At 48.4% G+C, this 57,671-nt stretch carries 52 protein-coding genes and 2 pseudogenes (1 of these 54 running past the window's edge); 18 read left to right on the plus strand and 36 right to left on the minus strand.

From position 1 onward, the window contains the following. A pseudogene (locus P2G85_RS06460) lies at window positions 1–123 on the plus strand (IS481 family transposase); the annotation flags it as partial. 59 nt (window positions 124–182) lie between these two features. Here P2G85_RS06460 and P2G85_RS06465 read toward each other — a convergent pair. From P2G85_RS06465 to P2G85_RS06490, 6 genes are all read right to left on the minus strand, one after another. Continuing rightward, on the minus strand, window positions 183–536 hold the full coding sequence (locus P2G85_RS06465) for a MerR family transcriptional regulator (protein WP_275863285.1): 354 nt from the start codon (window positions 534–536) through the stop codon (window positions 183–185). A 198-nt stretch (window positions 537–734) separates the two neighbouring features. After that, window positions 735–1,139, minus strand: a complete 405-nt coding sequence (locus P2G85_RS06470) for a PaaI family thioesterase (RefSeq protein ID WP_275863286.1) — start codon at window positions 1,137–1,139, stop codon at window positions 735–737. Window positions 1,140–1,393: 254 nt separating this feature from the next. Then, on the minus strand, window positions 1,394–2,221 hold the full coding sequence (locus P2G85_RS06475) for a DUF2167 domain-containing protein (protein WP_275863287.1): 828 nt from the start codon (window positions 2,219–2,221) through the stop codon (window positions 1,394–1,396). A 338-nt stretch (window positions 2,222–2,559) separates the two neighbouring features. Beyond that, on the minus strand, window positions 2,560–2,835 hold the full coding sequence (locus tag P2G85_RS06480) for a nitrogenase-stabilizing/protective protein NifW (RefSeq protein WP_275863288.1): 276 nt from the start codon (window positions 2,833–2,835) through the stop codon (window positions 2,560–2,562). Window positions 2,836–2,980: 145 nt separating this feature from the next. Then, complete coding sequence (katG, locus tag P2G85_RS06485; protein ID WP_275863289.1) at window positions 2,981–5,155, minus strand: catalase/peroxidase HPI; 2,175 nt, start codon at window positions 5,153–5,155, stop codon at window positions 2,981–2,983. A 167-nt stretch (window positions 5,156–5,322) separates the two neighbouring features. Further along, entirely contained in the window at window positions 5,323–6,858 is a 1,536-nt protein-coding gene (locus tag P2G85_RS06490; RefSeq protein WP_275863290.1) for a glutamate synthase-related protein, read from the minus strand. 138 nt (window positions 6,859–6,996) lie between these two features. On the opposite strand from P2G85_RS06490, the gene P2G85_RS06495 reads away from it, so the two are divergent. After that, window positions 6,997–7,476, plus strand: a complete 480-nt coding sequence (locus P2G85_RS06495) for a YbaK/EbsC family protein (protein ID WP_275863291.1) — start codon at window positions 6,997–6,999, stop codon at window positions 7,474–7,476. A 36-nt stretch (window positions 7,477–7,512) separates the two neighbouring features. Here P2G85_RS06495 and P2G85_RS06500 read toward each other — a convergent pair whose 3' ends face one another. The 5 genes from P2G85_RS06500 to P2G85_RS06520 form a co-directional block, all read right to left on the minus strand. Then, complete coding sequence (locus tag P2G85_RS06500; protein WP_275863292.1) at window positions 7,513–8,490, minus strand: ribonuclease Z; 978 nt, start codon at window positions 8,488–8,490, stop codon at window positions 7,513–7,515. A gap of 288 nt (window positions 8,491–8,778) precedes the next feature. Further along, entirely contained in the window at window positions 8,779–10,191 is a 1,413-nt protein-coding gene (locus P2G85_RS06505) for a coniferyl aldehyde dehydrogenase (RefSeq protein WP_275863293.1), read from the minus strand. Between the two features lie 119 nt (window positions 10,192–10,310). After that, entirely contained in the window at window positions 10,311–10,721 is a 411-nt protein-coding gene (locus tag P2G85_RS06510; RefSeq protein WP_275863294.1) for a GNAT family N-acetyltransferase, read from the minus strand. Beyond that, entirely contained in the window at window positions 10,718–11,302 is a 585-nt protein-coding gene (locus tag P2G85_RS06515) for a GNAT family N-acetyltransferase (RefSeq protein WP_275863295.1), read from the minus strand. Before P2G85_RS06515 ends, P2G85_RS06510 begins: the two co-directional genes overlap by 4 nt. Before the next feature lie 64 nt (window positions 11,303–11,366). Next, window positions 11,367–11,819: an NUDIX domain-containing protein gene (locus tag P2G85_RS06520; RefSeq protein WP_275863296.1), complete on the minus strand. Its 453-nt coding sequence runs from the start codon at window positions 11,817–11,819 to the stop codon at window positions 11,367–11,369. Window positions 11,820–11,957: 138 nt separating this feature from the next. On the opposite strand from P2G85_RS06520, the gene P2G85_RS06525 reads away from it, so the two are divergent. Continuing rightward, window positions 11,958–12,875 (plus strand): DMT family transporter, encoded by a 918-nt coding sequence (locus P2G85_RS06525; RefSeq protein ID WP_275863297.1) that lies wholly within the window; start codon window positions 11,958–11,960, stop codon window positions 12,873–12,875. 48 nt (window positions 12,876–12,923) lie between these two features. On the opposite strand, the gene sugE is transcribed toward P2G85_RS06525, so the two are convergent. Next, a complete protein-coding gene (gene sugE / locus P2G85_RS06530) occupies window positions 12,924–13,238 on the minus strand; it encodes a quaternary ammonium compound efflux SMR transporter SugE (protein WP_275863298.1) in 315 nt (104 codons plus the stop codon). 155 nt (window positions 13,239–13,393) lie between these two features. Further along, window positions 13,394–15,508, minus strand: coding sequence for a M4 family metallopeptidase (locus P2G85_RS06535; RefSeq protein WP_275863299.1), 2,115 nt, complete (start codon window positions 15,506–15,508; stop codon window positions 13,394–13,396). 354 nt (window positions 15,509–15,862) lie between these two features. Between P2G85_RS06535 and P2G85_RS06540 the strand changes: the two genes are divergently transcribed. After that, complete coding sequence (locus P2G85_RS06540) at window positions 15,863–17,230, plus strand: endonuclease/exonuclease/phosphatase family protein (protein WP_275863300.1); 1,368 nt, start codon at window positions 15,863–15,865, stop codon at window positions 17,228–17,230. A gap of 93 nt (window positions 17,231–17,323) precedes the next feature. Here the strand turns inward: P2G85_RS06540 and P2G85_RS06545 are convergent, their stop codons facing one another. From P2G85_RS06545 to P2G85_RS06555, 3 genes are all read right to left on the minus strand, one after another. Further along, entirely contained in the window at window positions 17,324–17,863 is a 540-nt protein-coding gene (locus P2G85_RS06545) for a phosphatase PAP2 family protein (protein WP_275863301.1), read from the minus strand. Window positions 17,864–18,445: 582 nt separating this feature from the next. Then, window positions 18,446–19,351: an EamA family transporter RarD gene (gene rarD / locus P2G85_RS06550; RefSeq protein ID WP_275863302.1), complete on the minus strand. Its 906-nt coding sequence runs from the start codon at window positions 19,349–19,351 to the stop codon at window positions 18,446–18,448. A gap of 83 nt (window positions 19,352–19,434) precedes the next feature. Continuing rightward, on the minus strand, window positions 19,435–20,157 hold the full coding sequence (locus P2G85_RS06555; RefSeq protein WP_275863303.1) for a sulfite exporter TauE/SafE family protein: 723 nt from the start codon (window positions 20,155–20,157) through the stop codon (window positions 19,435–19,437). A 310-nt stretch (window positions 20,158–20,467) separates the two neighbouring features. Here P2G85_RS06555 and P2G85_RS06560 point away from each other — a divergent pair, with 310 nt between their 5' ends. Genes P2G85_RS06560 through P2G85_RS06570 form a run of 3 tightly spaced genes read left to right on the plus strand, consistent with a single transcriptional unit; the run spans window position 20,468 to window position 22,594 of the window. Then, window positions 20,468–22,003: a response regulator gene (locus P2G85_RS06560; RefSeq protein WP_275863304.1), complete on the plus strand. Its 1,536-nt coding sequence runs from the start codon at window positions 20,468–20,470 to the stop codon at window positions 22,001–22,003. Window positions 22,004–22,017: 14 nt separating this feature from the next. Then, complete coding sequence (locus P2G85_RS06565) at window positions 22,018–22,347, plus strand: Hpt domain-containing protein (protein WP_275863305.1); 330 nt, start codon at window positions 22,018–22,020, stop codon at window positions 22,345–22,347. A gap of 55 nt (window positions 22,348–22,402) precedes the next feature. Beyond that, entirely contained in the window at window positions 22,403–22,594 is a 192-nt protein-coding gene (locus tag P2G85_RS06570; RefSeq protein WP_275863306.1) for a hypothetical protein, read from the plus strand. Window positions 22,595–22,640: 46 nt separating this feature from the next. On the opposite strand, the gene P2G85_RS06575 is transcribed toward P2G85_RS06570, so the two are convergent. From P2G85_RS06575 to P2G85_RS06585, 3 genes are all read right to left on the minus strand, one after another. Then, complete coding sequence (locus tag P2G85_RS06575) at window positions 22,641–24,326, minus strand: SpoIIE family protein phosphatase (protein ID WP_275863307.1); 1,686 nt, start codon at window positions 24,324–24,326, stop codon at window positions 22,641–22,643. Between the two features lie 13 nt (window positions 24,327–24,339). Then, on the minus strand, window positions 24,340–24,609 hold the full coding sequence (locus P2G85_RS06580) for a hypothetical protein (RefSeq protein WP_275863308.1): 270 nt from the start codon (window positions 24,607–24,609) through the stop codon (window positions 24,340–24,342). Window positions 24,610–24,853: 244 nt separating this feature from the next. Beyond that, window positions 24,854–25,468, minus strand: a complete 615-nt coding sequence (locus P2G85_RS06585; protein WP_275863309.1) for a glutathione S-transferase N-terminal domain-containing protein — start codon at window positions 25,466–25,468, stop codon at window positions 24,854–24,856. A 119-nt stretch (window positions 25,469–25,587) separates the two neighbouring features. Here P2G85_RS06585 and P2G85_RS06590 point away from each other — a divergent pair, with 119 nt between their 5' ends. Then, a complete protein-coding gene (locus tag P2G85_RS06590) occupies window positions 25,588–26,175 on the plus strand; it encodes a TetR/AcrR family transcriptional regulator (RefSeq protein WP_275863310.1) in 588 nt (195 codons plus the stop codon). Beyond that, window positions 26,165–26,587, plus strand: a complete 423-nt coding sequence (locus P2G85_RS06595; protein WP_275863311.1) for a PPC domain-containing DNA-binding protein — start codon at window positions 26,165–26,167, stop codon at window positions 26,585–26,587. Before P2G85_RS06590 ends, P2G85_RS06595 begins: the two co-directional genes overlap by 11 nt. A 376-nt stretch (window positions 26,588–26,963) precedes the next feature. Here the strand turns inward: P2G85_RS06595 and P2G85_RS06600 are convergent, their stop codons facing one another. Both P2G85_RS06600 and P2G85_RS06605 read right to left on the minus strand, forming a co-directional pair. Then, entirely contained in the window at window positions 26,964–27,869 is a 906-nt protein-coding gene (locus P2G85_RS06600) for a dienelactone hydrolase family protein (protein WP_275863312.1), read from the minus strand. 331 nt (window positions 27,870–28,200) lie between these two features. Further along, window positions 28,201–28,635 carry an N-acetyltransferase gene (locus tag P2G85_RS06605; protein WP_275863313.1) on the minus strand — a complete coding sequence of 145 codons (435 nt, stop codon included), beginning with the start codon at window positions 28,633–28,635 and terminating at the stop codon, window positions 28,201–28,203. 494 nt (window positions 28,636–29,129) lie between these two features. On the opposite strand from P2G85_RS06605, the gene P2G85_RS06610 reads away from it, so the two are divergent. The 4 genes from P2G85_RS06610 (at window position 29,130) to P2G85_RS06625 (ending at window position 35,478) form a co-directional block, all read left to right on the plus strand. Further along, on the plus strand, window positions 29,130–31,250 hold the full coding sequence (locus tag P2G85_RS06610; protein ID WP_275863314.1) for an EAL domain-containing protein: 2,121 nt from the start codon (window positions 29,130–29,132) through the stop codon (window positions 31,248–31,250). 191 nt (window positions 31,251–31,441) lie between these two features. After that, window positions 31,442–32,698, plus strand: a complete 1,257-nt coding sequence (locus P2G85_RS06615) for an aromatic amino acid transport family protein (protein WP_275863315.1) — start codon at window positions 31,442–31,444, stop codon at window positions 32,696–32,698. 546 nt (window positions 32,699–33,244) lie between these two features. Continuing rightward, a complete protein-coding gene (locus P2G85_RS06620) occupies window positions 33,245–35,119 on the plus strand; it encodes a tetratricopeptide repeat-containing diguanylate cyclase (RefSeq protein ID WP_275863316.1) in 1,875 nt (624 codons plus the stop codon). Between the two features lie 23 nt (window positions 35,120–35,142). Continuing rightward, complete coding sequence (locus P2G85_RS06625; protein WP_275863317.1) at window positions 35,143–35,478, plus strand: hypothetical protein; 336 nt, start codon at window positions 35,143–35,145, stop codon at window positions 35,476–35,478. 82 nt (window positions 35,479–35,560) lie between these two features. Here the strand turns inward: P2G85_RS06625 and P2G85_RS21500 are convergent. The 7 genes and pseudogenes from P2G85_RS21500 to P2G85_RS06665 form a co-directional block, all read right to left on the minus strand. Beyond that, window positions 35,561–36,441, minus strand: a pseudogene (locus tag P2G85_RS21500) (alkaline phosphatase). A gap of 162 nt (window positions 36,442–36,603) precedes the next feature. Further along, complete coding sequence (locus tag P2G85_RS06640) at window positions 36,604–37,533, minus strand: SRPBCC family protein (RefSeq protein WP_275863320.1); 930 nt, start codon at window positions 37,531–37,533, stop codon at window positions 36,604–36,606. A gap of 154 nt (window positions 37,534–37,687) precedes the next feature. Next, window positions 37,688–39,793, minus strand: coding sequence for a methyl-accepting chemotaxis protein (locus tag P2G85_RS06645; protein WP_275863321.1), 2,106 nt, complete (start codon window positions 39,791–39,793; stop codon window positions 37,688–37,690). 204 nt (window positions 39,794–39,997) lie between these two features. Beyond that, window positions 39,998–41,041 (minus strand): Preprotein translocase subunit SecY, encoded by a 1,044-nt coding sequence (locus P2G85_RS06650; RefSeq protein WP_275863322.1) that lies wholly within the window; start codon window positions 41,039–41,041, stop codon window positions 39,998–40,000. A 438-nt stretch (window positions 41,042–41,479) separates the two neighbouring features. Then, entirely contained in the window at window positions 41,480–42,832 is a 1,353-nt protein-coding gene (gene yegD, locus P2G85_RS06655) for a molecular chaperone (protein WP_275863323.1), read from the minus strand. Between the two features lie 89 nt (window positions 42,833–42,921). Next, entirely contained in the window at window positions 42,922–43,548 is a 627-nt protein-coding gene (locus P2G85_RS06660) for a hypothetical protein (RefSeq protein WP_275863324.1), read from the minus strand. Window positions 43,549–43,944: 396 nt separating this feature from the next. After that, on the minus strand, window positions 43,945–45,177 hold the full coding sequence (locus P2G85_RS06665) for a glycosyl hydrolase 53 family protein (protein WP_275863325.1): 1,233 nt from the start codon (window positions 45,175–45,177) through the stop codon (window positions 43,945–43,947). A 779-nt stretch (window positions 45,178–45,956) separates the two neighbouring features. Between P2G85_RS06665 and pdhA the strand changes: the two genes are divergently transcribed. Genes pdhA through P2G85_RS06680 form a run of 3 tightly spaced genes read left to right on the plus strand, consistent with a single transcriptional unit; the run spans window position 45,957 to window position 49,178 of the window. Next, window positions 45,957–47,051 (plus strand): pyruvate dehydrogenase (acetyl-transferring) E1 component subunit alpha, encoded by a 1,095-nt coding sequence (gene pdhA, locus P2G85_RS06670; RefSeq protein WP_275863326.1) that lies wholly within the window; start codon window positions 45,957–45,959, stop codon window positions 47,049–47,051. After that, entirely contained in the window at window positions 47,044–48,027 is a 984-nt protein-coding gene (locus P2G85_RS06675) for an alpha-ketoacid dehydrogenase subunit beta (protein WP_275863327.1), read from the plus strand. The genes pdhA and P2G85_RS06675 overlap by 8 nt, the downstream gene beginning before the upstream one ends. After that, window positions 48,024–49,178 (plus strand): dihydrolipoamide acetyltransferase family protein, encoded by a 1,155-nt coding sequence (locus P2G85_RS06680; protein WP_275863328.1) that lies wholly within the window; start codon window positions 48,024–48,026, stop codon window positions 49,176–49,178. The genes P2G85_RS06675 and P2G85_RS06680 overlap by 4 nt, the downstream gene beginning before the upstream one ends. 54 nt (window positions 49,179–49,232) lie before the next feature. Here P2G85_RS06680 and P2G85_RS06685 read toward each other — a convergent pair whose 3' ends face one another. Both P2G85_RS06685 and P2G85_RS06690 read right to left on the minus strand, forming a co-directional pair. Beyond that, complete coding sequence (locus tag P2G85_RS06685; protein ID WP_275863329.1) at window positions 49,233–50,198, minus strand: FAD-binding protein; 966 nt, start codon at window positions 50,196–50,198, stop codon at window positions 49,233–49,235. 12 nt (window positions 50,199–50,210) lie between these two features. Continuing rightward, window positions 50,211–50,960 (minus strand): electron transfer flavoprotein subunit beta/FixA family protein, encoded by a 750-nt coding sequence (locus P2G85_RS06690; RefSeq protein WP_275863330.1) that lies wholly within the window; start codon window positions 50,958–50,960, stop codon window positions 50,211–50,213. Between the two features lie 219 nt (window positions 50,961–51,179). Here P2G85_RS06690 and P2G85_RS06695 point away from each other — a divergent pair, with 219 nt between their 5' ends. After that, window positions 51,180–52,847 (plus strand): electron transfer flavoprotein-ubiquinone oxidoreductase, encoded by a 1,668-nt coding sequence (locus tag P2G85_RS06695; protein WP_275863331.1) that lies wholly within the window; start codon window positions 51,180–51,182, stop codon window positions 52,845–52,847. A gap of 60 nt (window positions 52,848–52,907) precedes the next feature. Here P2G85_RS06695 and P2G85_RS06700 read toward each other — a convergent pair whose 3' ends face one another. Continuing rightward, on the minus strand, window positions 52,908–53,555 hold the full coding sequence (locus tag P2G85_RS06700; RefSeq protein ID WP_275863332.1) for a glutathione S-transferase family protein: 648 nt from the start codon (window positions 53,553–53,555) through the stop codon (window positions 52,908–52,910). A gap of 118 nt (window positions 53,556–53,673) precedes the next feature. Between P2G85_RS06700 and P2G85_RS06705 the strand changes: the two genes are divergently transcribed. Beyond that, entirely contained in the window at window positions 53,674–54,531 is an 858-nt protein-coding gene (locus tag P2G85_RS06705; RefSeq protein ID WP_275863333.1) for a LysR family transcriptional regulator, read from the plus strand. Here P2G85_RS06705 and P2G85_RS06710 read toward each other — a convergent pair. The 5 genes from P2G85_RS06710 to artP all read right to left on the minus strand — a co-directional run. Further along, window positions 54,509–55,084 (minus strand): protocatechuate 3,4-dioxygenase, encoded by a 576-nt coding sequence (locus tag P2G85_RS06710; RefSeq protein ID WP_275863334.1) that lies wholly within the window; start codon window positions 55,082–55,084, stop codon window positions 54,509–54,511. The genes P2G85_RS06705 and P2G85_RS06710 overlap by 23 nt on opposite strands. A gap of 129 nt (window positions 55,085–55,213) precedes the next feature. Further along, the gene (gene artM, locus P2G85_RS06715) at window positions 55,214–55,882 is read right to left on the minus strand and encodes an arginine ABC transporter permease ArtM (RefSeq protein ID WP_275863335.1); all 669 of its coding nucleotides are present in this window, start codon (window positions 55,880–55,882) and stop codon (window positions 55,214–55,216) included. Next, window positions 55,879–56,568, minus strand: a complete 690-nt coding sequence (gene artQ / locus P2G85_RS06720) for an arginine ABC transporter permease ArtQ (protein ID WP_275863336.1) — start codon at window positions 56,566–56,568, stop codon at window positions 55,879–55,881. Before artQ ends, artM begins: the two co-directional genes overlap by 4 nt. A gap of 1 nt (window position 56,569) precedes the next feature. Beyond that, window positions 56,570–57,301, minus strand: coding sequence for an arginine ABC transporter substrate-binding protein (locus P2G85_RS06725; RefSeq protein ID WP_275863337.1), 732 nt, complete (start codon window positions 57,299–57,301; stop codon window positions 56,570–56,572). A gap of 59 nt (window positions 57,302–57,360) precedes the next feature. Continuing rightward, window positions 57,361–57,671, minus strand: partial view of an arginine ABC transporter ATP-binding protein ArtP gene (gene artP / locus P2G85_RS06730; protein ID WP_345795425.1) — the final stretch only. The gene runs 418 nt beyond the window's last position; the window shows 311 of its 729 coding nt (coding positions 419–729); its start codon lies off the right edge, out of view; it ends in the stop codon at window positions 57,361–57,363.

Consider the following 57,671-nt stretch of genomic DNA (forward strand, 5'->3'; position numbering starts at 1 on the left):
TGGATGGACTACTACAACAATCATCGTACTCATCAAGGAAAAATGTGCTGTGGCCGAACGCCAATAGAGACATTAGAGGATGGGAAATCAATCTGGTCTGAAAAGAATCTAGCCCAGATATAATCTGACAGCCACCGAGTCGAAAAGTGGGTAACTGTCAGATCAGGTCTGAATTAGTACAACTAAATCAACTTGGAGTAGTTCTCTATCTTCCAGTTTATGTGTTGCAAGCACTCTTCTATATCGGCTTTCTGCCGTTCAAGCTCAATGTGGTGAGTTTTGAGGATATCTAACAGAAAGGCATAATCTCTGCTGCCATTGTTGGCGCAGCTCGCCGCGTATAACTTGATATGCTTGAGCGGCATTCCGGTTTTTTTCAAACACTGTACAAAATGCAGCCAGTGAATATCATGCTCACGATGATAACGGTTGCCCGATGCATCCCGAGGGATTGGATAAATCAGTCCCTGCTTCTCGTAATAGCGTAACGTGTGGCAACTCAAGCCACTCTTTTCCGCTGCTGTGGTAATTTTCAATCCCAGACCTCTTGATTTGATCGCACACGGCTCATTCCGGGCACTGACCATCAGCGAGCATACTCGCTTGTATGACAAATTGTTTCGAGTCAATTCAACAATTTATCACTAAGTAAGTTTTGTGGGTCAGCATGTTAGCTCAAAGGCAGTATAGTGATTCTGATTGATGTCCATACATAAAGATCACAGCTGTTTTCCCTATTTCGGCTGTATGAACTTCGCTTTCGCACTGACACGTACTTCGCCATCCACCAATAGCTGCCCCGACAGCTGGTAGATGCCACGTTTTTTACCGACACAAGTTGCGGTAACAAAGACATGATCACCAACGTTTACCGGCTGATGAAATCGTACATCCAGATGGGCGGTTAACGCGGGGATACCGCGGGTTAACAAACAATGCGTCATGGCGCCGTCTAACAGGGAACTGGCAATGCCACCATGCAGCAAACCTAAATAACCTTGATGGCGAGGTAAAACAGTGAAGCATCCTTCAATATTGCCGTTTGGATCCGAGTGATACGCAACATCAAGTGAATAGAAATTGCGCTCAACCGGAGCACAAACCGCACATAATTCGTGTGACTGTAAGGCCTGTTGCATTAACTTAGTCTCCATAACCCAAGAGTTAATAGCATATGCCAATAACCAACCGAGCGAGGGTTTGAAATCTATGTTTTCACCCGATCGTCAGGCGCGGGGAACAAAGTGATGACATCGGTGTTAAACTTAACGGCCAGGTAACGCCCCACAGATAAAGGGCCGCGCAAAAGCAAGAACGCATGCGGAAAGGACTAGCTCGCGTAACTCACTGCAGGCGACCCATCGACCGCCAGAGTGAGTGACAAACGCAGTATTTATACTGATGTTGGCTCGGACTTCTCCGACTTGAAAAGCTTTTTCTTTATCCAAATAAAAGGAGCAAACAGTAAGAACCAGAATTTTTTAGCCATCGCCAGTACAACCCCCAGGATCGCCAATCCTCCTTTGCCAACAACCTTGCCAGTGACGAGTTTATACATTAACGCCCCGGCGCCCACCGCCGCGACAGTATCGGTTTCCGGTACAAAGTCCTGGTAGGTAAAACCTGCTTTATACTTCAATTGCTCTAATATCGGTGCAAGGCTCTCTTCCGCAGACAAAAACTGGCTTTCCTCACCAATCCAGGTGATCTGGCTGTAGCCCTCCCGTGATAACTTCATTGCTCTGGCATTGACGATATGGTTATTCTGATCATCATGAAGTTTCAGCGCGTAGTACATCGTTGCCTGATTTTTATCCAGCGTCGGTTCTTGCGCCCAACCATCAATAAACAACTGACCGTTTTTACGGTGTTTGTTGTCCTCTTCCGTGCCTTCAACTAACTCATCCAGCATGGCCTGAGCATCGATGTTGTCCTCCCAGTCATCCATTTTGACAAACCCGAGCTTCTCTTCAGTAATTACGTACCGGGTATAATCATTATTAAATAACACTGCGTTTGGTGAACTGGGTACGCCGTTTATTTCTTCTTCAGCCAATGCCGCATCATGCCCGCGAAGCAACCCCTGATCATCCATAACCTGTATCGTCGCGTTTTGGTTGGGAACATCATACTCACCGGTATATTCCCAATTTAAATCATCGAATACATCTGCAGCAGCAATCTGGCTTACTAAAGCAAGCGTAAAAAGTACATATTTCATTTTAACCACCTGAATTTTGGCATTTTTTATATTTTGTTACATTCAGGCAGCAATATGCACTTATTAGCTATTATCTATATTGAACAATATCAATAAACCGGCTAATAAATCACCGTCAATTCATATAAATTTATGATGCCGTCAGAATCACTTTTACCCTCCACAATATACCACCGGGCTGAGTTTAAAGACGAAGCAATACGGTTTTCAGGAACATGGAATATCCGTAGCACGATGCCCGGGCGTCATTACACTCGCTTGAGTATCCCGAGGTTACTGACCTTAAGCCGTTGCAGTCAGCTGATTTACTGGCTGTTTTATCATAGGATGGGAGGTTATTATTTGCGCAGGCAAGAAGTACAACCTCGGCAGGCAGAGCGCGAGTGCGGGTCAAGCCTGCCCCGCTGCACTTTACAATATGCATTTCTCAACGCACGACGCGCCGAAAACCAGTCATCGGGCCGGGTTAAAATAACGTAACCGTTAAAGCGCTTGATCAGTTGGGTCTGGTACTCTTGTACAAAGTGATGGTCAAAATCAATCTCAAAGTACTCCAGTGCTTGTTCGATCGAAGTAAAACTCGCGATGGTTTGCTGAATGTCGTCGTATGCCATGGTAAAAACACTAGGGAACAGATTGGTCAGTGTAATGGTTGCGTTTATACTGGGCTTTGATATCGCACAAATCCACTCTCGACGGCATTATAAACAAAACAGGTGGGCTTACGGCCCACCTGTTTAACTTTGCGTTAAAGTTGTTTTATAACACATCAAAGCGGTCAGCATTCATCACTTTCGCCCAGGCGCTAACGAAGTCCTGGATGAACTTCTGCTTATTGTCATCCTGTGCATACACTTCGGCGTAAGCGCGTAATATCGAATTTGAACCAAAAACCAAATCCACCCGGGTCGCAGTCCATTTCACTTCGCCGCTTGTGCGAACACAAATCTCGTATGAATTGCTGCCGGTTGGCTTCCAGGCGTAACTCATATCGGTCAGATTAACGAAAAAATCGTTGGTTAATGTACCGACACGATCGGTCAACACCCCATGAGACGTGCCTGCATGATTGGTACCGAGCACCCGCATGCCACCAACTAACACGGTCATTTCTGGCGCGGTTAGTCCCATTAGCTGCGCCCTGTCGAGAAGCAGCTCCTCCGGTTTCACCAGATAATCCTGCTTTAGCCAGTTACGGAACCCGTCTGCCAGCGGTTCCAGCACCGCAAATGACTCTTCATCCGTCATCTCTTGTGTGGCGTCCCCACGGCCGGGCAAAAACGGTACGTAGACATCATAACCGGCCGCTCTGGCTGCCAGTTCGACACCAAGGTTTCCGGCAAGAACAATCGTATCGGCGAGGCTAATGCCTTCTTCCTGCGCAATTTGCATGAGTACCGGCAAAACTTTAGCCAGCCGTTCAGGTTCATTGCCCGGCCAATCCCTTTGCGGTGCCAGACAGATGCGTGCCCCATTCGCCCCGCCGCGTCTGTCGGAGCGACGGAACGTACGCGCGCTGTCCCAGGCAGTGCTGACCATTTCACCAATCGTTAAACCACTAACTTCGATCTTGTCTTTCACCTTTGTAAAATCGTAATCGGTTTTACCAGCCGGAACCGGATCCTGCCAAATCAAATCTTCGGCTGGCACATCCGGGCCGAAATAACAGGCTTTAGGCCCCATGTCCCGGTGAGTTAACTTGAACCATGCCCGGGCAAAAGCATCATTGAAGTAGTCAGGATCTTGCTGGAAACGCTCGGAAATCTTACGGTAATCGGGATCCATCTTCAGTGCCATGTCCGCATCCGTCATGATCGGATTGTAACGTTTGGACGGGTCCTCTACATCTACTGGTTTATCCTGTTCATCAATGTTGATTGGTTCCCATTGATTGGCCCCGGCGGGGCTTTTTTTCAGCTCCCAGTCGTATTTGAACAGCAAATAGAAATAGCCGCTATCCCACTGGGTTGGGTGGGTTGTCCATGCTCCTTCTAAGCCACTAGTGACAGCGTCACGACCAATACCCCGAGTCTGGTGGTTAACCCAGCCTAAACCTTGCTCTTCTAGCTCTGCAGCTTCCGGCTCTGGCCCTAAGTTTGCGGCATCACCATTGCCATGACATTTACCCACCGTATGTCCGCCTGCAGTCAACGCGACGGTTTCTTCATCATTCATGGCCATGCGGGCAAAAGTCACCCGCATATCCTGAGCGGTTTTAAGTGGATCCGGGTTACCGTTAACTCCTTCAGGGTTGACGTAGATTAACCCCATCATGACCGCCGCTAACGGGTTCTCCAAATCGCGCTCACCAGAATAGCGGCTGTTATCAGCATCACTCGGTGCCAACCACTCCTGCTCAGAACCCCAGTAGGTATCTTTTTCCGGGTGCCAGATGTCTTCACGGCCAAATCCAAAACCAAATGTCTTAAAGCCCATTGACTCGTAGGCCATATTGCCGGCGAGAATGATCAAATCCGCCCAACTGATTTTGTTGCCGTATTTCTTTTTCACCGGCCATAACAGCCGCCGTGCTTTATCGAGGTTGGTGTTATCCGGCCAGGAGTTGAGCGGCGCAAATCGCAAATTGCCAGTGGCCGCACCGCCGCGTCCATCGGCAATGCGGTAACTGCCCGCGGCGTGCCATGCCATACGGATCATCAGGCCACCATAATGCCCCCAGTCTGCCGGCCACCAGCTTTGGCTATCTGTCATCAAATCCTTAAGATCCTGCTTCAATGCGTCCACATCCAGGTGCTTGAGTTCCTCGCGGTAATTGAAGTTCTGCCCCAAAGGGTTTGTCTTAGTATCGTGCTGGTGAAGAATGTCCAGATTTAGTGTGCCCGGCCACCAATCAGTATTGGACTTGCTTGTTGATGTCAATCCACCGTGCATAACCGGGCACTTACCCGATGCATTTTTATCCTGACCACCCATGTTTCACTCCTTTATTGGTTAACTACTCATCCTCGGCAAATTATTTCTTACCTCACCGCCAGAGTAGTTCCCTGATCCGTAAAAGCCATTGTTTAAGATCAAGCCATTAAACAAGAATATAAACTTATTAACCAATTAATAAGTAAGGGAAAATTTTTTTATAACGGCTATTCACACCCTGCATATTTCACCCCGGATAGCCGCGCCATCTCCTTATGCCAGGTTGCCAAATCTTGTTGGTTAAATTTGGACAAATCGTCATGGCCACATGCTCGCGCCAACACCTTCATCAGTTCTACCGACGAGCGTAAAAAACGCTCAAGCTGTTGGGATGCGCTGTCGATATCCAGGCGCTGCCTTAACTCTGGACGCTGGGTTGCGATACCTGCCGGGCAGTTATTGGTGTTGCACATTCTGGCGCCAACGCAGCCAATCGCCTGAATCGCACTGTTGGCAAGTGCGACACCATCGGCCCCCAGCGCCATCGCTTTAACAAAATCGGCAGGGACACGCAGGCCCCCGGTCATAACAAGCGTCACCTGACGGCCGATGCCTTGTTCATCCAGATAACGTCTTGCCCGGGCCAGCGCGGGGATCGTTGGTACACTAATATGGTCTCTCAACAAAAGTGGCGCCGCGCCGGTACCACCGCCACGGCCATCGAGAATGATGTAATCAGCTCCTGCATCCAGTGCAAACTGAATGTCGTCTTCAATGTGGTTGGCACTGAGCTTAAACCCCACCGGAATGCCACCGGTGATCTCACGCACGCGATCGGCAAACCGGCGAAAATCCCTCGGCGTGCGGAGATCTTTAAACCGGGCTGGCGAAATGGCCGACTGCCCTTCCGGGATACCCCGGACTTGTGAAATTTTTCCGGTATTTTTGCTCGCTGGCAGATGACCGCCCACCCCGGTTTTTGCCGCCTGCCCACCTTTGAAATGGAACGCCTGCACCTGTAGCAGCTTGGCTTCATCAAAACCAAAGCCGGCGCTGGCCAGTTCATAGAAATAACGAGAATTAGCCTGTTGTTCCTCAGGCAGCATGCCGCCTTCTCCTGAACAGATCCCCGTCCCCGCTAGCTCAGCCCCTTTGGCCAACGCGATTTTGGCCTCTTGCGACAGAGCCCCAAAGCTCATATCAGAAACAAACAACGGCATCGACAAAATCAATGGTTTCTTTGCCTGTGGCCCGATGACCAACTGAGTATTCACCGGCTCGTCATCCAATAATGGCTGCCTGGCAAGCTGAGCAACCATCAGTTGAATGTCGTCCCAAAGCGGCAAGTGGTACTTAGGCACCCCCATCGCCGTCATTGGCCCGTGAGCGCCAAGTTTGCTTAACCCTTCATGAGCCAGTTGATGAATTAATCCGATGGTGGGCTCTTCCTGAGTCGCTTTTACCGCTGGCTTTTCTCCCTGCTTTGCTATCATCCCCGGCCCTTCCCCCCCGATTTGCTCGGCAGAGAACTGTTTGTGTGTACCATCACAAAACGGCTTGTTCCTGGTATGTTTACACTGGCAAAGATAAGCATCTTCACTCTTCTCGGCGACAAAACTCATCGGTTTAATTTGCGTACCAGCGTGTGAACCATCGCAAAAAGGCTGGCTTTTTGAACGGCCACATTGACAAAAATAGTACTCTTGTCCTTGCTTTAATGTGACCTTAACCGGTTTGTTATCGGCAATAACTGGCTTACTCATCAGTATTCCTTAGTGCGTATGCAGTAAATCGGTTTTAGTAAGCGTAGAACAAAACCCAATTAGACGTAGCACTCTTCGTGGTGGACGGAGATTTCTTTACCTATACTGATCATGGGTCTCAGAGATGCGGAGGCAGACATGACAATTGCAACCCGGCTCGATCAATATCTGACTGAACATAATATTCATTTTCAAACGGTCAACCACAGTCACAGTAACAGCTCACTGCAAAGCGGTGTTTCAGCGGGCATCCCTTTAATGAACATAGCAAAAGGTGTGATTCTGGAAGATCACCAAGGTCATCATATGATGGCTGTATTGCCAGCCAACAACAAAATCAGCTTATCCAGACTAAACGATGAGTTTAATGCTACCTTCCATCTTGTGAAGGAAAGAATGGTTTATCGCATGTTCACCGACTGTGATCACGGTGCCGTTCCCCCTGTGGGTAGTGCTTATCATATGTCAACCGTCTGTGACGAATCACTTGCCAACCTGGATCATGTTTACCTCGAAGCAGGTGATCATGAAACTCTGGTCAAACTCGATCACGATGCCTTTATCAGACTAATGGAAGATTGCAAATTTTTAAGATTCAGTAGCGATGTCCTTCATTAGACACAACGAAAGGCTCTTACCCTGAGTAAGAGCCTTTTAATCCCGTGGCAATGCATCCGTAGTCATCAACGCAAGTTCTCCCCGTTTATTCAGCCGGTAGTGCTGTAGATCCTGAGCCAGAAAAAGTTGGCCGGAATAGACTGTCTGTGCTTGTTGTCTGAGTTGGTCTATCGAAACCGGAGCATCCGGGCGAGTTTGATAACGCGGGCTAAAATGAGTGAGCACTAAATGAGGAATCGCCATCCGCTGGGCAAAACCGGCGACTTGCCCTGCATAGCTGTGGCCGACTTCCTGGGCCCGCAACGCTAATTCGTCACCATAAGTCGATTCATGGATTAACACCTGACAGCCCTTGCAATATGGTTCGAGCAGGTCCGGCGTGTCATTATCACCGCCAATGATCACTTTGCGCGGATTGTGATCCAATAGGGTGTAGTCCGTACTGCGAATGGTTTTACCCTGAAATGAAATATCTTCACCACGGATGAGTTGTCCCCACAGTGGTCCGCGCGGTATCTGGTCCCGGTTGAGCTTCTCAATGTTCAGATGCCGTCGAATAGTTGACTGGGTGAAACCGTAGCCGTAACTCGGTACCCGGTGCGATAACGCAATCACTTGAATGGTATACTGGCCAATCGTCAGGCTGGGCAGCGACTCGGCAAGAACATAGTTAAGCGAAAATGGCAGATTTAGTTTGGTAAATTGTTGTGTCGCAGCAAACCACTGTTGTATTCCCTTTGGGGCAACAATCGTCAGCGGCTTGCTGCGGTTATTCATCCCGGCACTGGCGAGTAAACCCGGTAATCCATAGCAGTGATCACCATGGATATGTGTGATACAAATCGCCTGCAGGTGATCCAGTGACAACGGGGTATGCAAAAGCTGATGCTGGGTTCCTTCAGCACAATCGACTAAAAACCACCCCTTACCTTCACTCTCCTGTAACGCAGTTGCAGAAACATTTCTGGTTTTGGTTGGAATACCTGACGAGGTACCGAGGAGATAGAGTTCCATACAACACCAACAGCGAAAACTTCACTCAATTTCAATATGATATCTCTAAAGTGTAGTCGGTTTTAGTGTACAAATAGTCGAAAACGGTATCTGCTTCCTATCGCTATCAAAAGGCAACGTTGCGGTTTCTATAACAACCAATAAAGAATCTATGGGACCATTAGGGTGTAACCCATATCCGGAGTCACTCTTTTGGCCTGTTCCGGAAAAGTATAGATTTAACTCAATATACATTTGCTAAACTAAAAAAACGCCTTGATAGGCGTTTTTTACCTGGACACGAGTAAGTTAACGCATGAAAAACTTCTGCAGCGCTTTCATCGCCAGGTTGCGGCGACGCATCAGTAACCGGGTGCGTGGTAGCCACGTCGGCGTCTGGAACACCGTCTTCGCATGACTAAAGGTCCGGAAGCCCTCTTCGCCATGGTAATGACCAATGCCTGATTCACCGATACCGCCAAATGGCGCATCATCCGCACCAACATGGAAAATAGTATCATTCACACCAACACCGCCACTGTGGGTATTGCGCACAATATGTTCAATAAGCTCGGCATCTTCCGACATGATATACAGCGCCAGCGGACGCTGATTCTGGTTGATGTATTCCAGGGGCTCTTCAATCGTTGTGTAAGGTTTGACCGGCAGCAGAGGGCCGAAGATTTCCTCCTGCATGATGATCATCTCCTGGGTGACATCCGTCAATAAATGCGGATATAAGCCGCGCCCTTCAGATGCCAGTTGCGCGACCGTGTGCACGCTCGCACCTTTGGTTCTGGCATCATCTAGCAACGCCTGCAAACGATCATACTGACGCTGGTTAATGATATGGGTAAAGCCCTGAGCATCTTTGGAGTTGAGGTACAAGGCTTCAAAGCGTTTCACAAACAGAGCAACAAACTCTCCCACCTTATGTTGCGGAACCCAGGCATAATCAGGCGCAACACAAATTTGCCCGGCGTTGATGCATTTGCCAAACAGGATCGAATCCACGGCTTTTTTCATATTGGCATCCTCAGCTACGATAACCGGAGACTTACCGCCCAGTTCCAGCGTCACCGGGGTGAGGTTTTCTGCTGCGGCTTTAGCCACCGCGCGGCCGACACTGGCCGAGCCGGTAAACAGCAAATGATCAAACGGCAACTGGCTGAAGGCACGGGCGACGTCCGCCTCACCTTCTATCACTTCGACATCGTCGGGTAACACATGGCAAATCTCGGCGATCACCTTATTGGTCTTCGGGGTAAACTCGCTCAGCTTGATCATCACCCGGTTCCCTGCCGCCAGGGCTGTCACCAATGGCGCCAGACTCAAAATGACGGGGAAGTTCCAGGGCGAAATAATACCCACCACCCCGACAGGCTGATACTCAACCGAAACTTTTGAGGGAACCATTAATAATCCGGCGTGCCTCTGGCTCGGTTTACACCATTTACTCAGGCGCTTTAAGGTGTAATTGATCTGTGAAACCGTCGGCAATACGTCGGTCATTGAAGTATCAAATTCAGAGCGATATCCGAAGTCGGCACTCAACGCATCGACCAACGCTTGCTGGTGAGCTAGCAGAGTCTGTTTGAGGAGGATAAGCTTTTGCTTGCGTGAATCGATTCTGGGATAAGGTTCAGAATTGTAAGCCGATTTAAGCCGATCAAGCGTAAGATGTAACGAATGGCCTATTTCAACGTCTGCAATCGCATTCATGATTTTTCTCCTGACCAGCATACAAACAGATAGTACCTACAGTTTATGACTAACATAAATGCAACATCTTTACTATGCATTCTTGATTGAAGTTAGAGTCGAAACTCAAATTTAACCATTTATAGCGCCAGCTTCATTTTGAAATACGGCACATCGCATTTATAAAAACGTTCCCCTTCCGTATGCATGCCGAAGCGTCGATAAAAAGACACAGCAGACTCTCTGGCGTCACACCAAAAACAGTCTACCGGTGAATGCGCTAAGCTCGCCAACATATGCTCAATCATCATCGAGCCAATTCCTTGTCCCTGATATTGGGGCAGAATCGCAAATTTCCTCAAACGCGCCTGACGGCCATCAAGATAAACCGATGCAACGCCCACAAGTGCATCATCAACAAATGCGCCATAATGCTGCGCTTGTTTATCTCCTTCAACTTCACAGTGGCTAAGCGGTTTGTGAGGCCAAAGAACTCGGTGACGAACCGGCATTGCTTCATGCCAGTTAATGGTCTGGATCGTTACTGTCATCTATTTTCTACTCTTCGGTCGTTACGGCAACCAGGTATCAGGTTCAGTTCGTATATGCCCAGCCTTTGCTTAGGATCCAGCATATCAAAATCATGATCGACATACTCCTTCAGCGTTGCCCCTGCTCTTTCAGCGACTCTGATGCTGGCAAGGTTATCTTCCATACAATGAAACTGAATCGCTTTGGCATTACCGCGCTTTTGCATCAGTGGGATCAAGGCCGACAGTATTTGGTTGATAATCTTGTGTCCCCGGACGAAATCAGCCAGCCAATAAGCCATTTCAGCAATCCCTGTGATTCTATCGACACCTTTGATGCCTATGACACCAGCAAAAAGATGATCACAATAGATCGCAAACCAGTACGCATCGGGAGCATTGCTATTAATACGCTGGGAAATATACCTGACCGCCTCTCTTCGGTTTGTCACGAACTCTGTCCAGGGCAAGTATGGTGACAAGCTTTCCCGGCTCTCATTCACAACTGCCAACAGCATATTGGCATGTTTTGTGAGCAATGGTTCCACTGTTATATTTGGCGAAATTTGCAGTGGTTGGTGCTGCTCATAGCCGTGATACATAATATCCTCCCGACATTTTCTGTCCTATGCCCAGAGGCAAAAAACCGATCGTCGCCAAACGCGCTTAATGTTGATTGATTCGAGTAAATTTGGTTGGGTCACGTTCAACATAGTGGTGCCACACATGTTCATAAAGGTGATGTTGGTTAGCAAATGGTGCCAGCTGTTTTGCCTCTTCCAACGTACACCAACGAAAGTCCGTATGTTCTTCATTTAACGTAACCAACTGATCCAAATTGCAAAATATCACAAAGCAAGGAATCACCATAATGCGGTTATTTGCAGGCTCATAGAACTGTTCGAGAAAATCTGCACTGTGAAGCTCCACATGCTCGATTTGTGTTTCTTCTTTCAGCTCGCGGAGAATTGTCTGCCAGCCAGTTTCCCCCTCTTCAATCCCACCGGCAACATGACACCAATAACCACCTTTAACCCGCTTAAGCAAAAGCATTTTTTTAATACCATCAAACTCGGAAATCACCACACCAGATACATGGGTTGCCTGAATTGGGATCATGCTTTGCTCCTCTCGCTCTTACACACTGTAAAAGCAAACAGTTTACCTTTTCTGCGACGGGGTTAACCCCTAAATACTTCACTTTCTACCCCGCGAGTATGTTAAAGTGCGACCTTCCGCAACCAGCGAGCTGCTACGATGCCTGATTCACTCTCTACTATGTTTCCCATTGGCGTGCGCTTTATGCTGCTTTCTGCCTTTGGCTTCGCACTTATGTCTGCCACGGTGAAACATGTCAGTTTGCATGGCATTCCCGTGTTTGAAATTGTCGCTGCCAGGGCCCTGGTTTCACTCGTTATCAGCTACCTGGATGTAAAGCGAAAACGCCTCTCTGTCTGGGGAAACAATAAACCATTGCTGTTCGCCCGGGGGCTGGTGGGCACTGTGGCATTAATGTGCGTCTACTATTCCGTCACTACGCTGCCTCTTGCCGAAGCCACCATCTTTCAGTATGTACACCCGGTATTTACTGCACTACTGGCTCTGTTGTTCCTAAAAGAACGTATTCAGGTTTCAACCCTGATTTGCATCATGCTGTGTTTGTTGGGCCTCTACGTTATGGTCAGCCCGTCGACTAACTCTGAACTCGCCCAGTCGTTACCCTTATTCAGTGTGAGCATGGCCATTTTGGGTGCGTTAGGTAGCTCGATCGCCTATGTAATTGTCAGAAAACTCAGCCGAACCGAAGACAGTTCGGTGATCATTTTCTACTTTCCATTGATTGCCCTGCCCGTATCCATCTTGCTGATGGCTGGTAGCTTTGTCATGCCGGATCTTTATCTGACCCTGATGTTGGTTTTGGTTGGCGTATTTACCCAAATCGGCCAGCTCGGTTTAACTAAGGCGATGCAAACCCAGGAAGCCGGCAAAGCCTCTGCATACGCATACGTTCAAATTGTGTTTTCGATTGTAATTGGCGCCCTGTTCTTTGACGAACTGCCTTCTGTGTGGACTTACTTGGGTGGTGGATTGATCGTCACCGGGGCGCTGGTCAACGTATTTGGCCCACACATTAAACTGCCACGCCGGCGTGTGTCGCAATCAAACATCGAATAACGATCAGCCAGCCGCCGGTTCCCTGAACTGGCAGCTAGCTGATTATCATTAGCTGGTCAGTTTTAACCCGGCAATCCCACACACAATCAGGCTCAAACTCACCAGTTTAGTCGGGTTGACAGGTTCTCCCAATAACCACATACCCGCTATCGCGGTGCCGATGGCTCCAATGCCAACCCAGGTTCCGTAAGCGGCTCCCAGCGGCAGCGAACGCAGTGCAAGACCAAGTAAGCCGAAACTCAGCAGCATAAAAACCAAGGTAAATAACGAAGGAAAGAGTTTGCTGAAGCCATCCGAATACTTTAGCCCTAACGCCCATATGACTTCACATACACCAGCAAGAACAAGGATCGCCCAAGCCATAAATAATCCTCTATTTATGGGATCGTCCCCGAAATGAAATGGAGCGGTGAGGTCGTCCTCACTTCCTGATTGGGGCACTATGATAATCGTTTACTACGTAAAATGTAACAAGGCCCTGTAAAACAGAGCCTTGTCTGGTGATAACTAGATGACCGTTAAGGTTTCAGGATAGTAAACTCACGCCCGTCTGCCAGAGTAAAACTCACCGAGCTGGTTTTCTTAGCAATACCCGTTTTACGGCATTCGCTATCCGAAAAGCAAGTTGTACCATCAGACCAAACCCCTTCAATCAGGCCCGAGCTGCTGATCACCGCAGTCCAGGTTTTACCATCATTGACCGAATAAGTGGTGATGTCATCACCCGGTGGTGGCGTTACTTCAGACTGATACGTTGCCGTGACGGCAACCTCCGTGAACGAGGCATAAGCATGAACGCCGACATGCCAAAGCCCTGCGGCCGGGTTAACCATTGTGCATGATTCATTACTGTTGCTGCTGTATGAGCGACAGTCATAATCCGACAGGGTCGGCTCCGATCCAAGCTTGAGATATAAATCTGCATCCCCGTTATTGCCCGCCGTTGTCACCAACAGCTCACTGCTGCTGTCCGGAATATCGATGGTATAACAACGCCACTCTCCCGTCGACGCCACAGCTATGGTACTGGCGACACCGTTTTCCAGTACTGTAATTTCACAAGTTGGTGACGGCGTCACAGTGCCACCATCCGTTGAGACACCGACGGCGGCAAAGGCAGTGGTCACATCCGCCGGATCATGTGCTAACTGCCCTGCGGCTACCATGTTCTCAGCCGCCGCCAGCACACCAGCCGCCGCGGAATCGAAGGTGGCATTAGGGGCCCAGTACGCCTGGTTGGCATAGGCAAATGTTTCAAATGCGGCACGTGTCCCCCAGCCATACTCGGTCGCCAGTAAATAAAACGCCTTGTTAAACACCCCGCTAGAGTAATGAACATCCATCCCATCCACGTAATTTGACGCATGGTCTATCGAGCGGCCATCACGTGGCGGATTATCCATGTAACGTAGTGCTGCACCTGCCGCTTTGCGAATATCAAACCCGACCATCCAGTCATTGCTGCCACGAGAATAGAACTCGGCCGCTTCGCCGGCAATGTCTGAAAACGCTTCGTTAATACCGCCGGACTGGCCGGAATAAATCAAATCCGAGTTTTGCTCGGTAAAGCCGTGGCTGACCTCGTGGGCGGAAACATCCAGGCTCACTAATGGATAGAAATAGGTCGCCCCGTCGCCAAACGTCATACTGGTGCCATCCCAGAACGCATTCTCATAACGTTTGCGGTAATGAACCCGCATCTGTAGCTGGAACGTCAATGGTGCCACCCCGAGCCAGCTCTGATACATGTCATACACCACTTTACCGAAGTAATGCGCATCATTGAGCGGGCTGTATGCACCATTGATCACTTTTACCGTATTTTCCGGACAGGTAAAGGTATGGGTGCTGCCGGTGGTCCGGCCGTTTAAATTGATGGTTCGCACTACATTCGGGATATTCATAATGCATGTATCGCCCGACTGCTCAACCGACAGAGGCGGGAACTCCATCCCATATTCGTAGTAACCAATTTTCTCATTGCCGCCAGGCCCAATTGCGTCGGCGTGAGTCAGCCCTTCAAACTGATACAGTACTTCGCCGGTTTTCGCATCCAGGAGCAGCGTAGGTCGCGTTGGCTTCACATCCGCTTCGGAATCAGCAAAAAAGCCGATTTCATACGCCAAATGCGCCACATCGCTATCATCAACGTAAATAGTCAGCTGGTGGGTCTGCTCTTCAATCCGGTATCCCCTGGCGAGATAAGATTGGTAGGCCCGCTGTTTGGCCTGAGCCAGAGAAATTGCCGGGAGTGTTGTATTCAGGTCTCTGGCGAGACCTCTTACTACCACACCATTAATATGGGTAATTTTATCGTGCTGATCACGGTGAACGACAATCTGTTTTCCCCAAATAGGAATGCCGCGAAACTGTTGTTGATAACGGATGTGCACGCCGCCCCCCTGTCTTTTTACCCGGCGGATTTCCGCCACCGAATGTTGAGCAGACAGCTCTAGTGCGCGGGCGATATTGTGGGTGGCAGCGAGATTACGTTTCTCAAGTGAAACGCTCTGCCCATGATTAAGTTCAAGTCGTTCAGACTGAGCAGCCAATAGAAGTGGAGAAAAAAGTATCGGGGTAATAAGTATCCCCCCCATTAGCACCTTGCTGCGCAATTTTTGAAATGTGTCCATCGCTTAGTCCCTTAACGTTGCCTTGGTAGCAAAGTCCAACTGACGATAACGATTCGATCATTTCACATTCCACAACATGCTTATGAGCTTATTATAATAATACCCTAAGTTCAGTGTAGCACACATATCAACCAGCATTTTCAACCAGACACTAGCCAGTAACTGTATATAAACCTCTACTAAACAAGCTTTATATAAACTTTTACTGTTGAAAATGCCACACATATTACACTAATCACACAAAAACTGATAACCCATGAAACCAAACAGACATTCATGTGACATCGATCGCTTACATTTATGTTCAACATCAATAGGATTAACGCGAATATTATTATAGAGAACACCATACCTATGAAAATCCTTAAAACTCCCCTCGCTCTCCTGATTGGTTCCGCTTTACTGGTTGGCTGCAATGACGACGATACAAAGTATGTCGATGTGCAACCTACAGAAGTCAAAATTGCCACTTATAATTTATCCTTTGACCGTAATACGTTTGAAGATCTTGTGACTGAAATGCAAGTGACCCCGGCTAAACAGACTGAACTGGTTACCGCTTACCTGAACGGAACCATTACTGAAGAAGACAAAACCGTCGCTGAAAAAGTAATCCAAATCCGCAATGTTGCCGCAATCATTCAGAAAAACCGTCCCGATGTCCTGATGATGGCAGAATATAACAACGACGGCACTGGCGAAGATAAAACTGCGCTGGAAGGTTTCCAGCAAAACTACTTATCGATTGCTCAAAGCCTCGACGGCGCTGGTGGCGCGGCTAACCTGGAACCAATCGAGTACCCGTTCGCAGAGACCTACTCAACCAACACCGGTCTGCTTAGTGAATTTGATTTAGACAACAACGGCACAGCCGGCCAAATGCCGGGTGACGCATGGGGCTTTGGCTTCTACCATGGTCAGTACGCATTTGCGCTGATGTCCAAATACGAAATCGACTCAAAGAACACGCGCACCTTCCAGGAGTTCAAATGGAAAGACATGCAAGGCGCAGAAATGCCGACGATTACCATCTGTGACGACCCGACAAAATTCCCTGCAGGCATGAGTTGTGGTGACGACTGGTACACCACCGAAGAGTGGCAGGAAGTTCGTCTGTCTTCAAAAAACCACGTCGATGCACCGATCATCATTCCGACTAAACACGGCAACGAAGTGGTGCATTTGCTGATGTCACACCCTACACCACCAGTATTTGATACAGGTAAAAACCAGGCCCAAAACGCGGCAGAAGTTGAGTTCTGGCATCACTACATTCAGGGTAAAGAGTACTTCTACGACGATGCTGGTGCCAAAGGTGGCCTGACTGAAGGCGCGAAGTTTGTCATGATGGGTGACCAGAACCTTGACCCTGTAGCAGGCGACGGTATCAGCGCAGTTATGCAAGCACTGCATGCAGACCCGCTAGTGAATCAGGAAGTAATGAACGGCGCACTTTACCCAACCAGTTACGGGGCAACTGAGCATGCGGTTGACAAAAACTCCGATCACCCGTTGCCAAACCGCATTACTTCTACATTTGGTCTGGGCGTTGACTACGCACTGCCTTCTGCCAACCTGAATGTAGTAGACTCAGGCGTATACTGGTCAGCATCCTACGAGGAAGGCCGTAAACTGTTTAACGATGATCGCATCGGAAAATACGGTAACGGTAAAGACGTTTCTTCAGATCACCGTATGATCTGGATTAAAGCGCAATTTTAACTTTATGTCTCGCAACGAAACAGGTTGAATTAAAACAGAAGCCTCGGTGATGACCGAGGCTTTTATTCTTAGCGCAAAAGCGACTCTGAGTATCTACCAGCGATAGCTCAGTGATAGTCCCACTTCCTCATCGGTAACCCATGGCACAAGCCGGACGTTGTCATCATATGCATCGGTGAAAACATACGCACTCAGTGTCCCTAACGCGGCACCGGCGAGTACATCACGCCAGTAGTGTTTCTTTGCTTCAACACGACCCACAGCAACAAATGCAGCGACACCATACGCAGGCAATCCTGCTTCCCAACCATATCTCAGGTAAAGGTTAGTTGCTGAAGCAAAAGCGCTTGCAGTATGGTGAGAAGGAAAGCTGTCATAGCCACTCTTATCCGGACGTTCAGCGTCAATCGTAGCCTTACCAAGCAAACTCGCTCCAGATGCGGTACCGATACTGAAACCAGCTTGCCAAAACCCCTGCCAGTCGCCCTTATACACAGGCACGGCTGCCGCTGTGGCGGCCAAGCCATAAGTACCAAAATCCGTTAATACGTCCCAGTTTCTTTCGCTCATCGCATACACAGGTTGACTACCAACTATGGACGCAAACCCAAGCAAACCGACAATTTTCTTCATCAATACAACCAACTAGTTTTAATTCCGGTCGCAAACTACCACAGCGACTACGTTTATTCGACAAAGAAATGTAACTATTTGATCGTGAAAAAAATATAAAAAAAGCCAACCACAATAATGTGATTGGCTATAACTGTGTGAACAAAGAGGTTCACTAACAACGTCAGTTGGCTAGGTGACCCTCGGCTTAAAAGGGTCACAATTACATTAGCAGTTTACGTGCCAAGTTTTCACCTTTACAAATTGGTTAATATTTAACCGCTTGCATGGCAAGTCGTGCTAGTGCGTGAATTTGCGCATGGAAAACGTCGCATTATGCAAAAAAACCTTAGCATTTTGCAACGAAACACTCTGCAAATGAGTTAATTGTTAAGGCGGTCGAACTCAATCTCTGGCCGGAATTAACGCTAAGCCAAATACCTGCAGAAACAACCCTATGCTCTTCTGCCACTCGATTTTCTGCTCCAGTTGCGTCACCAGATCAACAATAGCGATACTCATACCAATCCTTTTTCAGTCCGTGCTAATTGCTAACTATAAACCCAGCAAACCGTGAACAAGTCGAATAATCCAATGAAAGACCTAAACTGATTGTTCGGTGAGCTTTCTGCTTTTGGCCCGCTTAACAAGACTCTCAAAAATAGTGAATAACAGCCCCACCCAAATAAAGGCAAAAGTTACCGCTTTGACGTCATCAAATAGTTCACCAAAGAAAAGTACAGCAAGCACAAACTGAAGACTTGGCTCTATGTATTGCATCAAACCAACTGTTGACAAACTGGTAATGCGGATAGCAATTGAATAGAAAATCAAAGGCAAAATAGTTACAGGAGCGCTACCGAAATACAGCAGGAACGTCGTAACGTCTGCCATAGAAGCCAACTCGCCTGCTACCCATAATTTTGCTGCCAGATAAACTAATGCGAATGGCATTAACAACAGAGCTTCCATTAATAAAGCCGTACTCCAGTTGTAACTGATCTTTTTCTTAAACAACCCATAAAGCGAGAAGAACAATCCCATCGTCAAAGCAACAAACGGCAGTTGGCCATACTGTAAAACTTGATAACTTACCCCTACCGTTGCCAGCACGATCGCAACAAGCTTACCTCTTGAAAGCTTATCGCCCAAAACAAAAACGCCAAGTGCCACTGAAATTAACGGCCCGATAAAAAAGCCCAGACTGGCGTCAATAACGCGGTTATTAGTCAACGCCCAGGTAAATGCACACCAAGATATACACATTAAGTTGCTTGCCAAAAATGTATGCCAGAGAGACTTTTTGTCTTGCCAGATATGCCCCCATTGTGGCCAGTGGCCTGTGATAACCAAAACCATAACGATGCCGATAGGCACCGAGCCGATAACACGTAATGCCAGCAATTCATCCATGGCAGCACTTGGTAGTAAACGGTAGTAGATCGGCAGCAAACCCCAAATCACAAAAGATAAAGCCGCCATAAAATTGCCGTAACGACTGTTTTTCATAAATAACTCAACAAGTAATAAAATACCACGGTGCTATACCGCGACTGTGGGTGGTAGAACAAATGTCACTGCTTTCTCGGAACTTACAAGGCAAGTCCTTGAATCACCGCTGTCATTCCACTCGCGAAACACAGGGTTAGCGCCGCAAAACGAATCTTTTCTTTTGGCAAAGATTGGGTGGTTTTAATCGCCAGCCAATAACCAAACGCGGCAGCAGGCAATAGCGGCATAGTGATAAGAAGGTGATGCAAGTTAAAGAAGCCAGCCGGAACCTGAACAAACAAAGAGATGATAGAACTAAACACAAAAAAGGCAGAAAGGTTCCCGCGTAACTGGTTTGCCTCCTGGTGTTGAAGAAGTAACGCCATTGGTGGGCCACCAATGGCCGAACTGGTACCAAACAGACCGGAGAAAAAACCCGCAACCGTCATTTTTCCGGATGTCGGCTCAATACGAAACGGAAGCACACTGACGACCACCGCAAACAAAACGAGTATTCCGATCCAGAGTGTTAATGCCTCGGTTGAAACCAGAAATAGCAGCAAACCACCGGCAACAGAGCCGGGAACCCGTCCCAACAGTGCCATTTTTAAACCACCAATTTCAACGCTGCTACGGTGCTTCATTGCATTGAGTAATGAAATAAACAAAGCCACCAGGCATATTGGTGCGGGCACATAATCGGGTGCCCACAAGATAAGTAATGGGGCAGCAACAATAGCCAAGCCAAAACCGATCGCCGTTTGCACATAAGAGCCTAGAAAGATTAACCCGATAGCCAGTAAGGTCGGAAAATCAGCAGTCATTTATTATCAGCATCAATAGATATCACCATTAAGATAAGTAGAGTTGATCAAGCCTTAATTCCCAGAACAGCATCCACTAAACTGATGAAAAACGCAACTAAATTGTACCACCCAGCACAACATAATGTTTTCTTTTTCAGAGTGTTAGATTTAAGTAAGTCAATAAGCAGTATAAACACCGTGAAACTTTGCTGTCTTGCGCCTGACCTTATCCTCCGGCCAAGTACTATCTCTCCGCGCCAACTTGCTGATATGCAATCAAACGATTATATTTAAAATAGAGGTCATGTACGCAGGGGGTTTTAATGTGGTGACGGGAAATATACGTGTTGATAATATCAATATCCTTGTGATTGATGACAGCCCGAGCGCTGTAACACTCATCAAAGATCAATTGGTAGCAATTGGGGCGGACAAGACACGGATTACCTGTGCACACACGCCTGCTGTTGCCCTTCAAGCGGTAAAAACACGTTTCTTTCCGCTCATTATATTAGACTACCACCTCAACTCCGGGATGACCGGCTTAGACCTTTTAAACCTCATGTCCCGAACCAGGCTCATTTCCGACATGACTGCTGTACTGATGGTTTCCGGAGACGCAAGCCTTGAAACCGTACTGACCGCATTATCCGGGCGCGTAAGGTTTATGCTGACAAAGCCTCTACAAACCAAAGCACTGCAAAGCAAAATAATGGCCACGTTACGGGCGCAACAAACCCTGGCCGACGTCATCGCAAACCTGAGATTCTACGAGCATTTGACTCTGGATGATATCCTTTCTATCCATGAACAACACCATGGTGACATCAGTGTAGAAGCAGCGCTGATTGATTTCCTGATTAAGGAAAACCACATTGACTTACTCGAGGCTCTGCTACCGAGCTGCAACGGCAAAACCCATGCAAGCCTGGTGTGCGCGCAAGCGTTTTTGCTTCACCGCCAGGGTAAAGAAACTCAAGCGATCACATTATTATCTGATTTCGTAATACAAAACCCGTTGTGTTTACGTGCGTTAGATAACTTGACCGGCCTATATGAAAGTTTGGGACAGTACAACAACGCCATGAGTATGGCCTACCGCGCCTTTAAGCTCACCCCCAGCAATAGCAGTCGAATGCTCACAGCCACACGTATTGCAAATAAACTCGGTCAGTTAGATCAACTGTACAAAATTGGTCACTGCTTCGCCTGCCATCTTTCTCCGACCGATTCACAATGGCTGCCTTCAATCAGTACTTACGTCGAGTATATGATCCAGCACTTCGATAAAATGCCCTCCAGACAGGAGAAGCGAACCTTACTGAAGAAGCTCAACGATTTCTGTTTAATCGTCCAGCAGCACCTCAGTGAGTCGAAACAAAATGACTTACATGCATTTAAACAATTGATTCAATGCAAATTATTCATTGCCGAATCACGATTTCCGCAAGCACACAAAAAGTTGTTATTAGGACTGAGTTACTACTACAAACAACCAAAAAGAATGCCACTTACCATGATTAAACAAGCGATACCTCTGCTGGATTCTTTTGGTGAGTTTGCGATAAAGCAAAGCCTGACAGACCTGATATCTAACCGGCTGGAACTGCCCGACACCCCACCACTGAACTCTGTCAGTACAGAAGTTTGCTATGCAGACCGATATCCGTTTTCATCTGAACTCAAACTAAAGTTCCTGGCAAGTATAGATCCACAGCAATCCGCCCCGCCAGAGATAAAAACAACGCTTGAGTCACTGGCAGGGTGCCCACTACCTCCTAATTGGGCATTGTGGCTTAACGATTTCAGGAGTGGGCATTACCCTTCCCAGTTACCTCAGCCGTTCGATATGGCTGCGACTTAAATGAGGAAAGCGATATGATTGACTTCGACGAACTCCGCAAACGGATGGACCACGACCTCATGTTCCTCACCCTTCGTGACTACAATAACGACTATTCTGACGGACCAGGCCAGATTAATAAGCTTTACCAATCAAAGAGCTGGTCATCGTTATTTCTTCTGGCACACAGTTTAAAAACCATATTAGTCAGTTTGGGAGAACAGACGGCCACCCGCTCATTAGCGCGGATCGAAACAAACACCAGCAACGATGTTGCTCCCAACCTTGCAGACATTGAACTTATCAACACAGAATTACGTACCATCAATACCCAAATCAAAAAATATTTAATGCGCATGGACTAAGCGTTTTGCCAATTTCATTCTAAAATGAAGTAGATGACTTAATGGAACAGGAATTATGAACGGAACACACTTTAAGGCGTTACTCGAATCGGTCAAAGATTTGACTCCAGCGCAAAAGCGTCACCTGATCTGCCAGACCAAAATGTCCTTAAAGCATGAAGAGGACATAACGTCTATTGCTGAATTACTCACGAGTGAAGAGCTCGAAGCATTGTTGGGACTACAAAATGTATCAGCAACCAAATAAGTAGCCACCGCGTTAAGGGGTACAGCCGGTTTGCACTCTTTCCAGGCTATTGCTCCGTCCCTCTTCGGCCTTCTTTAGTTAATTGGTAAGTACTTTTTTTGATTGAATTACTGAGTAGAAATTGATCCATCAAATTTGCAACTATCATCAACCCACGCCCAGAAACCGTGAAGCTGTTTAAATTCTCAACATTTGGCGCCACGATTGCCGACTGGATAGCAGCAAGAAACTCCTCTTTTGCCATAGGTTCGCCATAGTGTGCCACCTCCGTTCGCACGATTATCCGCTGCGCAGTATTTTCAGTCTCACATCTCAACGTCACCCACTGCCCCTCTTGCTCTTTGTAAGCATGCAGAAACGCGTTGTTCATTAACTCAACCACGCACAGTTCAAACTGCTGGCACATCTCCTCTGATACACCACAAAGCCGCAAATAATCGGCTATCTCTCTGCCCGCTGACCGGGAGGCTGAGAATGAACTAATGTACCTACGTTCAAAAGCCGTAAGCGGGGTCTGAGCGGTAATCGGATGCCTGTTGTCATCCCACTGCGCCAGTAACAGGCACATATCATCATCCACACATCCTCCCCCTTGCCATTCCAGGATCTGGTCAATGACATACTGCGTTTGTTGTTCAAATACAACAGAACCGGCACTTGATATCGCATTGCTCAGACGCTGCTGGCTGTAGAGCTCTTTACTACGTTTGGCTTCTGTCAGCCCGTCGGTGTATAACCACACCTGATCTCCGCGAGACAGCCGCACTGAACCACCAGCGTAAACTGCGCCCTCAAACACCCCGACGGCAAAGTTATCATGGCCAACCTGGTCAATCTGAGTCTGGTTATTTTTTTGCCACAGAATACGAGGGTGACCGGCGGTGCAATAACGAAACTCTCCGGTTCGGGTGTTTAACACCGCATAAGCAATGGTGAAATATAGTTGGTTATGCGGTGTCTGCTGGTAGCGTCGGTTAAGCCTCTCAACAACCTTTTCTGGTCTGCTTATCTTAAATTTGAGGCCATCAGGTTCCGGTTCCATCGTCAACGCTTCAGCGGCCTCGCGCTGGGATAACGTCTGCTGAATTGAAAAAGACAGCAGTGCCGAAGCAATACCGTGGCCAGCCACATCAAGCACATACATCGCAACGTGTTCCGCATCTAACGCCATGTACCCAAGCATGTCTCCGCCGATGTGGGCACAGGGCCGATGGACATAGGAAAAATGCACGTCATTCAGCCTACTGTCTGTTGGCAGCAACTGGGATATAAGATCACCCGCGGCGGCCAAATCCTGGCGAATAGTTTGGTAGGCATGATTAAGCTGATGATTAACGTCCGTCAGCGAGTTATGCAACGCCAGCGTTCTAAACCCGGCCCGGATGCGCGCCTGTAATTCTTCCACTGGTGTTTTCTTATCAATAAAGTCATCGGCTCCGGAATCAATACCCTCAATCACTGAGATTTGGTCATTTCTCGAAGAGAGCAGCACAAAGAAAACATAACGCTGAAAGTCACCTGATTTAAGCTGTTTACACAGCTCAATACCGCTTATCCCCGGCATCATCAAATCACTTAAGACAAACTGGATATCGCGCCGCACAGTCATTATATCCAATGCCACTTCACCATTTTCTGCACAAACGACTTCATAGCCTTGCTTTTCTAATGCACTACACAAGTAGAGCAACACTGTCTGGCTGTCATCGACGAGCAATATCGTATTCTTCATCGCTGAAAGTCGTTCACTCCGTAGTAATGGTAGTCAATTGCATGCGGTCCTCACCTCGATAACGAATATAATCCTCAACCATCAGTTGGTGCTGATAGCGAGTATATGACAGCGCTTCGTTAGCGATTAACAGTTGGTTCTCTTTCTCAATCAATTGCCCCTGCAGGATGTTGATTCTATTAGCTTGGTCGGTATAACTGAAGTAGAACGCGGCAATGCCAAATAGGCTGATAACCAGCAGCGATACCAAGATAGTGTTGATGCTTTTAGCTTGAATACCCATAACGATTCCATCCTATGCTGAGTGAGCCTCCACCCACTATGTATATTGCAGTGATAAAAACGCAGGCGATGCCCCGTATGAGCCAAAAGAAGTTGCTATGAATTCATTGTTATATGCAAACAAGTATAGTGTAGTGTCTGGCAGAATCGAGAAAAAGTGACTCTACCTTGTTCACTGAATTGCAGCAAAATGTGGAGTTAGTAGTGATTGAGCAATCAACACAACCACTACGAGAGGCAGGTCATTAGGCCTGGAAAGCCGGTCTGGCGCTGATTAAATGATACCAGCGAGCAATGTGGGGAAATTCTTTCAGGACCGCAAGATTTAGCCCTTTTTCGACAAAACCAACAAAGACAAACCCGGTAATATCGACAATGGTGAACTTGTCACCTGCAATGTACGGGCTCTGCTCAAGCCGCGACTCCAGAAGCGGTAAAAATTCTATCACACGTTTTCTTGATTCTTCCCCCCAGGCAGAAACGCAGGTTTCCCGGTCGCGATAAATTTCAGTCAGGTTTCTAAAAGCTTGAAATGCCGTGTAGAGTCCCTGAAACTCTACAATGCGATGCCACATTTCCACTTGTGCTTTATGCAGGGGAGTATCACCAAAAAGCGCACAGTCATTAACAAACTGCTGATCTAAATAGCGGCAAATGGCAACGCTTTCACATATCGTCATGCCATCATCTAACTCTAGTAACGGCACTTTACCATTGACGCTTTTATCGCTGAAAGGCGGTATCAGATTGTCACCATCCCTGACATTTACTGCTACCCGATCCAGTTCACCACCAATCTCACGAAGGAAAATATTCACTCGTTTGCAGCTTGGTGTCATTGCCGTTTCATAGAGCTTCATCTCACATCCTTTTTCTTTATCTGACCAAGCGGTTAGATTATACTTTAGACAGTTTATAAATAATCCGTCAACACCGCCTGCCCTTGATTTTAGTCTTCGTTACTTAAATAGGATACACCATGGCGAGAAAGCCCAATTTCGACCGTGAAGAAAAACTGTTACTCGCAATGGAGCTGTTTTGGCGTAAAGGCTTCGCACGCACTTCGATATCCGACCTGACCGAAGAGTTAAACATCAACCGCTTTAGTCTGTATAACACCTATGGCGATAAGCAACAGTTATATTATGAAGCGCTTGATACATACCTCAAAAAGGTTTCGCTCCCCTCACTCATACCATTAGAACAAGAAGGAGCCTCTCTCGGTGAAGTGGAAGCTTTCCTTAACGCTTTCGCCAACAAGCAAATACAGAATACACACGGATGTTTTATCCAGAATGCGTTGGTTGAGCATGCCGGGGACGATACAGATGTATTGCGCAAAGGACACTTTTTGTTTAATCACCTGTTAGAAACTATTGGCGATGCACTGGCTAACGCCCAACAGCAAGGCTTAGTTACCACAAGACTGAGTTCGATGGATCTGGCCAAACTTATTCTTAGCCAAATCCAAGGCATGCGGATGCTGGGTAAAGCAGAGCGTTACACTGATTTGAATGCAGCGTTAGAAGCGCTACTAACCTTAATTAAGAGTTCTTATGACAATTAAAATATATGCAACACGCCTGACACGTGGCTGCGACTTAAAACAGAGCATTAGTGATATGGTCAAGGCGAACCAGATTAAGGCCGGATCTGTTGCCTCTTGCGTTGGATGTGTCTCGCGTTTAAACATTCGCTTAGCTGGTGCAAATAGCGAACTGGTACTCGAAGAGCCTCTGGAAATTGTCTCTGTGATGGCAACACTCACCCCTGCTCACCAGCACATACACATTGCCGTATCAAAACAAAATGGCCAAGTCATTGGCGGGCACTTGTTGGCGGGGACGATAATCGACACCACGGCAGAGTTGATCCTGCATGGTTATCCTCAGCTTGAATTTTCTCGCCAGTTTGACGACTGTACCGGCTATACCGAACTCGAAATCACACCGGCAACTGCAGACCAAACTTCTGACTGAGTCACCAGAGATCATGTCAGCACTCTGCCATGTTTAGGTGATCAACGTTTAAGTGATCAACTTGCATAAAAAAAAAAAGCGCTAATGCTCCGAAGAACAGTAGCGCGTTGCCACCCCTGCAGTTATCGTCGTTAAATAACCGGGTTAAGCGATTCAACAATAAACCCGTTATTTGTAATACAAATCATATGCCAAATGTTTATATTGCTTAATTTCAACCACTTACACTAAGATACATCATCAGGAATGGATCTTTTGCATTATGTTTGTGCATGCCGCACCAAAAAAGCAGATGGTTTCATATACAATATAAAGCTGTTTTTTACCCACTGGTGCTATTGAGATAACGAGACAACCAACTCAGAACCTAATCGACTCATAAGAGATGTTGGTTGAAGAACTCAAGGGTTCTTTGCCATGCCAACTCTGCTTCTTCCGGTGCATAGCGGCCAGTCGAGTCATTGTGAAAACCATGATTCACATTGTCATACATCATCGCCTGATAGTTCGCACCCATCGCTTTGAGGTCTTTTTCATACTCCGGCCATGTTGCATTTACCCGCTTATCCAAACCTGCAAAATGGAGCAACAGCGGCGCGCGGATGCCCTGACGAATCTCTTTGGCGGCAGGAGTGCCGTAAAATGGCACGCCAGCGTTAAGTTGTTGCTCCATCACGGCAGCTAACATATTGACTATATATCCTCCGAAGCAAAATCCAACCGCGCCAAGCTTGCCATTACCATTAGGATGGCGCTTGATGAACTCCGCTGCGGCGATAAAGTCCTGCTCGATTTTGGCTCGATCAAGGCTTTTTTGCATACGGCGGCCCTCGTCATCGTTACCGGGGTAGCCGCCGAGCGGGTAAAGCGCATCCGGAGCAAAGGCAATAAACCCGGCTTTCGCCAGACGTCGGGCGACATCTTTAATGTAGGGATTCAGACCCCGGTTTTCGTGGATCACCAGCACAGCAGGAGCAATCAGACTATCTTTTTTTGGTACCACCAGATAACCATGTCCCTCTCCATGTCCTTGTGGCGAAGAGAACTTCTCATAACTGGCAAGGATAGCGGGATCATTAAATGACACTTGAGCCGCTTTAGCATAATCAGGAGTCAACGCCTCAAGCATGACTACCATGCTAAAACCCAAGGCGACCAGCCCGGAAAGTCGATGCAGAAATTCTCGCCGATCGATCTTGCCATGCGCATATTCATCGTACCAATCGAATGCTTCTTGTGGAATAGGATGGTGATGCGGTTGATTACCTACCTTGTGAGTCATACCCATTGTCCTGCCCTCTTCTGATTGATCGAAAAATATCGATTAGCAAGACAATAGATAAAGAATCAGGAATCAACAAATATTGCTCCCGGCACAAACAGAGCCGTTAATGACTATGGAAGACATTTTTCCAACCGTGATATCCTTACACCGAACAATAGAGTGACAGCCGAAGAGCCGACAATCGTGCTGGAAAACATCAGTTTAAAATAATACCAGCAATGTCCCTATTACATATTTATTTCATATTCATAGGCTTAATTTTGAAATTTCTTCATACATAATAAAATACTTTCCGGAAAATGTCTGGAGCCGGTTATATGCAAAATTACTAACGCTTTAAAACCATAACCACACGAATTTCTTCATCTCCGAAATAATTGACTCCTTTGGCAACAACATAAAAGCCAAGCGATTCATAAAGTGCTAACGCAGCCACATTAGCCGGGTCGACCGTTAGTTTGATTGTAATATTGGCAGGTAATGATGAAATAGCATGAATCATTAACTGTCGGGCGATACCCTGACCACGATAATGCGTATCAACAGCAAGTGAGAGCACCCAAACCACACCGGGCTCATCGCTGTTAACAACGAGAACATATCCCATGATGGTGTCATTTGCTCTCGCGACAAGCAAGCCCTGCCGCCAACAGTCATAAGCCTGACGAAAGAAGAACCTCGGATACGCATGACCGCCAAACAAGCTGGACTCTAACTCAAAGATGGCGGAAAGGTCTTTTTTTGTTGCGCAAGCAATTTGCATGGTTTACCCCAAATCGTAAAATTTTGACCATGGTAAAAGCTTATTTTAAATAAAACTATATATATCAATAAAATATACATAGAAGCTTCCACATTAAGCTTAGAAAGCTATGTCGGTTCAATCTAACTCACTCACAAACACCAACCGGGGCAATGATATTTAGTTGCTAAATGCCACTCTTTTGGTCAATAATCCGCCCCCTTAAAAAATAAAAATATTAATCATCTGACCGGATGGTGTGCATATCCATGTCAGATCAAACGTAGTCTGAACTCAGCCTGGAGCTGTGCAGGAGTCAGTCATTGACGCTACGTACATTAGATACCTTTGCTTTCCGTGTATGGAGGCGTTTTTCTATGAGTTTTCAGTTTAAGTAGTGGGTAATGTCGATATCTAAGCTCAAACATAGCGGTCGGTTTCTGAATAAGAAACGAACGTGGCAACGTGCCAGAAGCCAGTTATTCCTATTTTTTGCGATTCAAGTAAGCTTCCGTTTGTCTGATCTATTTGTGATCACAGCAGATCGCGTTCACGTACTGTCTTTTACCGCAGCGTTCGTTGTCGCCGCACTATTACGCTATCGATGGCGAGCCATTCCTGCAATAAGTAGTGGCCTGTTTTGTCACTACCTGTTTGTCTCCGGCAGAGGCTGGGAAGTCGCATTGCTTTTTGCCTTCGCCCTGCCGCTTCTGCCCATGGCATTCTGCACCCTCTATCAACGATTGGTGAAAACAGCGGATGCCTATAACTTCACGCTAAAGTTTGGTTATTACCTTGCCGTATTGGGTATACTCTACCCTGTGGCGAATACCGCTATGCTGTGGTCTTTCAGCCTGTTATTGGACTGGCCGACCACGAGTTCTCTTGCGTTTATTTCCTACTCCGTATTAAGCGGCATCCTCACCCATATCATGCTCACACCAGTGGTCGCCGTTGGCTTCAGTTACGTGTTGGATACGCGTAAGTTGCTGTATGCGTCACTTGATCGTGCCATGCGTCAAGCCAATCCAAACCAATTACAGTTCAGAGTTTGGCTGGCACTTTGTGGTATTTTATTGCTCGTTGGGCTGTTTACACAAAACACGCTAGCACTTAATACCACCAGCCTTATGATTCTTTGCCTGGTTGGATTTGGACTGGGGAAATTTGGTTTGCTCATTCCGATGGTCATTTCCATACTCACACTGTTAAGTTGTATCGAGAGCGTTGTTGCACGCTATAACCAAGGGTTTATTGAACAGCAAGTACTCTACGAAGTTCTGTTGGTTCTATTTGTGTTATCGATGCTGATTTTTATGCTAGGTGCTCACACGGTTAAGAATTTCGTCACCACACGAAATGCGATCCTCAGAGAACGGGTAGACACCTATACCGGAATGTACAACCTTGCTCAATTAAAGGAAGACATCGCCGACAACCCCAGTATCGTTCTGCTTTATCTGGATCTCAAACCAACGTTATCTAAACTCAATGGGTTAGGCCATCGAGGCCAGGCTCAACTAATGAAACAGCTGAGCAACTTTTTAACCACACGTACACCGGATATAAAACGCTGCTATCTGCCGCCTTTTGCCAGTGGTCTGGTGTGCTCGGTGCCCTATTCACCGTGGATTGAGAGCAAACTGTCCCAGTTGAGCGCGCTGCTTGACCAGTTCCACTTTTACTTTGAAGGTTCTTCCATTCGGCTGGTTAAACACACCATTCACTGCACCAAAGTAACTCCCGGACAAGATGTTGGCCGAACGGTCTCCCACCTGTGTGACGAGATTAGCGAAGATAAAATCAGAATTAACTGGCTAAGTCCGGTTGCCACCGAGCAGACAAAACTCGATAAGCTAAGCTTTATTCAAAATTGCTTCCGGAAAAATAAATTTGAGCTGTATTGTCAGCCCTACCTGCCACTGGGGAATAACACTGTCGGTGCCTATTTTGAAGTATTGCTGCGTCTGAACAATGATGACCAATCGACGCTTCCTCCTGCGGAGTTTTTCCCTCTGATCAACGAGTTTGGCCTGGAGACAGAACTTGATGAATGGGTGATCAATAAAACCTTTGAAACATTGAATGGCTCAATTGACGACTGGGATTGTCTGGGTAGATGTTCTATCAACTTGACCGCCAAAGCACTCAATACACAAACCCTTGCCGCCAGCATCAAACAATTGGCAGCCACCCATCACATTCCTATGAGCAAGATATGCTTTGAACTGACGGAGTCTGATGCACTGCGTAACGAATCCATCGCTATTGAAAATATTGCCCTATTGCGCGAGGCAGGGTGCACGATAGCACTCGACGATTTTGGTACCGGTTACGCCTCTTTTGACTACTTGCGCCGGTTACCACTTGATGTACTTAAAGTTGACGGATCATTTGTAAGAAACATGCCTGAGAATGCTCACGACCAAATTATTGTCAGAACCATCAGTCAGGTAGCCAAAAGCATGTCTCTGACTACGGTCGCAGAGTTTGCAGAGTCTCCGGCACACATCAACTTATTAAGGCAGTTGGATATTCAATTTGCACAAGGCTACGGTGTCGCCAAACCTCTCCCGCTGAGCACGCACCTGAAGCACATTAAAGCCACCACAATAGCAACCACCAAAAATAAGTAAAAATACAGTAATTAACTCCAACCAGAACCAGTCAAATTGGCATTAAATGTTGTATATGTGATTTTTTCATAGTTTTTACGTTTACAAAACACAGCAAACAACAGCATTTATCACCAGATACTAAATGTGATATCACTCTCTAAAAAAGCTACCATTCGCAACATTATTATTCTTATATGGGCATTTATAGAGTGAAAGGGTCTTGCAAAACCTTGAATATTAGTGAATTAGGCAAAGTTAATACTTGGACTAAACACGATACACATTGGGTTCTTAGTTTGTTTGGTACCGCGGTTGGCGCGGGCATTTTGTTCTTACCGATCAATTTGGGGATTGGTGGCTTCTGGCCACTGGTTATCATGGCATTGCTGGCTTTCCCGATGACGTTTCTCGCGCATCGAGGCCTGGCACGCTTCGTTCTCTCGTCTAAAAAACACAACGCAGATTTTACCGATGTTGTAGAAGAGCACTTCGGCGCCCAATCCGGCCGTTTGATTTCACTGCTTTACTTTCTTTCTATTTTCCCTATCTTGCTGATTTACGGCGTAGGAATTACCAACACCGTCGATAGTTTTTTGGTGCATCAGATCGGCATGGAACCACTAAACCGAACTCTGCTTTCAGGCGTTTTAGTGTTTAGTCTGATCATGATCATGATGGCGGGTGAAAAAGCGATGCTACGCGCTTTCGCAGTCATGGTTTACCCGCTTATAGCGATTCTGGCGTTTTTGTCTCTGTACCTTATCCCGAGCTGGCAGTCACCGACACTCACCATACCTGAACCCGGCGAACTCGGACACACAATCTGGCTGGCTATTCCAGTGGTAATTTTTTCTTTCAGCCATGCTGCGGCAATCTCCAGCTTCGCCAACATACAACGACGTCACTATGGCGAGCATGCGCAAGCGAAGAGCGAGCACATATTGAGCCGTACCAGCATCATGTTGATTGCCTTTGTGCTGTTGTTTGTCTTTTCCTGCGTGTTGACCCTTTCACCAGAGCAACTGGCAGAAGCCAAACAACAGAACGTATCGGTTCTCTCCTATCTGGCCAACACCACCCACAACCCGTTTCTCACCACTCTGGGACCAATAGTCGCGTTTGTTGCCATCACCTCTTCCTTCCTGGGGCATTTTATGGGAGCGCGTGAAAGCCTAAATGGTTTGATCAGTAAGCACTCTTCACTGACGGCACTCAGCATCGACCGTATAGGCGTCACTGTGATGTTTTTGGCTATCTGGGGCGCAGCGGTTTTAAACCCTAGCATTTTGGGCATGATGGAAGCGTTATCCGGGCCTGTCATCGCGATGATACTATTTATTATGCCGATGATCGCGGTGTACAAGGTGGACAGCCTAAAGCAGTACCGAGGTAAACTCTCGACCATGTTTGTGCTTGTCACAGGTGTTGCGGCGGTGAGCGCCCTGCTATTTAGTTTACTGAGCTAAATGACTTGTGGTTCAGGGGAATACCTTAGTACTCGTATTAAGGTAGTTCCCTGAATGAACGGGCTTGATGAACCGCTAAATTGAAGTAAAGAGGATATCTAAATCAGCGTAAACACACTGGCGATCATCAAAATTGATACGATGCACGTACGGCCAACAATGCCGAAATGGGAAGGTTGAATCATTTCATTATGCATAGGCATACTCCTTAACTTTGATAAATCAGCAGCTATCAGTCTAACTGCTTCGACTCACTAACAATATGCTCAAAAAGCGCCCTCTCTTCAACCCATACAAACATTAAAGTTTTATGACAGTTAAGTGAAATATTCACCACCCCATATTGAGCCCAGATATCACTAGCGGCTAATTTATTCACATAGCAATAAACCACGCTACTGTTACCGCTATAATTTGCCCCGTAATAGAAGGAAGCATAGATAAATAAACGCAGAAAATGATAAACTCGGCGTATTTTCCGACTTTTCAACTTGTTACTGTTAACAGCCTATGCCCGCCCTTATCAGAATCTTGTCTCGCTTGGTTATGCTCCTCGTTGGATTGAGTATCGTACCGCTTAGCTCTGCCGCTCCCGATATCAACCATGATTCACACTACTTAGCGCGACACACCCCGGCAGCAGAACAAGCGACACTTCAACTCTACTTCGATTCAATTAGCAGACCCCGCGCAATACCGGCTTCATCGCTGGACTTTCCTTCGGAACTGTCCCCGCATGCCCAGGCCCTGTACTATTTTGCGCGTATTTACCTTTCGCGTTATGAAGGACTAGCGCAACCGGCGACACCCGACTTGGTGGTTTTCGGTCAAGAGCATAATTTACCCTGGGTGATAGCCGAAGCTAAGTTTAACCAAGCGCTGGAGTTAATCGAGGCCGACGAACTCTGGCGCGGAGAACTGCTACTGCATGACGTTATCAGCCTTGCCCGTGACATTGGTTACCAATCTTTGCAGGGCCGCGTATTTCGCTGGTTAGGCAATGCTGAAGTTGCCCGCTCCCAGCTAAAAACCGGGTTACGCTACTACCTTTCGGCCTACAAACTGCTTAAAGGCTTTCCGTTTGAAATTCAGGAAGCGATGACACTCAACAACATCGCGACAGTCTATATGGACACATCTGACTGGCCAAAGGCGCTGACCTACATTGACAAAGCATTCCAAACTTATTTGGACGAAGCAAATCAGTTCGATAACAGTCTTTTCCTTGCCATCATGAATGCGAATAAAAGCGTGATAAAAGCAGCGTTAGGCTACCATGAAGAATCAGAGCACTACTTTAATCAAGCGCTCAAGCTCTCTATGGAGACGGGCTCAGCACGTATTAAGCACACATCGCTATCCAATTTTTCTCAGCTAATGAGTTCTGCCGGAAAGTTGGATGAAGCATATACCCTGGCTGAACGTTGTCTGTCGCTGCCTAATCCCAGTCATAATAACGCTATCAAAAACGCCTGTTACGAAGCGTTGGCCCACGCGTATTTGGCTGATAAGGACTACGCCAAAGCCATAGAGAGTGCCAACCGAGTACTGGATAAAATAGGCTCAACGGTGGTGAACGGCACAAGTCAGCGAATTAGTATGTTGTCAGTATTGGTTGACGCCTATCAGGCACAAAAAAACTATGAGTCCGCTTTCCACCTCCTGGCTCAGCTACGCCAGTTAGAGCAGGAGTTTACGTCGCATATCCATGGAGATGAAATGCTGACCACGAAGTTTGACCTGGAAACCAAACTGGCCCAGCAGGAACTCAAGTTGCTTACCGCAGAGAACGCGCTGCAAGCGGCGGAACTTAGCTCGCAACGTTACCGCGAGGGGGCTTATTTCCTGGCCTTTACTGTGATCGTCATTTGGGGGCTACGCCGCATTCGCCAGATCAAAGCGGTCAACCAGACACTTAAACAGCAGAACTTCATTGACCCTTTAACCGAATTACACAACCGGCGATATTTACAACGCTGGATCGCTCAAATGGCAAAAGGAAGCCCTTATCGTACCTTCTCATTAGCCGTGATTGATATTGATCACTTCAAGAATATTAACGACCAACACGGCCATGATATCGGCGATAAAATGCTTAAACACGTCTCGTCCGTATTAGAAAATTGCACACGTTCAAGTGATCTGTTAGTACGCTGGGGCGGTGAAGAGTTCGTCCTGCTGTTTGAAACGCCCCACGCAGAAAAATGCGTACAATGCTTAGAACGATTGAGACTTGCCGTTGAAAACGAGTCACTTGTGGTTGACGATAAAACCCTAAAAGCGACAATCTCACTTGGTGCAGTAGACAAACACACCGCCGAGAGCTATGCAACTCAATGGGACACGCTTTTTCTCCAGGCCGATCAAGCTCTATATCAGGCCAAAAAAGCGGGAAGAAACCGGTTCATGATTAACCACTAATAAGAAAAAGATACACTAAGCCTATGATTAAGCCTTTTATTTTGCTCAGCATTACCAGTTTGTCACTTGTTGGCTGTTCCAATCAGCAAGCGGCACAAATGGGCATGCGCGGCAGCAGCGTCAATGTTTATGCCCCACAAATGAGCAACACCCAGCTGTGTGAAACACTTTATTACCAGCGTCCGACCAACCAGACCAAAGTATCCATCGGGGCAGAATTTAACCGCCGGGGCCTGAATAAAAAGTGGTGTGATAACGAGCAGAAGAAATGGTATATAAAAAAGTTGGCCGATGCTGTTACAAAAAAAACGAAACTGAAATCCTCATCGCCTGACGTAAGCTTACTGCCGGAAGCCTGATTCTGGCCCGCCCCCCCAAGCAACAGGCAACAGGCAACAATTAAGCCCAGGTTTTCTCCTGGGCTTTGTTTGGCGACGAGCACTATTGGATATAATTGATTAAATGCAAAGCAATGTCCGTATTCTCTTGCGCTCCCCTAAAGGCCTCAAAGCCTCTTCCGTAAGCAAATACCTGTACATCATGCCCCGTATGACCTCCAGTCGTCCATCCAGTGTAACTTTGCCGGTTAATCACCTGATTAACCGCAGATAGCAGGGCTTTTTCCGTCATACTTACGAGCCGGGTTGGATTATCATCAAGCGCAAACGGTAGTGCTTTATTGGCAAACAAACCTATTGCAGGCAAAGCATCCAGAGTACTGAGTTGACTGAACTCATTCAGGTACCGGTACCCTTTTGCCTGAAACTCTTCGGTTAAGTTGCGATCCTCCCGCACAAAATAACGTATCCCCCACCCAGCATCAAATCAACTGGCGGCTTACCGCGGATGGTGTTATCCAGGTAATCATCCGCTATCTGTTTATAATTTTTACGAAATTCATTATGTGCCGCAAAACTGGCCGGCGTAGCATGGTTAATCTGTGACGTTGCTATCAGCGCTGTTGTAATGCCCTGCGCTTTGGCCATCTCCAACATGGTATTGACCGGCTTCTTATTAACATCAACAGCAACCGCCCCGTTATATGTTTTAATGCCACTACTAAGCGCGGTGGCTCCAGCAGCGCTGTCTGTTACGTAGGTATCATCATCAGGATAAGTGCGCGCCATACCGACCAGAATAGAATCAAATACTGTGGTTTCAATTTGGGCTGTGTCCGGGTTATTGGTAAAGTAACGATAGGCGCTGGTGTACGCTGGCCCCATACCATCACCAATCATATAAATAATATTGTGGGGCGTTTCCTTAGCGTGTACCTGAGCGGCCAGCAGGCACGCTGTCATAAGAGAGAGTTTGCTGTTCATAGTTCTTCCGTGAAATGGTATTGGAGGAATCCTGTCAACCTATGCTCCAATACCAGGTCTGTATTGCTGGTAACGCCGTTATCCAACGCATTATGATCAAACCCGACCTTATCATAGCGATATACCACACTATGGCCAGCTGTCATAAAAATGTAATAAGGTTCACTTTTTGAACAGGATCACTTCGGTCATGAGTTCAGCTTCTTCTACGTCAGACGGTGAATTAAGGTAACGCTCGATACCCAGAGGCTTGGTTTTGACCTTGATATTTTTAGCTCGTGCCAGGCTCATGGCCATCGACCAGGCATTACCAAGAAAACGATAAGCGCCTTTGTGCGCCACCACATAGGTTTCACTCTCATCAATGGTCCCGGACACAAAGCCTTGCGGAGCGTTTACGGGGCTTTCTACCGGCAAACATGTTACGAACTCAAAATACTCCCGTTTAATGTCCATCGACAAATAGTAGCTAAAACACACACCATCTGGCTTGATGGTCCCCTTCTCAACCAGGGAAGACAGCCGTTGAATATGCTCTTGCATCATCGGCCCGACCTCGGACAATGTACCGCTACCAGCTACGCCAATGTAGGATATCGGCCCCTGGTCGCGCTCACCCATATCGCTCAGTTCTGACAGCACCCGACCGGTTTCCAGCTGGCTCTTCAGCATGCGCAAGCCACGCTCATAATCCATTGAAATCATAGATTTAAAGATGTTTTTCAGAAAAAACAAAAACCAGGGTACGCGAGATGTCATCTGCCATTCCACGCTACAGCCTTCGGTAGTCGGATTAACCAACAAAGTCACTTTGGCATGGCTTCTGACAGGCCTGAACACTTCCAGTTCCATATCCAGCCGGTGCGGCTGGGTACTCTCCAAAATCACTGTGCCCATGCCAATACGACGACCATTCCACTGATACCCCGCGCCGACATGCCCTTGTTCGTTACTAAAAGTGAGTTCACTCTCCGGCTCCAGAATGATCCACGGTGACCACTGCGGCCAGTTCCTGAAGTCTTTAAGGTAGTCGACAACTTCAGCCTGGGGCCTGCAGATCTCGATAGTACGGCTGACCTGATATGAAAGCATAGCCACTCCTTGTGAAAACGCATTTCTCATGATTTGTTACTATCAGTCTAATTCAAAACCAGAAATTGTCTTGCGGAGTCACCATTTAGTAGGCAAATGATCATCGGCCAGGCCATTACTCTGGCGAAATGGCCCGGCACTTTTCACACACTCACTATACTTCAAACCGTCCGACCAATTGATCCAGTCGCGACAACGAATGTTTCATCAAGTTAGTACGACGCGCAAGCTGTTGAGATTCGCGTTGTAATGTCATGGTAGAACCCGCAGCTTTATCTGCTGTGAGTTTATTGGCTGAACTCATATCGGCCAGCTCCCGGATTGCATCAAACAACTGGCCGACCGAGACCTGCAGTTTTTGGTTATGGTTAGTGTTATCAACTAAGGTAGTGTTCTTCTCGACATTTTCGACCCCTTCTTCCATCAACTGCACCGCCTTAGCGGATTGCTGGTGAAGTTGCTCCATTTGTTGACCGATATTGTGCGCGGCCCTGGCGGTTTTGTCTGCCAAGACTCTCACTTCATCGGCAACCACAGAAAAGCCTCGCCCCTGCTCTCCGGCCCTGGCAGCCTCGATCGCCGCATTCAGTGCCAGCAAGTTGGTTTGCGCCGTGATGTCGGTGATCAACTCAACAATGGTGCCAATCTTACTCATCTCATGGTTCACTGCATTAACACTTTGTGCTGATGTTTTGACCACTGCCTTAATGTTCTCTGCACTCTGGTGGGATTTCTCGTATTCCTGCCGGGCTGACTCTACGGTCTCATTCATCACTTTGTGCATCTCATGCGCATAGTCATTGGCGGCACCAATTTCCGTCACCTGCTGATTCGAGACAGCCAACAAATCGTTGATTGATAATGCGGTTTGATCGCTGTTTTCAGACATACGAATGCTGCAGCGAAACATAGATTCAGAAACCTTGCCCACCTCATTACTGGCAAAAACTAAATCAGAGACGATGCTTTCCAGATTATCAATGAAGCTATTAGTCCAACGGCCCAGATCGCCGGTTTCATCAGCTTTAAACTTAGACGCATCTAAGCGCTGCTTTAAATTTCCATCCCCTTCCGCCAGGGTTTGCATTACAACGGTCATGTTCTTCAAGTTCTCGGCTATCGGCCTGGCGGTCATATAGTGAAACATACCAATCATTACCAGAGCCAGCAGCGTGGCGATCAGCGTACTGAGTTGGTGCGAAACGTAAAACTGCAACACTAAAGGCGCGGCGGTCAAAAGCAACGCCGCCCCAACGAATCGCTGAGTCAGGCGGGCAGCAAGTGAACGATGGCGGTACACTTCTTCCAGATCGGCTTCGCACATCATCCCCCACTTATCTACCGAACCGGGTAATGAAAATGTCACCCCCTTGCCGATCACCGGGATATGGCGATAATCCGAGTAACCGGGGTACTCAACAAACAAGTTACTGCCATTTTTGATCGTTTCCCTGACGCCAGGATGCAAGAGACCGGTGGAGGGATCATTAAACATGACTTCAAACTCGGTGTGATGGCGGATTTTGACTGCCCCCCACTTGGTGCCGATACCTTGTTTCAGGTTTTCGCCGTGGGAAAAAGTATTGTCTTCGAAACGTGAACGGGATAACGCCACTCCCTGCACAATAGACGGATCAAATTTGCTGTCCACCATAAATAGGTAGTTATCACCGGATTCACTGAAAATGTGTCCGGCCTCACGCTGGATCAGGTCACCAATTACATCATTCGGCACCCTGCCACATAAGATGAAACAGGTACCCTGCTCTGTCTTTACAGTCTGGTAGAACATCAGAGTCACGGCATCATGAAATGCAGAACTGGAAGCACCGATTTCAAGGGTAAGCGGATCCACATAAGGTCCATGCAAAAAAGATTGAGCTAGCGCGCGCTCAAAGGCCGCATGACTGACTCCTTTGGAACCAACATGACGAAGATAAGTAGAATGAGAAACCATGCCGTTAAGGTCCAGGAGAAACAACTCTGAAAAGTCTGGATTTCGTTTAAGTAACTTATTCAGTACATCGGGATAGTCGCTTTCCTGCTTAGACTGTAAATAGTATGCTGCGTCCTCAAGAAAACACCACTGATTCTCTGTCCATGACGTTAACAGCTCCACCCGGGTTTGGGCGATGCTTTCAAACGTCTTTTCCAGCATTCCAACCCGGTGGCGGTTTTGATAACACGCCGTTTTCATTACCAGCTTACCGGTTTTCCCAAACCATGGCAGCCAACGTCGTTCAGCGAAGGTTAATTGCATTGTAAAGTCCTTTTATTGTTTTTATTCAACATAATGCAATAACTATTCCCCCTGCCGGAGCTGCCAGTACTTTATTCAAATTCCCCTTTATTACTTAATTTCAACGAGTTTAATTGCACCTAAATAGCGCAAACGCACTATTATTGGGAAGCATAATTTTTCACTGGCATAAAAAAAGAGCACTTGTAATGCTCTTTTTTAAAGCTAGGCTGCGGCCTGTTCACTGCCTATCCAGTGATAATGATGGTTCGCTTTTTTGCCAACCAGCCCCATTTCGCTTAACTGTTCAAATAAATCATCCACCTCTTCTGCGGACAGTTTAAAATGTTTCGCGACCGCTTTCTTAGTGCAGTTTATTTCTCGCTTGTGTATCGCGTCACTGACCTGTTCCTGTAACGTTTTTGGTGTTTCCGGCTCATCATCCTGCTGCAGGATAACTTGTTGCTTCTCTGTAAGGTGGGGCAAATAACCCGCCGGCTCAGGCTCGATATCTCTGACCACGCCAGTCGCCAGTTCACCATAGCGGCCAAAGTATTGGCGGAAACGAAGCTCTTCACCGATCAGGCCAACAAAAAACGCTGCAAAGAAATCCAGCAAAATAGATAAAAATACCACCAGCCCCAACTGCGCCTGTTGCGAAGTGGTTCCGAATGCGTTAGCCAGGCTGTCAATCAAACCAATTACCGAGCCTTGTGTGACCGGCGGCAGGCTATCTCGCTCAGCAGCCAGACGTTGTTGCTCCTCACGCAAGTTTTTGTTCTGTGCCTGAATACGTGTCACACCAGTCGCAATCCGCTCCATTTCGATGTATTTTTCAGCCGCGAGATTGTTCAGCTCGATCTGCTTGTCGATTGCCGCGATCTGTCGGTCATATGCGTCGACTTTAGCCTGTGCTGCGGATATGTGGCCCTGAGCACTGTTAGTCGCACTATTGATCCCGCCAATACTGCCGCCAATGGAAATTGCTGCTAACACCAGATAAAACACCAGCGCTGTTAGTGCGCCCGACAGATTCCGGTGCGCACGGCGCTCCCCATACTCATACCAGGCATAAAACTTTCCTGCCTCAAAGATGATGGCTAAGCCGCCAAACAGCGAGCGCATCATCGGGTTATCATCAATTGATAGAAACAGCAGAAGAGAAAATATGGTTGACGCGATAATTGCCGCACCGGTAAATGCATAAACACTTACCATTGCAAAGCGACCCTTGGGATATCGGTATCCGAGTTGTTGTTCGTATTTCATGGCCGAAATGTCTTAATTAACTGAAATACTCTAGTAACGTCAATTGCGGTATTCCATAACTCTGAATCCCACTTATTACAAGGTCAATAATCAAACGTCATCATCTGCTGCATTAGCAGCATTTTGACACTACATGATTACCAGTGGCAGCCCTAACCCGCAATTTTACGCCGATTCGCGACTTGATGTTACTTTGGTATTTATCAGTATTTAGAGATTACTTGTGTTGATAAAGGTGGGAGAGAATAGCCGATCCATTACTAAATTACTGTCATAAATCGGTTAATGACGTTTAACCGCGGATTTGATCATCAGCTTGCGAACATATTCAACGAAACCCGTTTAAGTTACCGCCAGAAGGGCTCACTTAAATATTAATCTCAACCGGTACAAAAAGCCCCTACGGTAAGGAAGGGGCTGGTTTTAATACCTTTCAGCTTAGCGAAAACAGACGTCTGCCCAGCGCGCCAATCCTGCGGTGACCGAGCCAAAGTAGTTACCGCTGACCACCGGCACCGCAGGTAAGACCGCTTGTACCGCCTCGCGCAGGATCGGTGAGCGTGCAGAGCCTCCGGTCATGAAAATTGCATCCGGTTTACAGCCCGCCTGCTCAACCGCTTCTGCCACCAGTGAAATCATTTTCAGCTTCGGCGACTCAATCGCCTCTATCATCTCATCACGCTGGATATCAACTTCAATTGTCTCGGACAGCAGATGGATCCCGGCGCGGTACACCGCAAGATCAGATAACGCCACTTTCGCTTCCTCTGCCCGGCGGACGATTTGATAGCCCAGGGACTCGTGGTAGACCTCAAGCAAGCGCGCCAGTTTTTCTGGCTGTTGCGCCTGCTCATGCAGCAGTTTCAACGCTGTCAGGTTTTCACGCGAATAAAATTCATTCTGCGCTTCAACGTTATTGATCGCAATCGGGTTCCAGAACTGAGTGGTCGGCATCACAATCCCTGACGCCATTTTACTTTCCATGCCAAAGGGTGCCATTAACTGTTTAAAAGCTAAGGCGATATCCAAATCATTACCCCCAACCCGCTGACCGGAATGCGCCAGCAGGCTTGCATGACGGTCGGCTTGACCGCGCCATGACGGCCCCATTTCGATCAGCGAGCAGTCCGTCGTACCACCGCCGATATCCACCACCAGAATGGTTTTGTCTTCATCCAGGGTCGCTTCGTAATCCAGCCCGGCGGCCACCGGCTCAAACTGAAATTCAATATTGTTAAAACCGGCACGCTGTGCAGCACGCAGCAAAATTCCTTCCGCCTGACGGTTGGCTACCTCGCCCCCACGGCCATGGAAGTTGATCGGCCGTCCGATCACCGCATCGGAAATCGAAGCCTGTGCGTCCTGCTCCGCCTGCGCTTTGATATTGGCCATCATCGCGCAAACCAAATCTTCAAAAAAGCTCAGCTGGACATCACGCAAACCCGATGCACCCAGGAATGATTTGGGTGATTTGACGTAATAGATATCTTGCGGATCCTCGAGGTAACGATCCAGTGCAGCCTGACCAAATGCCATATCCTGCGCATCCAGTTCGATGCTCTCTTCACGATTAAAGTTGATGGCACGGCGTAACACCTGTTCACCGATACTATCAAACGGCTTGATGTCTCGATGACGGAACAGATGCTCGGAAACCGACTCCCGAGTGGGTGCGGCCAGAGTGGAAGGAATGTAGGGGCTTTCCCCCTCCAGACGAAGCAATACAGGTTCACCTTGCTCCATTTTTGCCACTGAACAATTGGCTGTACCGTAGTCAAAGCCGATAAACATAGGACCTCCCACCGATGAAAAAGGCCGGCAATGCTACATTAATGTCCAACCAATTGCTACCGTGCGATGTAAGGACATGACGGGCCGCGTCATTCTCCCTGGTTTGACGAACCCGCTCTCGATGAAGGTAAAGCAATCGCCAACATCAAAGCCAGAATGAGGAAAACCGGAGTCTGCTGCAGGCCAGTCCAGAGCGAATATTGCGAATGGAACAACCAAAATATACTGATCGTCAATAAATAAGAAAAATAACTGCAGAACACAAAACTGATGGCGATAAATTTAAGCCGCGTGATCATCAACACCCTGACTAACAGCCGGCTCAGCAGACTGGCGAAATAGAGAGCGAGTTGCCAGAAGATAATAAATGATGCCAGGGCGATAAATCCTGCTGCTAATAATGTGTCATAGGTAGAAATAATAAAATGGCTGCCAAAACGGCTGATCACCAGGGCTACATTGTCTTCATAAACCAGCGACCAGGAAAGCGCGTTGGCGGCAGCCACAAAACTGGTAAAATAGGCGATGGCGTAAAATGCCGTTTGAGAGCTGAACGGAACAAAAACCTCAGCGCAATAACCCAGCCAGGCGTCGCGATCTGCGGTTGGTCCTATACCTCGCTTGCTCACTGTTCGGTCGGCGACAAAAGCCGGCTCATTGCGCAGTAACAACCAAAACAGATACAGTGTCAGTGCAACTAAAATTATCGCCAGCATACATCCCCCCTTTCTGCACCGCTCCACTGTTGTCGGGGTCGTAAACTGCACTTCCCTGGATAAGCCGCTTAACGTTTAATTAAGCCTTGTTAGTTCAACCATTAAGTTTCCCGCTTATGTTAGGTTTAGCACACTCAGGCTTAATCCGCCGCGAGCTTGCCTTCACCCCGGCCAACTCGCGTGTCGTGGGCAATGAAAACGGACAGGGCAGATAGTAACTATCAATGAGTTGGGAGCGTTTTTGCAAAAAAGATGACTTAACATTGCAGCAATAGAAGACATAAATCGGAAAATTCATCGCCTTTAAACCGGAAAGTTATGCAATAGTGCCCGAAAAGATAACAGCCTTGTTCCCAGTTCTTCAGTCATTGGGAATAAGGTGTTTTTTGTTGTTTCTTAATGACCTTTAAATACTTCCAGTGACGGTAACGCGTTACCTTCGAAATCAAACAGCGCCTGGTTTTCCCATGAGTTGCCCGTCTCCCATTTATCACCACTGTAATCCATGCCAGCTTCCGTTGACCACGTTGCACCATCAACCGGTAACCACGCAGGTTCCCAGTAATAGATCCCCAGACCTTGCTCATCAGGAAGGTCATTGATCAACTTCATGATGTCGGCGAGATATTGCGCCTGACCGTTTACCGAAACGTTATAGCCCTCAATCTGCCCCGCACCTGAGTAGCTGTTACCCAACAAGTCACCATTTGCCCTGGTGAATGGAAATGAGGTTTCAACTAAAACAACCGGCTTGTGATAACGGCTGATGACATCTGTCATATTGGCTTTTACTTTATCGATCGGACCGTGCCACCATGGATAGTAAGACATACCGATGACGTCGTAGTCGACACCCTGTTTGGTGATTTCATCAAACCACCAGCGGAACTGTGCGTTGTCACCCGCTTCTGCAAGGTGCAACATGATCTGAATGTCCTTACCGCCGTCGTTATCATGAACCGCCTGGATACCCGCTTTTAGAAGCAGCGATAACCGTTGGAACTCTTGACCATCCTGCCCCCAACTTTTGCCATCAGGCCAAAGCATCCCACCATTAAGTTCGTTACCTACCTGAATCATATCAGGGACAACGCCCGCGGCTTGATGTGCTTTCATCACCTCTGCTGTGTAGTCGTAGACTTTTTGTGTGAGGTTCTCGAAGCTTAAAGCATCCCAGCCTTTTGGCTTGCTCTGGTTCTTCGGATCGGCCCAGAAATCGCTGTAATGAATATCCAGCAGAAAAGACATATCATTGTTTTGCGCTCGTTTACCGAGTTCAATCGCGCGCTCCAGTGTGTTATTGCCACCACCAAAAGCATCCCCGTTCTCTGCCCTAGGATCAACCCATAAACGTACGCGAAGAGAGTTCACCCCGTTCTTATGTAATATTTTAATCAGATCTTGTTCTTTACCATTCTGATAATACTTACCGCCCAACCCCTCAATTTCAGCCAGCATAGAAATATCCATACCACGGATAAAGTCAGATCTTAACGTTGGAACGGTAATAGTATTATCTCCGGCTCCGTTACTAATATTAGCGTTACGATTGCCTGAATGATTCTCAGATTGGCAACCGATAAGGACCACTGCCGCACTAATCACTGCAACCTTAAAGTTTGTGTTCATGATTCTCTCTCTATTAGTAGGGCGTGTTCCGGTAAAGCTAAACACGAACTCTGAACGGACACAATCTCCGGATTTATCCGCATATCAACACTGATCGTTTCTAACTTAACCGCTCCTGTTTCGTCAACAAACCTGGTGGCTTCCTCATTGATTGTACTTACAATTTTATCCTTCAATCAGGATGCATAAGCCAGTTTAATCTAACGCCACCGGAGTGTTATCACCGGTTTGGAATTTCATGACACGACACGAACAACCCTCGCCAACATCAGCGAGGCGGCTAACATAATATGGCACCGATGGTTTTGCCACTATCTGACAATCGTAATGCTGACAGCAAGTCAGTTTCCACCCCGATGATTTTATCGGCTATCGGATATCCCATCGCTGCATGTTCGCTACCCTCACAACAATGTTGTTTATTTGTCAGGCCACACAGGAAAAATCACCACCTTCAGCATACACTAAAGAAAATAGTTAGCATTTTATCCTGCTTTTTAACGGCGTAAGCCAAACTTTACTGCTGGGCAAAACACAAATCAAAGCATAAATTAACATTTTGTTTACACTTAATGTATCTGGTTATATCTCGGTGGTTCACTGGACTAAGCGGTTACGCAACAATGACGCACTGTTATAGGTTACAGATATTGCTCAGAGTAACATCGTGATGGTATGGCCTATGCGCTGATATCAGGGCTTGAGTACCCAAATAGGCTCTGACTTTAATGTTGATAAGCTGCCGTCCAAAAGGCGGGCAGCCTCAAAAGGAGCTTGAGATGAATGTTCAGGCATTACCCATGCATCGGTTTATCGACCATCATGGAGAGCTCGTCAACCCACTACCCGAATGGGCTGACATCGAAACACTGGTCGGTTTCTACCAGGACATGGTATTAACCCGTACCTACGATAATAAAGCGGTCGCCCTGCAGCGAACCGGCAAACTGGGCACCTACCCTTCCCATCTTGGTGCCGAAGCGATCGGCATTGCGGTGGGCCATGCACTGGCGACCAGTGATGTGTTTATTCCCTACTATCGCGATATGCCTGCCATGTGGGTACGTGGTATTGCCATGGAAAAAAACCTTCAATACTGGGGAGGCGATGAACGAGGCAGTGACTTCTGCCCCGAGACCAGCCACAACCACTGGTATGACATGCCATTCTGTGTGCCCATCGCGACACAGTGTACCCACGCAGTGGGCATTGCATCCGCACTCAAAATACGCGGTTTGCATCACGCAGCATTAGTCATGTGTGGCGATGGTGGCACCTCGAAAGGGGATTTTCTTGAATCTCTCAACTGTGCCGGGGCATGGAACATCCCTCTGGTGTTTGTGGTCAACAATAACCAGTGGGCGATCTCAGTACCGCGCCGTTTACAATGTGCTGCCGATTTCTTATCAGATAAAGCCAAAGGAGCCGGCATTCCGGGCATCTCGGTAGACGGTAACGATGTGCTGGCCGTTTACGATGCGGTGCGAAACGCTCTTGACAGAGCGCGTAAAGGCAAAGGCGCGACACTGATCGAGGCCATCAGTTACCGTCTGAGTGACCATACCACTGCCGATGATGCCAGTCGCTATCGCAACGAAGAAGACGTCCAAACCGCGTGGCAATATGAGCCGGTAAAACGCCTTAAAGCGTTTCTGATCAAGCAGGGCGCATGGTCTGACGATCAGGAAAACCAATGGCAAGAGCACTGTAAAAATATGGTCGAACAAGCGGTAGAGCATTACCTTAAGCTGCCGCCACAGGCACCGGAAACCGGGTTTGATTACCTCTATGAACGCTTACCACAGGAGCTCTACTCGCAGCGTGATGAAATAATTAACAGAGCAATGCGTATGCAGGGAGGAAAAAATGGCTGAACTCACCTTAGTTGAAGCGGTCAATCTCGCACTGCATCATGAAATGAAACGTGATGATAATGTGGTCGTGCTCGGAGAAGACGTCGGAGACAACGGTGGCGTGTTTCGTGCGACAGTTGGCCTCAAAGAACAGTTTGGCCTCAAGCGCGTAATTGACACCCCGCTGGCAGAAGCCCTGATTAGCGGTGTCGTCGTCGGCATGGCCACCCAAGGGCTGCGTCCGGTTGCCGAATTTCAGTTTCAGGGTTTTGTCTTCCCTGCAATGGAACACCTGGCGTGCCATGCCGCACGGATGCGCAACCGTACCCGTGGCCGCCTGACCTGCCCGGCGGTATTCCGCGCGCCATTTGGTGGCGGGATCCACGCCCCGGAACATCACTCAGAAAGTGTTGAAGCACTGTTTGTCCACATTCCCGGATTAAAGGTCGTGATCCCTTCCTCACCACAACGCGCCTATGGGCTTTTGCTTGCAGCCATCCGCAGTAACGATCCGGTGATGTTCTTTGAGCCCAAACGTATCTACCGTACGGTCAAATCTGAAGTAACCGACAACGGCGAAGCACTTCCACTCGACACCTGCTTTACCCTGCGCAAAGGACGTGATATTACACTCGTCACCTGGGGGGCTTGCGTGGTGGAATCACTGCAGGCGGCAAAAACGCTCTCCGAACAGGGCATCGAAGCTGAAGTCATTGATTTAGCCAGCATTAAACCTCTCGATACCGCGACCATTTTCCGCTCGCTGGAAAAAACCGGCCGCCTGCTGGTTGTACACGAAGCCAGTAAAACCTGTGGCGTCGGCGCTGAACTTATCGCCCGTGTCTCCGAACAGGCGATGTGTTTACTTAAGGCACCGCCTAAACGGGTAACCGGAATGGATACCATCATGCCCTACTACCGTAACGAAGATTATTTCATGATTCAGGAACAGGATATCGTGCAGGCGGCACGCAAACTTGTGGAGGGTTGGAAATGAAAACCTTTAACTTACCCGATCTCGGCGAAGGCCTCGCTGAGTCTGAAATCGTCAAATGGCACGTGAACATCGGTGATGTGGTCGAGGTTGACCAAGTGATCCTGACGGTAGAAACAGCCAAGGCAACGGTCGATGTCCCCGCACCTTATGCCGGTCGTATTGTCAGTCGTCATGGCGAAGAAGGCGACATCATTAATATTGGGGCAATACTGGTGGAAATTGACGAACACAGCACCGATCAGCCGGTTGCCTCACCAGAGGAGCACACCGCTGATGCTGCCACTGTGGTCGGCAGTGTGTCACAGCAAACCCATCAGGTGGATGTTGACGATTTCCGGGTCGGCGGTGAGGCCACGGCCTCAAGCAATGATCTGGTTACGGCTTTGCCTTCGGCCCGTTTGCTGGCAAACAAACTCGGCGTCAATATCGACACCGTTTCCGGCACTGGCCCGAATGGATTGATCGTCGACAGTGATATCTATGACGCTGCCGGTAAGCAGCATCCCGGGACCGAAGTGCTCAAAGGGGCCAGGCGAGCCATGGCCTCTTCGATGGCCGACTCACACCATTGTGTGGCTGCCGTCACCATTACCGAAGAAGCACTTTTAGATGAATGGCTGCCAAATGAAGACGTCACTGTTCGCCTGGTCCAGGCCATTGTTTATGCCTGTAAACAAGAGCCGGCACTGAACGCCTGGTTTGATGCGCAAACCATGACTCGTTGCCTGCACAGTACGGTCAATATCGGTATCGCGGTGGACAGCAGTCATGGTTTATACGTACCCGTACTGCGCAAAGCCGATGAGTATCCGGCAAAAGTGATCCGGCGCTGGCTGGATAAGACCGCAAGCGGCATTCGCGAGCGCAAGATTGGCCGTGAGCAGTTACAACACGCGACCATCAGCTTATCGAATTTTGGCGCAATTGGCGGCATTTTTGCCACCCCGGTGGTCACCCCACCGCAAGTCGCCATCGTCGGTGCCGGACGCATTATCGAAAAAGTAGTCATGCGCAGTGGCCAGGCCGTCGCCGTTGAGGTGTTGCCTCTTTCCATCACTTTTGACCACCGCGCCTGTACCGGCGGCGAAGCTGCACGTTTTACCAGGCTCCTGGCGGAACACCTGCAAAGGCCAAGTGAGCGGGAAAGCTAACCTCAGTAACAAAGGCTTCCAATTCGGAAGCCTTTTTGCTGAAGTGAATCGTTTTTAAACCTTGTCGATCAGATCAGGCAACACCTCAAATAAGTCCGCCACCAGGCCATAGTCAGCAATCTCGAAAATTGGCGCGTCCGGGTCACGGTTGATCGCCACAATCACTTTTGAATCCTTCATTCCGGCGAGGTGCTGGATCGCGCCAGAAATCCCTAGTGCAATATACAGCTCAGGTGCGACAATTTTCCCGGTTTGCCCTACTTGTAAATCATTAGACACAAATCCGGCATCTACGGCTGCCCGTGATGCGCCGATCGCGCCACCGAGTTTATCGGCCAGTTGCTCGACCAGGGCGAAGTTGTCCTTATTGGCCAAACCGCGCCCGCCAGACACCACAACGCGTGCCGCTGGGAGCTCCGGACGTTCACTTTCTGCTTTTTGCTGCGAAACAAACACTGAGCACTCAGATACCGATGGCGGCTCTATGCGGGTGATCTTCTCAACCACTACCGTATCTTCCATCAACACCGGGTCAAATGCCGAACTGCGCACCGTAACCACCTTAATCGCGTCCACCGATTTGACTCTAGCCAATGCGTTGCCCGCGTATACGGGCCGCACCACCACATCCGGCGACTCAATCGCGATAACATCAGACAACTGACCAACATCAAGCAGTGCTGCCACCCGGGGCAGCAGGTTTTTGCCAAAGGTAGTTGCTGCCGCCAGCAAATGAGTATAATTTCGGCCGATGTCCGCAATCACCTTCGACATGTTCTCTGCCAGAGGATGCTCAAACGGTGCGGCGTCCACCACCAAAATCTCGCTTAGCACTGACAGGCGCGAAAGCGCCGCCACCACGCGATCACACTGATATCCCATCACCAATGCGCTGACCGGGGCACCGCTATCATGCTCATGGATGGCGGCGGCGGCCTGCAACGTCTTCAGGCTATCAACAGAAACCGTATGGTTGTCGTGCTCAATCACCACCAACGCCGATAAGTTGCTTTGCTCCATAAGTCGGCCTCCTTATATCACTTTGGCTTCGTTTCTGAGCTTATCCACCAGCTCTGTCACACTCGATACCATTTGACCGGGTTTTCGGGCAGGTGGTGCCAGCACCTCCAGCACCTGTTGTGACGAGCTCACCGCCACGCCAAGCTGTTCAGGGGTCAGAATGTCCAGTGGTTTCTTCTTGGCTTTCATAATGTTTGGCAAGGATGCGTAGCGTGGCTGGTTAAGGCGTAAGTCAGTGCTGATAATGGCCGGCAGGTCGAGCTTGAGGGTTTCTAACCCGCCGTCTACCTCACGCGTAACCAGAACCTTGCTCCCCTCAATCTTCAGCTCAGACGCAAACGTACCTTGTGGCCGCTCGGTCAGGGCGGCCAGCATTTGCGCCACCTGATTATTGTCTGTATCGATCGACTGTTTACCCAGCAGTGCCAACCCGACAGACTCTTGTTCCATTACTGCTTTGAGTAACTTAGCCACGGCAAGGGGCTCCGGTGCAACGGCAACCTCGATGTGGATGGCTCGATCGGCCCCTAAAGCCAGCGCCGAACGTAACTGCTCCTGGCAGTCCGCCTCACCGACTGCGGCCACCAGTACCTCATCCGCGATCCCTGCTTCCTTCAGGCGTACGGCCTCTTCCACCGCGATTTCGCAAAACGGGTTCATTGCCATTTTCATGTTGCTGGTTTCAACACCAGTGCCATCACTCTTCACCCTGATTTTCGCATAAGCGTCAATCACACGTTTAACTGCGACTAATACTTTCATGTAGCCTCCTCGCGTTACTTTAAACAGAGATGGCACCACTGAACCACCCTGCCATCGAACCACCCTGCCATCGACCATTCTGCCGCATCAAAAGTTACAATGTCACATCAATTCTGCACTCATCAGCAAATTCACTGTCTTTTGAGCATAGATTAGCTTACGTTTACGTCAACTAGACTATATTTGTTATAGCAATAAACACGAAAATGGATTCAGCTGATGGAAAGAGAATGCATGGAGTTTGATGTGGTGATTGTTGGTGCCGGACCCGCCGGGCTTTCTGCGGCCTGCCGCCTGGCCCAACTCCACCGGGAGGATGGCAACGATGCGCCGTCGATCTGTGTGGTGGAAAAAGGCTCAGAAGTCGGTGCCCATATACTGTCCGGGGCGGTGTTCGAGACCAGGGCGCTGGATGAGTTGTTTCCTGACTGGCAGGCCATGGGCGCTCCGGTTTCCAGCCCCGTGGAAAGCGACACCTTTCTTTACCTCACAACGCCTGCCAACCACCTTCATGTACCTCCGTTACTGGTACCCAATCCGATGCTCAACACTGATAACAACTATGTGATCAGTCTGGCTAACCTCTGCCGCTGGCTGGCACGGCAAGCTGAGGCACTCGGGGTTGAAATCTATCCCGGTTTTGCCGCAGCAAGCATCAATTATGCCCAGAACGGCGCGGTAACCGGGATCAATACCGCCGATATGGGCGTAGACAAAAACGGCCAGCCAAAAGCCAACTTTGAGCCCGGAGTGGAACTGAAAGCCAAATACACCATTTTTGCTGAAGGCTGCCGTGGTCATTTAGGCAAAGCGCTGATCAACAAGTTCAAACTGAACGCTGATAAACAGCCACAGCACTACGCGTTGGGAATCAAAGAAATCTGGCAGATGCCGCCAGATTATTCCTCACCCGCCGGTCAGTTGATCCATTCGGCCGGATGGCCACTCAGTGAGTCGGGTACCGCCGGAGGCGGCTTCCTTTATCATATGGAAGAGAATCAAATTGCCGTCGGGCTGATCACGGATCTCAATTATCACAATCCCTATCTCAGCCCGTTTGATGAGTTCCAGCGTTTTAAACACCATCCCGCCATTAAACAACACTTAGCCGGAGGCCAGCGTATTGCTTATGGGGCTAAGGCGATCGCTAAAGGCGGCCTTGCCGCTCTGCCCAAGCAACAATTTCCGGGCGGGCTGTTGATCGGTTGCGATGCAGGCACGCTGAATGTGGCCAAGCTCAAAGGCAGCCATACCGCGATGAAATCCGGACTGCTGGCTGCTGAAGCCGTGTTTGATCAACTCCAGTTTGAGCATCAGTATGCCGAGCCTGAATATCAGGCACTGTTTGAAACATCATGGCTGTATGAGGAACTGCTGCACTCGCGTAATTTCGGCGCCATTATTCACCGCTTTGGCAGCGTGTTAGGCGGAGCACTGTCTGCCTTTGAGCACAACCTGTGGCTGCCTCTGGTGAAAAAGCCCCTGCCCTGGACGGTCAACGACCCACGCGCCGATCACGACCAGCTAAAAACCCTGGCCCAGTCTCACCCCATCAGTTATCCCAAGCCGGATGGGGAAATCAGCTTTGATAAGCCTTCATCGGTGTTTTTGTCTGCCACCCGGCACGAAGAAAACCAACCCTGCCACCTGATCCTGGATGACAGCGATTTGCCACTGGGTGACCACCTGGTACGTTACGATGAACCCAGCCAACGCTACTGTCCGGCCGGGGTGTATGAAATCATAGAAGTAGAGGGAAAACGTAAATATCAGATCAACGCAGCCAACTGCCTGCACTGTAAAACTTGTGATATTAAGGACCCGGCACAAAACATCACCTGGCGCACACCGGAAGGTGGCGGCGGCCCTAACTATCAGAACATGTAACCGGGCCATACCCGGAGAGTAATCAAACCAGCGGATCTGTTTTGATCCGCTGTGCCCTGACTATACCGGCTCGCCCGCTTCATCTTCCTCAACAATGTCCGTTTCCCGGCTTGCTTCCTCCAGCCAGCGCTGCATTGCCGGGCTGTTCAACACCTTCTGTTGATATTGCCGGGCTTTTTCCGACATTTCGATGCCATAGGTTTGCATTCGTAGTACCACCGGGGCATACATCGCATCGGCTATGGACCACTCGCCAAACAACCAGCCATCCGGATACTGAGACATCTGCTGTGACCACATCTGATCGATACGGGCAATATCTTTACGCGCGCCTTCACTTAAGGTGACGACTCTTTTCGCCCGACAATTCATGGGTAATTCATTACGTAAATCAGCAAAACCAGAATGCATTTCTGCCGCAAGTGCCCGCGCTCTGGCGCGCTCTTGTGCTGAACCAGGCCATGCTTTACCTGCCAGGTACACTTCATTAATGTACTCAACAATTGCCAGAGAATCCCAGACCACCAGTGTATTATCCACCAGAGTTGGCACCTTCGCCGCTGGCGTCACCGTTTCTAACGCTTGATAGAACTCCGGAGTACTCAGTTTAAGCTTGATAATGTCTACCTCCAGATCGTATTGGGCAAAGATAAGCCAGGCCCGTAACGACCAACTGGAGTAGTTTTGATTACCGATATAAAGTTGCATGTTTGCCTCCTGCTTTGCGGTTTCGGTGAGCCATTACAATAAGAGATTGTTTTATTATGAACTAACAGATAATTTTGATGGGACTCATTAACAAAAACGATGGGTGTAACCACCCAATATGGATATCGACGCACTGAAAAGCTTTCTGGCCTTTGTCGAAACCGGCAGCTTCACCCGCGCAGCAAAACAGATCCACCGCACCCAATCCGCATTCAGCGCACAAATGCGCAAACTGGAAGACGAGCTTGGGGTCAGGTTGTTTGAAAAAGAGGGACGCAATCTGATACTGAGTGAAGCAGGGTTGGCACTTCGCTCCCATGCCGGACAGTTGGTGGCGTTACACAATGATGCCCTCAAACAGATAACCCGTTACCAGGACAAGCGCCCACTTCGGCTCGGCTGCCCGGAAGATTACAATGATGTTGTATTGCCGCACGTCATTGCGCAGCTCAAACAAAGTGAACCCACCTGTTCGATTCAGGTATACAACCAGCCCAGTGTGATACTGCGCCACTGGTTAGACGAAGATAAACTGGACGCGGCGATCGTAACCCGGGCTCCTGACAGTGAAGAAGGCTACTGGTTGACGCAGGATCAGGGAGTCTGGATCGCCAGTCCGGATTGGGTACTGGATCCAACCCGACCGATACCGCTGGCGCTGTTTCAGTCCGACTGCAAGTATCACGCGGCCGCCATCGACGGACTGACCAAACGGGGAAAAACCTTCCAGTTACTGGCTTGTTGTGATACCGCTTCCGCCCAACGGGCGCTGGTACGCGAAGGCATGGCGATCGATGCGATGGGAGAAATCAGCGTCGGCGACGGGCTCACCGTGCTGGACGATATGCCTCCGCTGCCATCGGTCGACATCGTCCTGATCACCGGCGCATCCCCCCACCCATTGCTGGATAAGGCATGCCTTGATGAGTTAGCGTCATCAACCCATCCATCCATTACAGCGCGAGCACAAAGTTAAATTCTCCGGTTTGCCGGCCATTGATGTTCAGTGATTCAATTTGCAGGTGTTGGCGCTCTCTCCCTGCCCACCACTCGCTGCCGGTCTGGCCTTTGAGATAAAGCTGGGTCGTGAGCAGTTGGCGTTGGGCACGCCATAACTTAACGTGAATATGGGGTGGCCGGGTGTTGTATGGCACCGGACTGATAGTATGAAAAGAATATCGACCATCTTCTGCAGTGATCACGGCACCAAACCCGGCAAAGTGGCGATCAAACCGTTGGTGATTCGGCTGGCCCGGATGATGGTAAATCCCCAGCCCATCACATTGCCAGATCTCCACCCGTACCCCGGCAACAGGCTTACCTTCACGATCCAACACTCTGCCCTGCAGCCACAAAGATTCCCCCACCAGACCATCCGCCTGTAGTACTAAATCAGATCGCAGTGGAATCGGCTCGACCGGATAGAACGGCCCTTCTGCCTGTGCAGGCGTGACTTTCCTTTGATTTGCGGCGTTTATCGACGGCGCACATAATAACGCCCAAAGGCTGAGAAATTGTCGTCGTAGCATCACTGAGTTCCGGCAGGTTTTTGTCTTAATTAAGTGTCGTCAGTGGCGCATCGTTTCGCCAGCGGTAAATAACAAAAATGCCTCTGTCGTGGCGACAGAGGCATTACTATCAGAGCCTTAGGTATCCGCTTATGCCGCTTCAAAAGCGAGGGCTTTTTTCTCAACCTGGCGGAATATCAGCGTCAGCAAGCCGTTAACTCCCAGATAAAAAGCGCCAGCCAGACCAAAAACCGTCAATGTATCATAGGTTTGAGCATTGATGCGCTGTGCATACCCCATCAAATCCATGATGGTGATGGTGCTGGCCAGCGAGGTGCCTTTGAATACCAAAATCACTTCGTTGGAATACGCCGGTACCGCACGACGGATCGCGTATGGCAGCAATACTTTTAATGTTGCAGATTTGTTCATGCCAAGCGCCCGGCATGCCTGCCACTGCCCGGAAGGAATGGCGTTGAACGCACCTTTAAACAGCTGCGTGCTGTACGCCGCGGTGTTCAATGCCAGTGCCAGCATTGCACAAAACCAAGGCTGGCTCAGCCATACCCAGAGCATACTTTCTCTTATCGCATCAAACTGCCCCGGTCCGTAATAAACCAGAAAGATCTGGACCAACAGTGGGGTGCCGGTAAATAAAGTGATGATTCCACGGCTCAACCAATGCAGACCCGGCAGACGCAGAATCAGGGTTAATGTCATCAGCAGAGCCAGAATACAACCAACCACCAGAGAGCCGGCCGTCAGCTTCAGGCTGGTCACCAAGCCTTCCAACAGTAACCAAACGTGCTGTTCGTTCATGCCGTTACCCCCTGTTCCATGCTCATACCTTGTACCGAGAATTTTTTGTCAATCAGTTTCACAGCGCGCTGGGTGATCAAGGTGATCAGCAAGTACACCGCCGCCGCAGTCGCATACCAAGTGAAGGCCTCATGCGTGGCAGCCGATGCCAGTTGCGCCTGCTTTAACAAATCAGTCACGCCAATCAGTGACACCAACGCCGTATCTTTAAGCAACACCAACCACTGATTGGTTAAACCCGGTAACGCATGCCGCACCGCCTGTGGTAATACAATGCGGAAAAAAGCATGAGCCTGGGTGATACCCAATGCACTGGCGGCTTCTCGCTGTCCGCGCCCGACCGCCTTTAACGCCCCCCGCAGGGTTTGTGAAGCGTAGGAAGCAAAAATCAGCGACAGGGCCACCACACCGGACACAAACGGGCTAACCTCAATAAACTCGCCGGTCAGCAAAAACAGTACTTGCGTTGAACCAAAATAAATGAACAACACCACCAGCAGTTCCGGCAGGCCGCGTATTATGGTGACAAACGCCGTCGTCGGCCATTTAATCGCCACCCGGCGAGACATTTCACCACCGGCAAACACCACAGCTAACACCAGGCCGACCAAAAGGCTGGAAAATGCAAGCTGGACGGTCATCCAGCTTGCCTGTATGAGTGATAAAGAGTAGCCCGTCATGACCATATTACTTACCGAAGTACTTGTTGTAGATCACATCGTATTCACCGTTCGCTTTCACCGCTTGCAGTGCCACATTCAGCTTGTTCACCAGCTCTTGGTTGTTTTTGTTAACCGCGATGCCGAAACCATTACCAAAGTACTGAGGATTGGTAACCGGTTTACCGACATAAACCAGGCTGTCTTCTTTCTTGAACCACTCAGCCACAACAGCGGTATCACCAAATACCGAGTCAATACGGCCATTTTTCATATCGATGAATGCATCCTGGTAGCTTGAGTAAGGAACCGCAGTGACACCCGGCATTTTTTCGATCAGGTAGCTTTGGTGTGTGGTGCCGTTTTGCACCCCGACACGTTTGCCTTGTAGTGCCGCCGGGTCAGCCACTTTGCCCTCAATAGACACAAACGCAGCAGCATTGTCATAGTAAGGCTGAGAAAAACTCACCTGCTCCAGACGGGCTTCGGTAATATCCATCGCCGAAATCGCCGCATCGTAACGCTTAAACTTCAGTGCCGGGATCAGGCTGTCAAACGCCTGGTTATGAAAACTGCATTTGGCTTCCAGCTCTTTACACAACGCATTGGCCAAATCAACATCAAAGCCCTGAATTTGGTTGTTCTCATCCATGTACTCAAATGGCGCGTAAGTCGCCTCCATGGCAAACTTGATCTCTTGCTGCGCCGCTGCGTTTGCTGAAACAAGGCCGATTAAAGAAGCTAGTAGAATTTTTTTCATTGCAATACTCCGTGTGTACTTTCTTGGGCTGACACTCGCAATGACAGCCGGGCTGTTTATTAGTGTTTTAAATATTCAGCAAACTGTGTGGTTTGCGGGTTAGTAAAGGCGTCATGGGTGCCGTGCTCGACGATGTAACCTTTTTCAAGATACAGCACATGACTGGCAATTTTTTTAGCAAAATCAACTTCATGGGTCACAACAACCTGAGTAATCCCAGTTTCACTTAAATCGTTGATGATCTTTACCACCTGATTGGTGATTTCCGGATCGAGTGCCGCCGTCGGTTCATCAAAAAGCAGTACTTCAGGTTTCATCATCAAAGCCCGGGCAATCGCGACCCGCTGTTGCTGTCCGCCGGACAGTTGCA

The sequence above is a fragment of the Vibrio sp. CAU 1672 genome (assembly GCF_029223195.1).
Classification (GTDB): domain Bacteria; phylum Pseudomonadota; class Gammaproteobacteria; order Enterobacterales; family Vibrionaceae; genus Vibrio.

Bases quoted from the DNA above. Each gene is read 5' to 3' on its own strand.
- P2G85_RS06660 (WP_275863324.1), bottom strand. From the start codon at position 43,548: ATGCTGGCGATAATTTTAGTTGCACTGACACTGTATCTGTTTTGGTTG.
- P2G85_RS06480 (WP_275863288.1), bottom strand. From the start codon at position 2,835: ATGGCATACGACGACATTCAGCAAACCATCGCGAGTTTTACTTCGATC.
- P2G85_RS06495 (WP_275863291.1), top strand. From the start codon at position 6,997: ATGACAATTGCAACCCGGCTCGATCAATATCTGACTGAACATAATATT.
- P2G85_RS06535 (WP_275863299.1), bottom strand. From the start codon at position 15,508: ATGGACACATTTCAAAAATTGCGCAGCAAGGTGCTAATGGGGGGGATA.
- P2G85_RS06705 (WP_275863333.1), top strand. From the start codon at position 53,674: ATGGATATCGACGCACTGAAAAGCTTTCTGGCCTTTGTCGAAACCGGC.
- P2G85_RS06585 (WP_275863309.1), bottom strand. From the start codon at position 25,468: ATGAAGCTCTATGAAACGGCAATGACACCAAGCTGCAAACGAGTGAAT.
- P2G85_RS06500 (WP_275863292.1), bottom strand. From the start codon at position 8,490: ATGGAACTCTATCTCCTCGGTACCTCGTCAGGTATTCCAACCAAAACC.
- P2G85_RS06700 (WP_275863332.1), bottom strand. From the start codon at position 53,555: ATGCAACTTTATATCGGTAATCAAAACTACTCCAGTTGGTCGTTACGG.
- P2G85_RS06645 (WP_275863321.1), bottom strand. From the start codon at position 39,793: ATGCAATTAACCTTCGCTGAACGACGTTGGCTGCCATGGTTTGGGAAA.
- P2G85_RS06505 (WP_275863293.1), bottom strand. From the start codon at position 10,191: ATGAATGCGATTGCAGACGTTGAAATAGGCCATTCGTTACATCTTACG.
- P2G85_RS06470 (WP_275863286.1), bottom strand. From the start codon at position 1,139: ATGCAACAGGCCTTACAGTCACACGAATTATGTGCGGTTTGTGCTCCG.
- P2G85_RS06520 (WP_275863296.1), bottom strand. From the start codon at position 11,819: ATGATCCCAATTCAGGCAACCCATGTATCTGGTGTGGTGATTTCCGAG.
- P2G85_RS06575 (WP_275863307.1), bottom strand. From the start codon at position 24,326: ATGAAGAATACGATATTGCTCGTCGATGACAGCCAGACAGTGTTGCTC.
- yegD (WP_275863323.1), bottom strand. From the start codon at position 42,832: ATGTTTATCGGCTTTGACTACGGTACAGCCAATTGTTCAGTGGCAAAA.
- P2G85_RS06600 (WP_275863312.1), bottom strand. From the start codon at position 27,869: ATGACTCACAAGGTAGGTAATCAACCGCATCACCATCCTATTCCACAA.
- P2G85_RS06555 (WP_275863303.1), bottom strand. From the start codon at position 20,157: ATGACTGCTGATTTTCCGACCTTACTGGCTATCGGGTTAATCTTTCTA.
- P2G85_RS06725 (WP_275863337.1), bottom strand. From the start codon at position 57,301: ATGAAAAAAATTCTACTAGCTTCTTTAATCGGCCTTGTTTCAGCAAAC.
- rarD (WP_275863302.1), bottom strand. From the start codon at position 19,351: ATGAAAAACAGTCGTTACGGCAATTTTATGGCGGCTTTATCTTTTGTG.
- P2G85_RS06565 (WP_275863305.1), top strand. From the start codon at position 22,018: ATGATTGACTTCGACGAACTCCGCAAACGGATGGACCACGACCTCATG.
- sugE (WP_275863298.1), bottom strand. From the start codon at position 13,238: ATGGCTTGGGCGATCCTTGTTCTTGCTGGTGTATGTGAAGTCATATGG.
- P2G85_RS06540 (WP_275863300.1), top strand. From the start codon at position 15,863: ATGAAAATCCTTAAAACTCCCCTCGCTCTCCTGATTGGTTCCGCTTTA.
- P2G85_RS06625 (WP_275863317.1), top strand. From the start codon at position 35,143: ATGATTAAGCCTTTTATTTTGCTCAGCATTACCAGTTTGTCACTTGTT.
- P2G85_RS06675 (WP_275863327.1), top strand. From the start codon at position 47,044: ATGGCTGAACTCACCTTAGTTGAAGCGGTCAATCTCGCACTGCATCAT.
- P2G85_RS06605 (WP_275863313.1), bottom strand. From the start codon at position 28,635: ATGCAAATTGCTTGCGCAACAAAAAAAGACCTTTCCGCCATCTTTGAG.
- artM (WP_275863335.1), bottom strand. From the start codon at position 55,882: ATGAACGAACAGCACGTTTGGTTACTGTTGGAAGGCTTGGTGACCAGC.
- P2G85_RS06710 (WP_275863334.1), bottom strand. From the start codon at position 55,084: ATGCTACGACGACAATTTCTCAGCCTTTGGGCGTTATTATGTGCGCCG.
- P2G85_RS06515 (WP_275863295.1), bottom strand. From the start codon at position 11,302: ATGTATCACGGCTATGAGCAGCACCAACCACTGCAAATTTCGCCAAAT.
- P2G85_RS06650 (WP_275863322.1), bottom strand. From the start codon at position 41,041: ATGAAATACGAACAACAACTCGGATACCGATATCCCAAGGGTCGCTTT.
- artQ (WP_275863336.1), bottom strand. From the start codon at position 56,568: ATGGTCATGACGGGCTACTCTTTATCACTCATACAGGCAAGCTGGATG.
- P2G85_RS06665 (WP_275863325.1), bottom strand. From the start codon at position 45,177: ATGAACACAAACTTTAAGGTTGCAGTGATTAGTGCGGCAGTGGTCCTT.
- P2G85_RS06595 (WP_275863311.1), top strand. From the start codon at position 26,165: ATGACAATTAAAATATATGCAACACGCCTGACACGTGGCTGCGACTTA.
- P2G85_RS06695 (WP_275863331.1), top strand. From the start codon at position 51,180: ATGGAAAGAGAATGCATGGAGTTTGATGTGGTGATTGTTGGTGCCGGA.
- P2G85_RS06545 (WP_275863301.1), bottom strand. From the start codon at position 17,863: ATGAAGAAAATTGTCGGTTTGCTTGGGTTTGCGTCCATAGTTGGTAGT.
- P2G85_RS06490 (WP_275863290.1), bottom strand. From the start codon at position 6,858: ATGAGTAAGCCAGTTATTGCCGATAACAAACCGGTTAAGGTCACATTA.
- P2G85_RS06525 (WP_275863297.1), top strand. From the start codon at position 11,958: ATGCCTGATTCACTCTCTACTATGTTTCCCATTGGCGTGCGCTTTATG.
- P2G85_RS06510 (WP_275863294.1), bottom strand. From the start codon at position 10,721: ATGACAGTAACGATCCAGACCATTAACTGGCATGAAGCAATGCCGGTT.
- P2G85_RS06590 (WP_275863310.1), top strand. From the start codon at position 25,588: ATGGCGAGAAAGCCCAATTTCGACCGTGAAGAAAAACTGTTACTCGCA.
- P2G85_RS06570 (WP_275863306.1), top strand. From the start codon at position 22,403: ATGAACGGAACACACTTTAAGGCGTTACTCGAATCGGTCAAAGATTTG.
- P2G85_RS06620 (WP_275863316.1), top strand. From the start codon at position 33,245: ATGCTCCTCGTTGGATTGAGTATCGTACCGCTTAGCTCTGCCGCTCCC.
- P2G85_RS06475 (WP_275863287.1), bottom strand. From the start codon at position 2,221: ATGAAATATGTACTTTTTACGCTTGCTTTAGTAAGCCAGATTGCTGCT.
- P2G85_RS06580 (WP_275863308.1), bottom strand. From the start codon at position 24,609: ATGGGTATTCAAGCTAAAAGCATCAACACTATCTTGGTATCGCTGCTG.
- P2G85_RS06690 (WP_275863330.1), bottom strand. From the start codon at position 50,960: ATGAAAGTATTAGTCGCAGTTAAACGTGTGATTGACGCTTATGCGAAA.
- P2G85_RS06640 (WP_275863320.1), bottom strand. From the start codon at position 37,533: ATGCTTTCATATCAGGTCAGCCGTACTATCGAGATCTGCAGGCCCCAG.
- pdhA (WP_275863326.1), top strand. From the start codon at position 45,957: ATGAATGTTCAGGCATTACCCATGCATCGGTTTATCGACCATCATGGA.
- P2G85_RS06685 (WP_275863329.1), bottom strand. From the start codon at position 50,198: ATGGAGCAAAGCAACTTATCGGCGTTGGTGGTGATTGAGCACGACAAC.
- P2G85_RS06680 (WP_275863328.1), top strand. From the start codon at position 48,024: ATGAAAACCTTTAACTTACCCGATCTCGGCGAAGGCCTCGCTGAGTCT.
- katG (WP_275863289.1), bottom strand. From the start codon at position 5,155: ATGGGTGGTCAGGATAAAAATGCATCGGGTAAGTGCCCGGTTATGCAC.